We start from the raw sequence: 42,162 nt of genomic DNA, 5'->3' as shown, positions 1-42,162 counted from the left end.
CTCGAACGACACGTGGTGGACCGAGGTGTGCGGTCCGCGGGCGATCGCGAGACTGTGGTGCCAGTCGTTGCACCGCATGAAGTGCATCATCTCGCCCATGTGACTGCTCCAGAGCGTGTCGCTGAGCCTGAAACCGAGCACCTTCTCATAGAAGTCCCGCGTGCGATTCGGATCGCTGGAGTTCATCACGGCGTGGGAGATCCTGACCGGGACGGCCTCCCCCGCCTCGACCGCGCGATACCGTCGCGTCGCGACATCGGCCGAGATCTCGATGGTGCGGCCGTCGATGTCGAAGAAGCGGAACCCGTAGCCGCCGCCGGCGGTCTGCAGCTTGTCCGGCTCGCCGACCAGCCGTACGCCCTCGCTGCCCAGCCTCGCGGCCAGCGCGTCCACGGCGGCCTTGTCGGTGGCACCGAACGAGATGAGGTCCAGCCGCTTCTCAGCCGCCTTGCGCAACCGGATGACGTACTGCTCCGGCGAGCCTTCGGCCGCGAGGTAGGACAGGTTTCCGTCGGTGCCGGCCTCGTTCAGCCCCCAGGTTTCCCGGAAGAACGCGCGCTGCGTGTCGTAGTCGGGCACGGCCAGGTCCACGTGCCGAAGGTGGGTGATCCCGTACTCGTTGACGTTGGACATCTGCTTCTCCTTGTGCGGTGCGGCCACGCTAAGCCGAGACCCGGCGGATGCGGAAGGAGCGGCCTTCGATGGCTGGTATCCGAGGTGCAGGTATATCCCCGGGCGATGCCAGCCATCTGGCTTCGCGGCTTCCGGTCGCGCCCCTGACGTGGTGTCCTGTCACCTGCCACGAGGGTGACGAGCGTCACAGACCGAGAAGGAGCCCCCATGCCTTCCTCCCAGACCCAGCGAGTTCTCGTCGTCGGTGGCGGCATCACCGGCAGCGTCCTTTCGCTCGCGCTCTCCAGGAAAGGCGTCGATGTCGTCCTGCTGGAGATCCGTGAGGAGTGGACCGGCATCGGGCACGGCATCACGCTGCAGGGCAACGCGCTGAAGGTGTTCCGCAGCGTCGGCGTCTTCGACGAGATCGCGGCCGAGGGGTACGGCTTCGACAAGCTGAGGATGTTCGGAGCCGACGGTCATCAGATCATGGAGATTCCCACACCACCGATGGGCGGCAGCGAGGTCCCTCCGACCATGGGCGCCATGCGCTCGCATGTCGCGGCTGTGCTGTCGCGGCGCGTGATCGAGGCGGGCGTGGACGTACGGCTCGGCGCGACGGTCACCGGGATGGAGGACCGTGGTGATCATGTGGCGGCGACCCTGTCCGACGGCTCGGTCGAGTCGTTCGACCTGATCGTCGGCGCCGACGGCATCCGCTCGAAGGTGCGCAAGATGATGGGGATCGACGCCGAGCCGTTCTCCGTGGGCATGGGCATCTGGCGCGCTGTCACCGCCCGGCCGTCCGCGATGGACTGCAGTGGTGTCTACTTCGGCGGCCCGAAGTACAAGGCCGGCTATACGCCCATCGCCGAGAACCTCTGCTACGCGTTCCTCATCGAGGGCGAGCTCGACCGTGCCTACATCGGCGAGCATCGCAACGGCGCCGTGATGAAGGAGCACGGCCAGGGGTACGGCGGCGTCTGGGGCGAGGTACGCGACGGCCTGGCCGACGACGCGATCGTCAACTACCAGTACATCGAGGCCATCCGCATCGACGAGCCGTGGCATCGCGGCCGCTCGATAGTGATCGGTGACGCGGCGCACGCGTGCCCTCCGCTGATCGCACAGGGAGCGGCGATGTGCGCCGAGGACGCCGTCGTGCTCGCGGAGATGCTCACCGGCGGTGACGGCGTCGAGGAGGCGCTGCACAAGTTCATGGAACGGCGGCTGCCGCGTGTGCGGATGGTGCTGGACAACAGCCTGCTCCTGGCCGAGTGGGAGATCCGTCCGGACACTCCGGGCGCCGACCCCGGCCGGGTCCTCGACCAGACACTGCACGCCATGGTGGCACCGGCCTGATCGCCGCAGCGGGCTCCGACCGGATTCGTGGTCGGGCATGCCACCGATCGGCCCCGATGATGCCCCACGACCCAGTCCCCCATGGAGAAGGAGATCGGCCGTGATCTGGAGCGACGGCAACCCTGGCGCTGAGAGGCCGGGACAGGGCGCCCATGCCCGCGAGCGGGTGACCGCTCGATGACACTGCTGCTCGACGACGCCGCCGTACAGACCGCCTTCGACTGGCGCATGGCCGTGGACGCACTGCGCGAGGCCTACGCCGGAGCAGTGGACGACCTCCGGTACCCGCCACGGGTCATGGCCCGGGGAAACGGCACCTGGCTCCGGGTCCTGAGCGGAGTGGGCTCCGCCGACGGGCTCATGGGGGCCAAGCTCATCGCCGCGTCCATGGAGACGCGACGGGCTTCGTACCTCATTCCGCTGTTCGACCAGCGTTCCGCGGAGCTGGTCGCCCTCCTGGACGGGCATTCCGTCACGGGCTTCCGTACGGCGGCCACGTCGGCCCTGGCCGCGGACCTGCTGGCGGTCCCCGGAGCCCTGACCGTCGCGGTGATCGGCTCCGGCTTCGAGGCCAAGAACCACGTGCGCGCGCTGCGTGCGGTCCGTGAGGTCAAGGCCGTGCGCGTGTACAGCCCGCGTGCGCAGAGCCGTGCACGGTTCACGGCGGAGCTGGCCGACCTGCCGGTGGCGGCCGTGGAGACGGCAGAGGCGGCACTGGCCGGCGCCTCGCTGGTGATCTGCGCCGCCAGGTCCCGCGATGAGTCCCCCACCTTGCTCGGGTCCTGGCTGCGTCCCGGAATGACCGTCGTGTCCATCGGCTCCACCCTGCCCGAGCAGCGCGAGGTGGACACCGAGGTGATCGCGCGGGCCGACGTGATCGTCGCCGATGTGCTCAAGGAGGTCCTTGAGGACACCGGGGACCTGCTGGCCGCGCGGGCTGCCGGCGTCGACGCGACGGACAAGGCGGGCTCGCTGGCCGATCTCGTCAGCGCCCGCCACCCCGGCAGGGTCGGCGACGGGCAGATCGTCCTCTACAAGTCGGTGGGGTCCGCGGTCCAGGATCTGGCGGTCGCGGACATGTGCGCCCGCAACGCCCGGCGCCTGGGGATCGGCGTCGTGCTGCCGATCAGCATCCCGCCCGTACAGAAGTAGGGGCCTGCAATGAGCGCACGACTGACCCGCTCGCCGAGCCCCCGCGGCCCCGGCGCTCGTTGAGCCCGGTCGGCCCGAGTCACGCATCGAGAAGGAAGATCATGCCTGTCTACAGCAGGAAAGGGGCGCGGGACCGGGCTCGCGAAAAGCTCGTCGGCGCCATCAACTGCACGATCCCGTCGTTCACTCAGGACCTGCGTGGCATCAACGACAAGGCCATCCGCCACGACGTCGCGCTGGCCGAACGGCACGGATTCCTCGGCACCCTCGGGGTCTGCGAGGTCAGCATCACCCTGCCCGAGTACCTGGACTTCCTCCGCGTGGTGCGGGACGAGGTCGTCATCTCCATGCCCATCGAAGGCGAGCTCATCCCGCTGTCACAGATCATGCCGATCCGTCTGTCGGCCACGAACGAACCGGCGCGGCCCGCGCCGAAGGGAGACTGAGGTGAGGCGTTCGTCGTTCGCCGATTGCGCACGGACATGAAGCCGGCTCCGTTCACCTACCTGCGAGCGCGCACCCGGGCCGAGGTCGACGAGGCGCTGACCGAGTTCCCGGACGCCGCGCTGCTGGCCGGCGGGCAATCACTGCTGCCGCAGCTCAACGAACGCCGGATCCGGCCCGCGGCCCTCGTCGATGTCAACGCACTCCAGGACGAGCCCGAGCACCCTTCCTGGGACGGCGACGGCCTGCGCATCGGTCCGATCGTCCGCCAGGCCGCCCTCGAACGATCACCGGAGGTGGCCCGGCACGCGCCGCTGCTGGCGACGGCCCTGCGCAAGGTCGCCTATCCAGCCGTCCGCAGCCGGGGCACGCTGGTCGGCGCGCTGGCCCACGCTCATCCCCGGTCGGAGCTGCCGGCGACGTTCGTGCTGCTGGGCGGGACCGTGCAGGTCCGTAGTTCCGGCGGCACGCGGAAGGTCGAGGCCGGAGAGCTGTTCACCGGTCCATGCCGGACGAGCCTGCGCCCGGGCGAGTGGATCGAAGGGGTGAACATCCCAGGCGCCTCGCCCACCGCGGGCTTCGGGCTGGCGGAGTTCAGCCGCCGAGGCGCGGACTTCGCTCTGTGCGGTGCGGTCGCACGCGCGGACCAGGGGCGGATCTCGCTGGTGTGGTTCGGGCGAGGTGCCACGCCGCGTCCGCATTCCCTGCCCGGGACTTCCCATCAGCCGCTCGCGGCTCGCATCGCCCAGCATGTGCGGGAGATGCCGCATTTCGACGGGGGCGACGCGGCCTACCACCACCACCTGGCAAGCAGTCTGGCGATGCGTGCCGTACGCCAGGCTCTGAAGGAGGCGTCACCATCCGATGATCCGCGTTAGCCCCGGGAACGAACTGACGGTCCGGCTGACCGTCAACGAAGCCGGCCACACCCTGCGGGTGGACCCGCGCGAGCCGCTCAGTGACGTCCTGCGTCACCGGCTCGGACTGACCGGAACCCACGTCGGATGCGAGCAAGGCGTCTGCGGCTGCTGCACCATCCTGTTCGACGGCGAGCCGGCCCGCGCGTGCCTGGTGCTGGCCGTACAGGCGGACGGCCACGAGATCCGCACGGTGGAGTCGCTCACGCAGCCGGACGGCGGGTTGCATCCGCTGCAGGAGGCCTTCGGCCGCCATCACGCGCTGCAGTGCGGCTTCTGCACGCCGGGGCAGCTCATGAACGCCCTGGCGTTGCTCCCCCGTGCGGCCTCGATGAGCGACGACGACCTCCGCGGCGCGATCTCCGGGCAGCTGTGCCGGTGCACCGGTTACACCCCGATCGTCGACGCGATCCGCACGGCCGCGGGCGACCTGACATGAGGCGCGAGGACCAGCGGCTGCTCACCGGCGCCGGCCGGTTCGTGGACGACCTGGGGGGCGATGCCGTGCACGCCGCGTTCCTGAGGAGCGCGCACGCCCATGCCCGCATCCGGGCGATCGACGCGGAGGCGGCCAGGAGGATGGACGGCGTGCTGGCCGTCTACACCTTGGCGGATCTGCCGGCCACGGCACGCGAGCCGCTGCCGATCCTCTATCCGAACGCCGCCATCACCCAGCCGCAGACCCCGCCACCGCTCGCCGGCGAAGCCTGTTACGTGGGGCAGCCCCTGGTCATGGTCGTCGCCGAGACGCGCGCCATCGCCGAGGACGCGATCGACACCATCGAGGTCGGCTACGATCTCCTGCCGGTCGCCATCGACCTCGCCGAGACCGCCGCCGGTCGGCAGGGCCCCGCCCATGACGGCGCGGCCGACTCCATCGCCGCGCACTACAGCGACGAGTGCGGCGACGTGGAGGAGGCGATGCGCACCGCAGACCATGTCCTGGAGCTCGTGGTGGTGGCGGAGCGCGCGTCCGGCCAGCCCCTGGAGGGGCGCGGTGTCGTGGCGCGATGGGACGCCGACACCGGCCGGCTGGCGGTCACCGACTCCACCCAGCTTCCGCTGCAGGTACGCGTGCTGCTCGCGCGCGCCCTCGGCCTCGATCTCGACCACATCGACGTGCACAGCCCCGACCTCGGCGGCGGCTTCGGCACCAAGAGCTTCCGCCTCTACCCCGAGGAGGTCCTCGTCCCCTTCGCGGCGATGCGGCTGGCCAGGCCGGTCAAATGGATCGAGGACCGCGCCGAACACCTGCTCGCGGCGGCACACCAGCGCTCGCAGATCCATCAGGTACGGCTGGGCGTCGGGCGGGACGGCCGGATCCGTGCACTGGACGTCGAGTTCCTGCATGACATGGGCGCGTACTGCCAGTTCGGGCTGCTGATCCCGCTGGTGACGGCGAGCGGGCTGGCCGGCCCGTACGCCATCGGCAACGTGCGGGTCCGCTTCCGTGCCGTCTACACCAACACCGTCCAGGTCTCCCCCTACCGGGGCTCCTCGGCCCCGTTCTCAACCTTCGTGATGGAGCGGGCGATCGACCACGTGGCGCGGGCCCTCGGGCTCGACCGCGCCTTGGTCCGCCGCCGCAACTTCGTCCCCCGCGACGCCTTTCCCCACGACACCGGCCTGCGGGCGGCGTTCGGCGACGGCACCGTCACCTACGACTCCGGCGACTACTCCGGTGGCCTCGAAGCCGTCCTGACCGCCATCGGCTGGCGGGACTTCCCCGAGGCCAAGGCGAGGGCGGCCGGGCAGGGACGCCTGCTGGGCATCGGCCTGGCCGCCTATGTCGAGGCGACCGGGATCGGCCCGTACGAATCGGCGCGGGTGCGCATCGACCCGAACGGTTCGGTCCAGGTCGCGGTGGGCTCCCCTTCCAGCGGCCAAGGTCATGAAACGGTGCTCGCCGCGGTCGCGGGCCGCGTGCTCGGCGTCGATCCGGAACGCGTCGTCGTGACCGGCGGCGACAGCCGCCAGATTCCGTACGGGTACGGCACCTATGGCAGCCGTACGGCCGTGGTCTGCGGCAACGCCGTCCTGCTCGCCGCTCGGGCGGTCGCCGGGCAGGCCCTCGCTCTGGCCGCGGCCACCCTGCGCGTGCCCGCCGATGAGCTCGTCCTCGACGAGGGTCTCGTCCGCCACACCGGCGATCCGCATCGCGCGATCCCGCTGGCGGTGCTCGCGCAGATCGCCGTCGCGGCTCCCCCTCCTCCGGGCGCCGACCCCGGTCTGTCGGCTCTGCGAACCTATGTGCCGCGCACGACCCCGTACGCGTCGGGGGCGCACGCGTGCGTCGTCGAGGTCGATCCCGCCACCTTCGACATGCGAATCCTGCGCTACGTCGCGCAGCACGACTGCGGGCCCGTGCTCAACCCCATGATCGTCGAAGGCCAGGTCGTGGGCGGCGTCGCGCACGGGATCGCCGAGACGTTCTACGAGCGACGGGTCTACGACCCGTCCGGGCGGCCCGTGACGCGGAACTTCCACGACTATCTGATGCCGTACGCGACCGAGATCCCCCGGGTCGAGCTGCTGCACGCCGAGACTCCGGCGCCCGGCAACGAGCTCGGCGTCAAGGGCGCCGGCGAAGCGGGGATCATCCCGGTCTCGGCGGCGATCATCAGCGCCCTTGAGGACGCGGTCGGCGTGGTCATCAACCGTACCCCGATGACGCCGCAGGAGCTCTTCCACGCCTCGGCCCGCTGCTGATGGCTGGCATCGGGAATCCACGGTTCCGCCGGGCTGACAGCCCGACCTAGCATCACCGGCATATTCGCGGCCGTGCAGGAGGATTCATGGCCCATCTCCCCGCCCACGCCCATCCCCGTAGCGCCGTCCCTGAGCTGACCCGGGCCGCCCTGGACGGCTTCGCCGAAGCCGTGGGCGCCGATCACGTCCTGGTCGGAGCCGCCTGCGACGAGTATGCCGACCCGTACTCGTTCCTCGGCCCCGAGACTGTCAGACCGTCCGCGGTGGTCCTGCCCGGCTCGGTCGTGGACGTCCAGGCGGTCGTGCGCGTGGCCGCCCGCCACGGCGTCCCGCTGTGGCCGGTCTCCCGGGGCAAGAACCTCGGCTACGGCGGCGCCGCTCCGCGCGTGCCGGGCAGCGCCGTCGTCGACCTGCGGCGGATGGACCGGATCGTCGAGGTGAACGACGAGCTCGGCTACGTCGTGGTCGAGCCGGGGGTCACCTTCCTCGCCCTGGCCGGCCACCTGCGCGACATCGGCTCGGCGTTGATGCCGTCGGTGCCCGAGATCGGCTGGGGCAGCGTCCTCGGCAACACTTTGGAGCGCGGTATCGGGTACACCGCCCATGGCGATCACTCCGCCTTCCAGTGCGGCATGGAGGTCGTGCTCGCCGACGGGACCGTCGTCCGCACCGGTATGGGCGCGAAGACAGGCAGCGAGGCTTTCGCGCTGTTCAAGGGCGGATACGGCCCCTCCATCGACGGGCTGTTCTTCCAGTCGAACCTCGGCATCGTCACCCGGCTCGGCATCTGGCTCATGCCACGGCCCGAGAGCATCGCCGTGTGCATGGTCACCGCCCCGGAGGAGGACGCGCTCGCGGGCCTCGTCGAGGCCATCCGGCCGCTGCTGCTGGACGGCACCGTGCAGAGCACCGTGGTCGTCGCCAACGCGGTGACGATCGCGAGCATGGTGAGCGTGCGATCGGACTGGTACGACGGCGATGGGCCGATGCCCGACCAGGTGATCGACGCGATCACCGACAGGCTGCACATCGGGCGCTGGAACGCCAAGTTCGCCCTGTACGGCCCGGCGCCCCTGGTGGAAGCGCGGCTCGAGGTCATCCGCGCGGCCATACCGGAAGCGGAGCTGACGGTGACGACCTACGCGGGAGATGTGAACCCCGCCGACGTGCACCCTGCGGACCAGGTCCAGCTCGGTATCCCCAGTACGGATCTCATCCGGATGGCGGCGTGGAGCGGTGGCGCGCCCGCGCACACCGACTTCTCCCTGGTGTGCCCGCCCACCGGCCACGACGCCGTACGCCAGATGCGCATCATCCGAGACCGGGTCGAGGCGCGCGGCTTCGACTACTCCGGGGTGTTCATCATGAACCCCCGGCACGCGATCTCCCTGGCTCCCATCCCCTTCGACGGGAACGATCCGGACCGCTGCCGGCAGGTGGCCGGCCTGGTTCCCGAGCTCATCGCCGCGGCATCCGCCGCGGGTTACGCCTCCTACCGCAGCCACACCGCGTTCATGGATCTCGTCGCCGACCAGTACGACGCCAACGACTCCGCCCTGCGGCGAACGGTGGAACGCATCAAGGAGGCCCTGGACCCTCAGGGCATCCTCGCGGCCGGCAAGCAGGGGATCTGGCCGCGGACGTCGTGAGGAACCCCCCATCGCCATCAAGGAGCGATCTCATGCGTCCTCTTCGGATAGTTCCGATACTCATCTGCACCGCGCTCCTGGCCTTGACGGCCTGTGGGAGCGATTCGGGCGGCGGCCAAGGGGGCGGCGCACGTTCGACCGCCGCGGGAGCCGCATCGCTGGAAACCGCGTACAAGGGAGTGGTCGGGCAACCGCCCACCAAGACCATCACAGCCAAGGGGGGCGGCCTGGCCTGGGTCGTCTCGTGCGGTGAATCGCTGGAGACCTGCGCGACGCCCACGGCCGGCGCGCTCGCCGCCGCCAAGGCGGCGGGCTTCGAGACGAAGCTGTGCGACGGGAAGCTCAACCCCCAGGGCTGGTCGGAATGCATCCGGCAGGGCATCAGCGCGAAGGCCGCCGGCATCCTCATCGTCGGCCAGGACTGCGCGAGCTTCCAGGCCGCGCTGCGGGAGGCCCAGGCGGCCAAGATCCCGACCATCGGCGCAGGCGGCAACGACTGCGACGTGACCGGCGGGCAGAAACTCTTCAGCGCCTCCATCCAGAAGATGCCCGGCATGACGAGCGAGCAGTGGTGGAACCAGATGGGCGCCTTGCAAGCCGACTGGATCATCGGCAGAACCGGTGGCCAGGCACAGGTCCTCAGCACGATGTTCACCGACGCGATCTGGGGTGACTGGATCCAGGACGGCTTCACCCAGCGGCTCGGAACCTGCGCCGGTTGCAAGGTGCTCGACACGGTCCAGATCAGCAACCAGGACGTCGCGAGCGGTCAGCTGGGCCAGAAGTTCTCCACCGCGTTGCTCAAACAGCCCACCGCGAACGCGGTCAACTTCCCCATCGACGGCTGGTTCTTCACCGGTCTCGGCCAGGCCGTGCGGAGCTCGGGCCGGACCGGCGACCTGCGCGTGATCGGCGCCTTCGGTGACCAGGGGAACCTGCGGGCCATCGCGGAGAACAGCGGCCAGGACGCCACGGTCGCCTTCAGCGCTGAGTGGGACGGCTGGGCGGGGGTGGACGCTCTCATCCGGGTGCTCGCCGGGCAGGACGCTCAACCGGCCGGCATCGGCCTGCAGGCCATCGACGCGGACCGGAACATGCCGCAGAGCGGCACGTCCTTCGCGTACAACCCGAAGGTGGACTTCGAGGCGGCGTACAAGTCGGCGTGGGGGATCTCGTGACGGCCCCGATCGCGGCGTACACGCTCGACGCCCGGGGGGTCCGCAAGCGGTTCGGCGGCACCCAGGCGCTCGACGACGCCGGTCTGCGGCTTCGTCCGGGCACCATACACGCGCTGCTCGGCGGCAACGGGTCCGGCAAGTCGACGATGATCAAGTGTCTGGCCGGCGTCCACCGTGCCGACGACGGCGAAGTCGACATCCTCGGCCACAGCATGAGGGCCTGCGACATCACCCCCGCCGAGGTCCATCGGGCCGGCCTCCGCGTCGTCCACCAGGACCTCGGCCTCTTCGACCGGGCGAGCATCGCGGAGAACTTCGCCTTCGAGAGCGGATTCCCCACCACTCCGGCCCGGACCATCGCGTGGCGCGAACTGAACCGGCAGGTCTCGCGGATCCTGGAGCTGCACCGTATCCCCGCCCGGCCCTCGGACCTGGTCGGCAGCCTGCGACCGGCGCAGAAGACATTGGTCGCCATCGCGCGGGCACTGCGGGATCAGCACCGGGGCGAGATGGTGCTGCTCCTGGACGAGCCGACCGCGAGCCTCCCGGAAAGGGAGTCCGCGCTGCTGTTCGCCGCCCTTCGGGAACGGGCGGAGCACGGGCAGGCGATCGCGCTGGTCACCCACCGGCTCTCGGAGGCGCTGACCGTCGCCGACGACATCACCGTGTTCCGCGACGGCCGGGTCGCCGGGACACTGCCGGCTGCCGCGGCCGACCACGACCGGCTGGTCAGCCTGCTGGCAGGCCCGGCCGGCACGCCGGAAGCCGTCCACGACCCGCCGGCCGGAAGTGTCCATGGCGGCTCGCTCCTGGACGTGCGGTCGGTATCGGCCGGTCCGCTGCGAGACCTCGACCTCACCGTGCGCGCCGGCGAGATCGTCGGTATCGCCGGGCTCCTGGGTTCCGGTCGCTCGACCCTGCTCAACGTGATCTTCGGAGGGGTCGAGCCGGTCTCGGGCACGGTGCTGCTCGACGGGGTAGCGCTGCGGCCCGGCGACATCGCCGGCGCGATGGCCAGGGGCGTCGCGCTGGTGCCGGAGAACCGCCTGCGCGACGCCGCCTTCACCACGATGTCGGTGAGCGAGAACGCGTCGGTGACGGTCCTGGGGCGGCTGTGGAGGCTCTGGATGCGCAACCGCCGCGAACGTCAGGAAGCCGAAGCCCTGGTTCGCAGGTACGCCGTCAAGACGCACGACGTGGGGCAACCCTTCCTCCAGTTGTCGGGAGGCAACCAGCAGAAGGTCGTCCTGGCCCGCTGGCTGCGCCGCGATCCGCGGCTGCTCCTCCTCGATGAGCCGACCCAGGGCGTCGACGTCGTCGCCCGGACCGAGATCTACAACGCCATCCGCGACGCCGCCTCCCGTGGTTGCGCCGTCGTCGTGGTGTCCTCCGACCACGACGAGCTGGCCACCCTGTGCGACCAGGTCGTCGTCCTCAGCGGCGGCAAGGCCGTCGCACGCATCCCCCGGGCGATGCTCACCCCAGACACGATCACCCGCCAGGTCCAGCCGGTCCGCAAGCCGTTGGAGTCCACTTCATGATCAACACCGACGTCGCGGTGCCCACCGACGAGACGGCCGGAGCCGTACCGCGGCGCAGGGCCGTCTCACTCCTGCACTTCGCCGAAAGGTACGCCCTGGTCGGTCTGCTCATCGCGGTCGCGGTGTTCTTCACGCTGCTTCCGGCGAGCTCCGAGGTCTTTCCGACACCGGCCAACCTCCGGATCCTGGCGGCCGGCCAGTCGGTCACGCTGCTGATCGCCCTGGCCGCGCTCATTCCGCTCGTCGCCGGGCAGTTCGACTTCTCCGCGGGCGCGGTCGCGGCGGCCTCCTCGGTCACCATGGCGGGGATGATGGCCCATCACGACGCGCCCCTGTGGGCGTGCGTGGTCGCGGCGCTCGCGCTCGGCCTGGCCGTGGGGCTGGTGAACGGCATCGCGGTGAGCGTGTTCGGCATGAACTCGTTCGTCATCACCCTGGCGGTCGCCACCCTGCTCGGCGGAGGCATCCAGTGGTACACACAAGGCCGCACGATCAGTAACAACATCTCCCCCGCCCTCATCGACTTCGGCTCGCTGACGTGGGCCGGTATCCCGCGGGTCCTGCTGGTCGTGACGTCCGCCACGCTGGTGATCTACTACCTTCTCGACCAGACCCCGTACGGCCGTTCGCTGCGCGCCATCGGTGACAACCCCGGTGCGGCCCGCCTGGTCGGCATGCCCGTCGCCCGCTACGGCGTGATCGCGTTCGCCGCCGGAGGGGTGCTGGCCGCACTCGCGGGCCTCGTCCTCACCGCCAGGATCGGTGGGGCGACGGCCGACAACGGGACCTCGATGATCTTTCCGGCGCTGGCCGCGGTCTTCCTGGGTGCGACGGCCATCCAGCCCGGGCGCTTCAACTTGTTCGGCACCGTCGTAGGAGTCGCGCTGGTCGCGGTGAGTGTCAGCGGCCTGACGCTCGCGGGGGCCGCAGACTGGGTGAACCCGGTCTTCAACGGAGCCGCGCTCGCGATCGCCGTCGCCATCTCCACGTATCTCGCGCGGCGTTCACGCAGAATGTGACGCGCCGGCCGAAGCCTGGCCGCATTCAGTCTCCGATTCGACCTCGACCGCGACCTCGTGCAGCAACCGGCGCAGCCAGACACCTGCCGGGTCCTCCTCACGCCGCGGATGCCAGTGCACGACCTCGGTGATCGAAATCGGTTGCAAGGGCGTCTCGGCGATGACGAGATCGAGCATGCCCAAGCACCGCCGCGCCAGCCGCTTGGGGACGAACCCGCACATGGTGGTGCCGGACACGGCGTGCAGGAGGCTCAGCGAACTGGTCACCTGGACCAGGACGGTGCGGTGGATCCCGTTACGGAGCAACTCGGCCTCCACCGGCAGCATCGGCTCGTCACCGGGGATGAACTCGGCGGCCGCGTGCGGCATCTCCTGAAGGTCCGCCAAGGTCAGGGTGCCGCTGCGCAGGTGCGGATTGCCACGGTCGACGACGCAGACGAACTCATCGGTGAACAAGGGCTGGGTGCGGCCAGGGAGCGCGAAGTGCAGCGGGAAGATGATGAGATCGCGGCGCATCAACTGCTGCTCGTACTGCTCCCTGGTCATCGGGATCGAGTTGAACGCGACCGAGCAACCCGGTCCGCGCTCGCTCAGCAACCGGGTCAGGGGCTCGGACAGCACGGTCATGGCGTACTCGGACATGCTCAAGGTGAACCGCTTGCTGCTCATGGCGGGATCGAAGCTCCGGGGGGTGCCCAGCAGCAGGTCGGCCGTCTCGATGGCCTCGGCCACCACCGGCCGCAGCCGCTCGCCCAGCGGCGTCAGCGTGAAGCCACGGCCGGTCCACGTGAGCAGGTCGTCCCCGAAGTGCTTCCTGAGCCGGGTCAGAGCGCCGCTCATCGCGGACTGGCTCATGGTGAGGCGGTCGCCGGCGTGCGTGAGATTGCGTTCCTGCAGGAGCGCGTGGAGCGGCAGGAGCAGGTTGGCGTCGATGCCCCGGAGTCCTTTGTGCATGGCAGAGCCCATGATAGCGAGGGCCATGACCTGCCCCTCCGTAGACGACGGGGGCCTCACCAGACTCAAGGGAAACCCCAGTGAATCGCTCTGTTCATCGGCGGGTAATCGAAGGCAGAATCAGACCATGTCGCTCGGAGGAACCGACCTCAACCTTTTACTGCAGCTCAAGGTGCTGCTTGAGGAAGGCAACGTGACACACGCCGGGGAGCGTCTGTCCTTGAGCCAGCCGACGATGAGCGCGGCGCTGGCCCGCCTGCGACGCAAGTTCAACGACGAGCTGCTCACGCGGAACGGACGGGAGTACGAGCTGACTCCGTTCGCCCAGGAGCTGCTGCCCGAGGTGCAGCACGCCGTCCGGCTGATGTCCAGAGCTCTGCAGGTGGAGGAGCCCTTCGACCCCGGCAGCAGCGACCGCTGCTTCACCCTGGCGATGAGCGACTACGCGATCGCGGTGATCCACGAGCCGCTGGTGGCCCGGGTGACCGAGCTCGCGCCCGGCGTCCGCCTGCGGATCCACCCCATGAAACCGCAGCTGAGGTCCGCCGAGCGCGCCTTGCTCGAATTCGACGCGCTGATCGCGCCGCTCGGTTTCGGCTTCCACGGCGAGTCACGCCTGCTGTGGCGGGACCGGATGGTCTGCCTGGTGGACAAGCGCAACCCGCGGCTGCGCGAGGGGCGGCTACGCCTGACCGACCTGGAGGAGATGCCGCACGCCAACGCTTGGTTCGGGCCCGATGAGGCGACCCCCGTCGACCGGGTCTTCGGCGAGCTGGGGATCACCCGCCGGGTGGAGGTCATGGTCGCGGGCTGGCTTCCGCTTCCGTTCGTCATCGAGGGCACCGACCTCGTGGCGGTCGTCCCCGAACGGCTGGCCCGCCTCCACCGGCGCGGCGACGGACCGCTGGCGCTGGTCGAGCCGCCGTTCGGCGAGGTGGCGCTCAACGAGGGCTACTGGTTCATCCCCGACCGGCTGGCCAGCCCCGCCCATGAGTGGTTCTTCGCCCAGCTCGACGAGGTGGGCAAGGAGCTGAGCGCGCGCGGCCGGCGACTCGATCAGTCAGCGGCCTGCCACGGCCGCGTCGAAGTCCCCACCATGTCCGCGCAAGAGGCCTCCTGACGGCAGACAGAACCGGCTCGCCGGGCTCCCTCCCTGGGGTTCGGGGCTCATGGCGCCAGGGCGGACAGGCCGCCGTCGATCAGGATGTCGGCGCCGTTGATGAAGGACGCGTCATCGGAGGCCAGGAAGACGGCGAGCCGGGCGACGTCCTCCGGCTCACCCGCTCGGCCGGCCGGGATGGTGTTCAGCACACTCTTGGCCGGGCCTTCGGGCTCGTCGAAGAACCCGCCCGTGGCCGGGGTCTTGATCGGTCCTGGGCTGATGACGTTACAGCGGATCCCGTGCCGGCTGCCCGCCACCACCAGGTGCCGGGTGAAGGCCGCCACCCCGCCCTTGGCCGCGCCGTGCGCGCTCTGGCCGACGAACATCGCGCCCCGGTGCGCCGCGATCGACGCCACGTTGAGCACCACGCCGCCCCCACGCGCGACCAGGTGGGGCCAGGCCGCCCGCGTGCTCTCGTACACGAGGTGCAGCTCATTGCGGATGGTGAAATACCACTCCTCGGCCGGCTGCTCCGGGAACGAGCCGAGTCTCAACGCTGACGCGTTGTTGTACAGGATGTCCACGCCGCCGAACGCGTCGGCCGCTGCCCGCACCCAGGTCTGCGCGCCCTCGGCGGTCCCCAGATCCACCGGCGCGACCGAGATCATCCGGCCGCCTGCCGCTTCCACCAGTTCGGTCGTCTCCCGCGCCGTCTTCTCGTCGAGGTCGCAGCCCGCCACGGAGGCTCCCTCGGCCGCGAACGCCAGCGCCGCCGCACGGCCCATGCCCTGGCCGGTCCCGCTTATCAGTGCGACCTTTCCTGCCAATCTGCCCATGACCCGCAGGCTAGAGTCCTGCGGAAATCGTTGGAAACGTGCGTCGGCGATGGCTGGCATAGCGAAACGCGAACCCGCCCCGTCGTACGCGCCCGACCGGTGCGGCTCACCGGCGGGCGCGTGTCGTCTTCTGATCAGTAGTTACGGGTCCGGCCGAACCACACGTTGCGGGCCTGAAAGGTCGTGTTGCCAGAGGGGCCGGGTTGCTGGTCCCAGGCAGGGTCACTGTCGTCGATACCCGATGCCCAGGAGCCCATCTGCAGGTTGATGATCAGGTACTGCGGGATGCCGGCCCAGCCTTCGCCCACGTGCGTGGCCTGGTACACCCCGTCGAAGTAGTAGTCGAGGACGACGTCGTCGCCGTCCTTCACCATCCAGACCCGGTACTTGTGCCAGGTGCCGGGGTCGTGGCCGCTGACCTCTGTCCGGTCGGCGGGGACGTCCTCGCCGGCCGCCTTGGTCCAGGTGTTGAAGAGGTTCGTGGAGTCGCCGACGTACTCCAGGATGTCGCTCTCCGGCGGCCAGTCCGGGTAGATGCCGGTGGTCCAGAAGGCGGGCCAGATACCCAGGCCGGTCTGGGTGCGGAACTCGCCCTCGATGTCGTACTCGGGGAACTGGTCGTCGATGACGATCGGCTCTTTGGCGTGCACGGTGCCGGAGTGCCACCAGATCGGGGCGTTCGGCGCGCTGGGGCTCTGCTCGGTGGACTGGCTCAACCGGGTCGCGGTCAGGGTCAGGACCCCACCGGACAGCGTGACCTTGCTCGACAGCATCTTGGCGGCGCCGTTGTGGTAGGCGCCCCAGGGATAGCCGTAGTTCCATTCCTGAGTGAAGGCCGTGGTGCTGTTGAAGGAGGACTTCTCGACGAGGTTCTCCCAGGTAGCCGCGCTATGCCGGGCGCGGGTGGCGGCCTCGGACGCGGCCCGCGCCTCGGCGGGGTTCAGCGCGAGCCCCACCATACCGGCGGCGGTCGCTGAACCCAGGGTGATGAACTTGCGGCGATCGATCATTCCCTCTGACATGTGATCCTTTCTTCAACACAGTTGAGCGAAACTCAGAGTTCGGTCAGCCGGCGTGGGCCGCTCAGCCCTCATCGCGGAAAAGATCAATCCGTGATCATGGCGCGGGCCTTCTTGAGCGGCGGCGTCAGGACCCCGTCCTGGTTGACGAGGAAGACCACGGTGTAGCCCTTGGCCGTGAAGACGTCGAGCATCGCCTCGTACCCCATGGTGCCGCCGCTGTGGCCGAAGGCGCGCACGCCGTTGCGGGCCCAGTCCATGAAACCGTAGGCGTACTTGTTCTGCGGGCCCGTCTCTACCTTGCCCTCCGTGACCGTCTTGGTGAGCGTGGCGTTGAGGAGCTTGTGCTTCCGCAGCGCCTGGGTGAACTTCAGCATGTCGCCCGCCGTGGAGATGGCGCCACCCGCCGGCCCGGCCCCGGTGGCCTGGTCGCCGACATCGCGCAGTTCGCCGTCCGGCAGGGAGCCGTCGGGCGATTGCTGCATGCCGATGTACTGGCCGTTCGCGTCGAACAGCCCGTACGGGTGCGCCATGCGCGCGATCTTGGAGGGCGTGTAGCGGCCGGAGCCGAAGGAGGTGTCGTGCATGCCCGCGGGCTTGAGGATGTGCTTGCTCACGTACGCGTCGTAGCGCTGCTTGCTGGCACTCTCGACGATCGCCCCCAGGACGGCGAAGCCGGCGTTGCTGTAAGCGAACTTCGTGCCCGGCTCGAACTGGAGCTTCTGCTTGGCGATCTCCTTGAGCTGGGCGTCGAGGTCGAGGTCGCCGCGGCCCTCGTGACTGGGGATCTCCCCCAGACCGGAGGTGTGAGTGAGCAGGTGATGGACGGTGACCTTGTCGGCGATCTCGCTCGGAAGCCCGTCCACGTACTTGCCGATCGTGTCCTGGAAGGACACCTTGCCCTGCTGGACGAGCTGAGCGATCGCGACGCCGGTCAGCATCTTGCCCATGGAACCGATGTTGAACCTGGTCTCCGGCGTGTTGGCCTTCTTCTTGGCCGCGTCGGCCATTCCATAACCTTTTCTCAGTACCGGCTTGCCATTCTTGGCGACCAATACCGTGCCGGCGAACTTTCCGGCACCGGCCAGCTCCTCGAGGTATTCATGAAAAGCGCGCCAGTCCGCTTGAGAGGGACCCTCCACCGTCATTCCTGCCGCCTGCGCGGTTGGCTGGCCTGCCGTGACAAGCGCCATCAGGAGCGCTCCACCAATAAAAATCCTACGGCTCGCGGTCATGGCAATACCCTTTCCCGATTCCATTCGAGACGGGACTGTAGGGCACCATGCCGACCCTGCCCAACTGATTAACGCGAGAGCTAATTGAATCTCACGCCGTTAGAGTGGCGCGATGAACATGCGCGTATGCCTGCCCGCGTCGGCCGCGGGCGCGGTGGTCTTCGGCTGCTCACCAGCTCTTGAGGCGCTGCGCAGCCTGCACGTGCTGGGTTCGGTCAGACGGCATCCGCTGCACATCTCCTGGGCGTTGCGCACCCGTGAGCGGCTTGACGCCGAATTGAGGAACGAGATTGACCAGTTCGCCTACTGGTGTCAGTACCGTCCCCTGGCGCTGCCCCACATCTGGCGTCCCGATGAGGTGTCGTCGTGGCCTGAGGAACTGGTCGCGCTGCGCGAGGCGCCGCTCGAGCATTACGCCGAGCACCTGCTCGCCGAAACTCTGGCCGTGAACGGGCGATTGGCGCCTGTGCGACTGGAGGAGGTGCACGCCGATCCCGTGCTGCGCGAGCGGGCGGAGAACACGGTGCGGCAACGCCATCCAGCCTCGGTGCGCGTGCTGCGGGAGCTCATCGAGGATCCCGAGCGGTCCCGTCAACGGTTCGCCGACTTCCTGAGCGCGTACTGGGAGAGCTGTATGGCCGGGGAGTGGCCGAACCTTCAGAGGTATCTCCTGGCCGACATCGCCGCGCGCAGCCGAACCGGATTCCAGGATGGTCTGATGAGCATGCTGGAGGGCCTCGCGCCCCAACTGCGCGTCGCCCAGGAGGGGCCGCAGGTGTCGATCACCTTGGCGCCCGCTCGCGATGGCTTCGCTCCCTTGGAGATGAACCTGACCGAACAGGACCGTCTTGTGCTGGTGCCGTCCCATTTCGCCTGGCCGCTGCTCACGATCGGCGGCAGGCGGGAGCTCCACCCCGGGCGCGATCGGCAGAGCGTGCAGATCACCTACGCGCTGGACGCGATGCAGCGCACGGCGCAACCGCCGGCCCCTTCGGAGGAGTTGCTCAAGCTGCTGCGCGCCGCCGCCCACCCCACTCGGTTGCAGATCCTGCAACTCCTGGCCGGGCGATCGCGCTCCACCCGTGAGCTCGCCGGGCTGATCGGGCTCACCGAGCCGGCCATCTCCAAGCACCTGAAACTGCTGGCCGAAGCGGGCTGGGCGGAGCCGGAGCGGCACAGCTACTACGTCTACTACCGGCTGGTGCGCGCCACACAGGGCAGGTTCACCGACGCTCTGGACAGGCTGTTCGGTTGAGCCGCCGCCGACGAGCGTCGCGGTGGAAACAGTCAGGAAACAACCGGTGCTCTAGAAGTTGCCCACATGACATATCGCACTTCATTGGCGGCCTTGGTCCTGACGCTGGCCGGGTTGGTGGCCCATCCCGTCACCGCCGGCGCCACCACGAACGCCGGCTCGAGCTTCGACGTGTCGCCGGTGCAGTGGAAGAGCTGCCCGGCCTACTCCGATGAGGTGATTGGCGCCGTAGGTGTGACGCAGGACAAGGTCACGGCTTTCAAGACGCTCATGAAGCGCCTTGAGTGCGGGACGGTCAGCGTCCCGCTGAACCATCGTGACCCCGCCGGGCGGCAGATCGACATCGCGGTGACCCGGCTGGCCGCCACGGACCAGGCCCACCGGCTCGGCGCCATCGCCGTCCTGCCGGGCGGGCCGGGCAACAGCGGCTACCTGGACCCCATCCTGCGGGGCGCGCTGCGCAACGAGGAGATGGCGGGCCTTGCCGAGCGCTACGACTTCATCGGCTTGGACCCCCGCGGGGTCGGCTACAGCACCAAGGTCGCCTGCCCGGCCGGGCAGATGGGCCCGCAACAGCCCGGCCCGCTGACCGAGGAGACGGCCCGCAAGAACTACGAGGCGGGGGTCGCGGCCAATCAGAAGTGCGGCAACTCCGACCCCGCCTTCCTCGGACAACTCACCACTGACAACGTCGCCAAGGATCTGGACCTGATACGGGCCGCGCTGGGCGAGGACGAGCTCAACCTGCTCGGCTTCTCCTGGGGCACCCGCCTGGGCATGGTGTATCGCAGCCTGTTCCCCGCACGCAGCGGACGGGCCTTCCTGGACAGCCCGGCGTCACCGTCGGCCCGGATGGACGAGTACTTCGTGGGCACCGCGCTGGCGGCCGAGCGCAACTTCGGGCGCATGGCCACCTGGCTGGCCCGCCGGAACAAGACCTACGGCCTCGGCGCCACCGCCCGGCAGGTACGCGACCAGGTGACCAAGCTGGTGCGCGCCCTCGACAAGAACCCCAGGACCTTCACCGACCTGCAGCGCCCCCTCGACGGCTCGGCCGTGGCCGACCTGGCCAGGCGTACCTCGTCCGAGTGGGCGCGCGCCGGCAAGGCGCTGGCCGAGCTGCGCACGGCGACCGGCAGCACCGCCCCGCCCACCGTCAAGGAGCTGTTCGGCGCCCCGATGACGCCCGTGCCCGGCGCACCCGAGACGCTGAACCAGACCATGAACCTGGCCGTCGCGTGCAACGAGGACGCCAGCCGGCTCGCGTTCGACACCGCCTGGCGCGCCTACCAGAAGCTGCGCAAGCGCCTGCCGGTGACCGGCCGGACCGCCGGGCCGGCGACCATGTGCGCCGGCTGGCCGCTACCGGTGCAGGAGCCCACACTGAAGCGGGGCGAGGGGTCGCTGGTGCTGGCCGGGCACCTGTACGAATCCATGTCCGTCTACGACTGGGCGCTGCAGAGCCGCCGGACCGTCGGCGGCACCGTCTACACGGTCGCCGACGACATGCACGTCTCGACCACCCGCGTGCCCGAGTGCGCCGCCGACGTGGCGCGGTACTTCGAAACAGGCACGATCGACAAGGGCTGCCCGGGCATGGCGACCCCGAACTGACGACCGTTCCAGGGTCCGGCGACCGGCCACCGGACCCGGCGATCTCGGTCGTCAACCGCAGCCCAGCGACACGCAAGCTGTGTCCTTGGAGGCGCAGAGCGCGCATGGAAACAACGAGGAAGCCCCGTCTCGTCCAGACCTGACCTCGAACGGCGCGGTCGGCGGAACCTGTCGGGCTGTGATGACTAGCTGAAGGAAGGACTTTCGTGAATCGTGCGACAGCAGCAGGCCTCGCTGGACTGGTATGCGCCGCGTTGACGCTGAGCACCATGCCCGCCGCAGCCGCGCCCGCTGCGATCCGGCCCAGTACGGGTGACGTGCAGAAGGCGCTGGAGACGCTGGCGAAGACGCCCGAGGTCGTAGGGGCCATCGGCGAGGTCTACATCGACGGCAAGCGCGTCGACAAGGGCTCGGCCGGCACCCGCCTGCTGGACGGCAAGGGCGGTGTGATCCCGTCCGGCACGCGCTTCCGCGTCGGCTCCCAGACCAAGCAGATGACCGGAGTGGTGGTGCTGCAACTGGTCAAGGAGGGCAAGCTGGCCCTGGATGACAAGCTCAGCGACCTGCTGCCCGAGGTGGCCGAGAAGGACCAGGTGGAACGGGCCGGCGAGATCACCTTGCAGCAGCTCGTCCAGCACACCTCCGGCATCCCGAACTTCTTCGACGACAAGCTGGTCGACACCTTCGACTTCACCACCTACTATTCCCCGATCGAACTGGTGAAGAAGTCACGCACCCTGCCTCGCGCCCAGGAGCCGGGGGAGAAGTTCTCCTACTCCAACACCAACTATCTGCTGCTCGGCCTCATCATCGAGAAGTACACCGAGCACAGCCTCGCCGCCGAGTTCGAGCAGCGTGTCTTCGACCCCGTCGGCATGGGCGACTCCTACCTGCCCGTCAAATTCCCCGGCGCCGTCAAGGGCCCGCACAACCACGGCTACTTCCCCGACAAGAACGGCAAGCCGCGCGACGTCGACCGGCTCAACATGAGCTACGGCTACGCGGCCGGCGGCGTCATCTCCACCGCCCACGACATCAGCGCCTTCCAGCGAGCCTTCGTCCAGAACCGGCTGCTGCCCAAGGAACTGAGGGAAGTGCTCATGGGGGCGCCGACAACCCCGCCGCAGCCGTCCGGGCAGCCAGCCGAGGGCGAGGACGCCCAGCAACAGCCTGCGCTGCCATGCGGGGGCCAGCCGGCGATCATCGCGTTCAAGGGTAGCGCCCCCGGCTTCAACGCCGTTACCTTCACCTCGCCCGACGGCCGCACGCAGTTCGCTCTTTCGGCCACCTTGTCCGTCTCCAACATCGACGAATCCGTGGACCCGCTTCTCGTGCAGGCCGCTGAAGCCGTCTTCTGCCCGAAGGGCTGAAGACGGCAAGGAACAGCCCTCGAAGCGTCGAGAGCTGAGCCTGCCAAGCACGAACTCGCACTCGCGAGCCTGGCAGAAGTGGCTAGGCTTGACATTCCGTTCCGGGTCGTCGGGCGGGGTACCTGCGGTGATCTGTCCGATGAGCGGCGGGAGCTGATCCGGAGCAATAGTCAAGATCTGTGGATCATGAGTCGGTGGCTCTTGTGTCGAATGCTGTCGCAATGTGCCCGATGCGTCGCTCCGCACAGAAATACCCATGCCAAGAATGGTCGGTGCGGCGGCGGACCTCCTGGTAGTACGCAGGTAACGACCCGGCAGGGCACTACCGGGAACGTGACGGGTGTCCCAGCGACGCCTCGAGAATCCGGATCAGATCATCACGACCTGGCTCGCGTGGATTACTGTAAGGGCTTCGCAGGACCTCATCGACTATCCCGTCGATGTCGCCGTGTGACATGCCGAGGTCCGAGAGCGTGCGTCCCCAACTGAGCTCATCCACCAAAAGCCTGAACTTCACAGCCACCTCGTCCGGACTGCTGAGGCCCATCGCGCGGGCCAGGACCTCGCCCGCGCGTGGCGCGAACGGCAGGTTGAACGCCACCACGTGCGGCAACAAGGCCGCGTGGGTCTCCGCATGGGGCAGGTTGAGGCTTCCGCCGAGAACGTGACACAGTTTGTGGTGCAAGCCCATTGTCGTGGCGCCCAGGCATGCGCCGCAGAGCCAGGCGCCGCGGAGCGCACCGGCGCGGGCTTCCAGGTGGGCAGGCTGCTCCTTGAGGATCGGCAGCGCCCACAGAAACTCGCGGAGCCCCTGCTCCGCCATGGCTGCGACGACAGGCGAGCTGTCGGGTGCGTAGAGCGCTTCGATGGCGTGAGCCATGGCGTTCAGCCCGCTGTTGACCGTGACGGTGACGGGCAGGCCGTAGGTGAGCTCCGGGTCGTAGACGACCGAGCGCGGCAGGACCCGCCGGTCCCGCCCTGTCACCTTTCTCTCTGCCTCGGTGAGCCCCCAGATCGGGGTCATCTCGGAGCCCGCGTACGTCGTCGGCAACGCGATGATCGGAAGGTCGTGCCGCAGCGCCAGGGCTTTGCCCAGCCCAATGGTCGAGCCGCCTCCCGCGACCACGCATCCGTCGGCGCCCGCCTCCGCGAAGGCCGACTCGGCCTCCCGCACGGCCTGTGTCGGGACGTGCATCCGGGCCCCGGCGAAGACACCGCCCGCGCGATCACCCAGGAGCCCCGCGACCCGCTCACCCAGCTCTCGCTGCTCCGGTGTACAGAGCACCAGGACCTTTCGCAACTGGAGGCGATCGGCCTCAGCTGCGAGTTCCGTGATCGCTCCTGCCCCGAAGATCACGTGCATGGGCAGTGCCTCGTACCGGAGAACGTTCATCGGGCGTCGTCCCTCACCAGCCGCAGCAGGAAGCCGGCGCGCCGGAACGGAGCCGCGACCCCCCAGCGGGCGGCTTCGTCGGCATCCTGGCTTTCCGCGAAGTCCACCACGAGGTTCTTCTTCACCGCGAACACGGCATCACTCTCGATGTAGGGACTGTCCGCGACGAACATGTGCGTCGTCAGCGGTCGATGCCCCGGCGCGTCGGCGATCACGTGGATGTGTGCCGGACGGTAGGGATGACGGCCCGTCGCATTGAGCAGCCGCCCCACCGGGCCGTCCGTCGGGATCGGATAGTGACTCGGCACCACCGTCCGGAACCAGAACCGGCCGTCAGCGTCCGCGGTGAAGTAGCCGCGGCCGTTCCCCGGTGGCTGCGCCTCCGGCTGTTGGACGTCGTAGAAGCCCTCGGCATTGCACTGCCACACATCGAGCGTCGCATGTGGCAGCGGTTCGCCGTCCAGACCGGTGACATGGCCGGTCACCACACAAGGCTGGCCGGCACCGTCCAGGTTGATCGAGTCACCGAGCTCACGCACGGGGGAGGCCGTCATGTGGAACGGCCCGAGTACCGTGCTCTCGGTTCCACCCTGCGCGCCGTTGACGGTCTCGACGAGCATCGACACTCCGAGCACGTCGGACAGGAGGACGAACTCCTGTCGCGTGGCGTCACAGGCGTGCCCTACGTCCGTCAGGAAGCCGATGGCCGCATCCCACTCGGCGACGGTCGGCCTCACCTCGCGGACCAACTCGTGAAGGTGCCTGGTCACCGCCTCCAGGATCTCGCGGAGCCGCGGATCCTCTGTCCGTGTGAAGCTCGCGAGCACTGCGGGCAGCGCTGTGGTCTCGTTGAAGTCCATGTGCCTTTCCTGTCTTCAGTCGCTGTTCGGGAAGTCGAAGCTGGCGCCGCTACCGGTGGGGCCGGCGAGGGCGCCCGGCCAGCGCGACGTGACGACCTTCGCGCGGGTGTAGAAGGACACACCCTCCGCGCCGTGAACATGTCTGTCGCCGAAGAGCGAGTGCTTCCAGCCGCCGAAGGAGTAGAAGGCCAAGGGAACCGGGACCGGAACGTTGATGCCGATCATCCCGACGTGCACCCCTCGCTGGAACCGGCGGGCCGCGGCGCCGCTGGACGTGAAGAGCGCAGTGCCGTTCCCGTACGGATTCGCGTTGATCAGATCGATGGCATCGGAAAGGTTGTCAGTTCTGACGACCGAAAGTACCGGGCCGAAGATCTCCTCGCGGTAGACCTCCATGTCCGTCCGGACGCCGTCGATGAGGGTGGGGCCCACGAAGAAGCCGTCCTCGTGTCCCTCGACGACGATGCCACGGCCGTCGACAACCAGGTCGGCACCTTGTTCTGCTCCGCTGCCGATGAGTCTGTTGATCCGGTCGCGTGCCTGCGCGGTCACCACGGGTCCCATCTCGCTACCTGTGTCCGTCCCGGGGCCGACGCGGATTTTTCGTGCGCGCTCCGCAACGGCCTCCACCAGCGCGTCCGCCGCACTGCCGATCGCAACAGCGGCGGAGACGGCCATGCATCGCTCACCGGCGGAGCCGTAGGCGGCCGCGACAAGATGGTCGGCGGCGAAGCCCCGATCGGCATCGGGGAGCACCACGGCGTGGTTCTTCGCTCCCCCAAGGGCTTGGACCCGTTTGCCCTGCGCCGACGCGCGCTCGTGGATGTAGCGAGCGACAGGCGTCGAGCCGACGAACGAGACGGCGGCGACGTCCGGTGAGTCCAGGAGCGCATCGACCGCCGGCCTATCGCCGTGGACGACGTTGAAGACCCCGTCAGGCAGACCTGCCTCCTTCCAGAGCTTGGCCAGATGCACGGCGGCAGACGGAACCCGCTCACTCGGCTTGAGGATGAACGTGTTCCCGGTCGCGATCGCGATGGGGAACATCCACAGGGGAACCATCGCCGGGAAGTTGAACGGCGTGATGCCTGCGCAGACGCCCAGCGGCTCCCGGAACGAGAACGTGTCGACCCCTGTGGACACCTGGTCGGAGTAGCTTCCCTTGAGCAGTGAGGGCATCCCGCAGGCGAACTCCACGACCTCGAGACCGCGCTGCACCTCCCCGAGCGCGTCCGAGAGCACCTTGCCGTGCTCGTCGGAGATCATTCGTGCGAGCACGGCCGCATCGCGACGCACGAGTTCCCGGAAGGCGAAGATGACCTGCGTCCGACGCGTCAGGGAGGTCTCCGCCCACCCGGGGAAAGCTGCCAGGGCGGCGGCAACCGCTGCCGAGACCTCCGCGTCGTCAGCCAGGAGCACCTCACGTGCCTGGACGCCGGTGGCGGGGTTGAACACGCGGGCGGTGCGGGTGGACTCGCCGGTGGTGGACTGTCCGGCGATCCAGTGCTGGACGACGGTCATGAGCCATGACTCCTTCAGTTTCTTAGAGCGGGCGGCGACCGCGATGAGCGGCTCCTGGATCCGGCCTGGATGGTGCGCCGGCGTTGTCGTGCCGGCCCGGGTCAGCCGAGGCTGCGCCTGAGCGCTTCGGTCAGCTCGCTGACGGCGCGGTCGGCCGCGGGTGAGACTCCGGGCATTCCGAAGAAGGGGTGAATGAGATCGGGGTACACCCGCAGGGTCGCGGGGACACCGTGCTGGAGGAGCTTCCCGGCGAAGACGATCCCGTCGTCACGGAGGGGGTCGAAGCCGGCGACGGCGACGATCGTCGGCGGCATCAGGTGGAGGTCGTCGGCGAGCGCGGGCGACACTCGCTCGTCAGCGGCCAGGGCTCGGTCGCCGCTGACGTACAGCTTGCTGATGACCTCCAGGTCCGCCGTCTCGAGGAAGTATCCGGACGCGTTCTCGACCGTCGAGGGATAGGACGCGGTGAGGTCGGTGACCGGCGACGCAACCAGGACGGCGGCGGGGGGAGCACCGCGGCGGGCGGCAAGGAGTGCAGTGACCACCGCCAGGTTCCCGCCGGAGCTCTCCCCCACGAGGCCGATGCGTCCCGCGGCACCGCCGAGGTCGGAGATGTTGTGCCGCACCCACTCCAGCGCCGCGCCCGCGTCCTCCACCGCCGAAGGGAACGGATGCTCAGGCGCCAACCGGTAGTCGACGGACACGACGACCGCTTCCAGCTCGTTGCACAGCCGGCGGGCGACGTCCTGCGTGAGATGCGCACTGCCCACGATGAACCCGCCCGGATGAAAGTACAGGACGGTGGGGACGGGCCCTGGCGCATGGGGACGGAAGATCTTCAGCCGGAGTCCGTCCTCACCGATCAGTTCGTCGTGCTCGGAGGCGACGGAGGCGAAGCTCTCGGGGTCCCAGCCCCCCTGGATCGCGGCCTCCAGCCGGGCCCGCATGTCAGCGGGCTCGCCGTCGAACGTGCCGGGCGCTCCGACCGATCTGAGGAAGCCGAGGAAGTCGGAGAAGGCGGGGTCGAGGGTCATGCGATTCCTTTCTTGCCAGGGGCACAAGTGGGGCGTGTCATCGCGCCGGTGGGCTGCGGGCGCACCGGCAGGTGAGTGCCGGTGGCCGGGCGCACGGTTGCGGCGGCACCGGCGAATCGGTTCGGGGCCGGCCGGTGGTCAGCCTCGGAGAACACGTCGTTGCGACTCCTGCGCCAGGTCGCGAACGCGGTCGTGGTCGACACCCACCAGGCGGCCGGCGCGTTTCCGGATGTTCCCACCGACGATCACGGTGTCGACGTTCCCTGGGTGGGCCGCGTTGACGACCGCGGCGATCGGTTCGACCACGGGGTGGAGATTGAGGTCTCTCGTCCGGAGCAGGACGACGTCTCCTGCCTTGCCGACCGCGATGCTGCCGACCGACTCGCCCAGACCAAGGGTTTCGGCGGCCGACTGTGTCGCCATGCGGAAGACGTCCTCCACGGAGAAGGTGCTCGGCCGTTCCTCGAATCGTGAGTCCCCGCCGTTGACCCGGGCACGGGTGGCCGCGAGTGCGACCTTCATCTGAACGAACATGTCAGCGGCTCCGAACGCCTCGGTGTCCGAGCTGAGGCCGGTGGTGACGCCAAGTCCGCGTAGCCGGTCGATCGGTGTATGGCCGATGCCGGGGAATCCCTGCTCGTGCTGCGGTGCCACCGCCGCGCTGACGCCGTGCTCCGCCATCATGCGGAGCTCGTCGTCGCTGTTCTCACTGCAGTGGACGAAGGTGAGATCGGGGCCGAGAAGACCGGCCTCGTTCATCTGGGCGATGGCGGCGACGGCACCGAACTCCTTGCCGCAACCCATGTGAATGGAGGTCCGGATTCCGAGGTCTCGTGCCATCGCCAGATCGTGGCGGGTCACGTCCATCGTGGACAGTTCGGGGCCACGACCCGCCAGGGCCAGTGTCACCAGTGCGCTGTCGTCTGAGAGGACCTGCTCGCGGATGCGTCGAAGGTCGTCGGTGTGGTTCCGGCTGCTGCCCATGATCCAGCTCGGTAGATCCACGAGTGGCCAGCCGTGACCGAAGACGGCTCGGAGACCGGCGTCCTGGAGGGCACGGATCGCGGCGTCGCTGTGCTCGGGCGAGTTCTGGACGTGCGACCAGTCCATGAGGGTCGTCGTGCCGGCCTCAAGTGCCGCCAACGCTCCGAGCAGCGTGCCGATGTAGACATCGTCGGGCGTGTACGTCGAACCCAGGCGACCGAACATCTCACCGAAGTAGGTCATCAGATCCGTCGCCGTGCACCGGTGCCGGACCGCTGACTGCCAGGTGTGCTTGTGGGCGTCCACCAGGCCCGGAATGACCAGCAGGTCCGTCGCGTCGATCTGCGTGGCCTCCGGCGCTTCGATGGTTTCGGAGATTTCGGCGATGATCCCGTCGCGGATCAGGACATCGGCCGCCCCGATCGTGCCGGGGCCGGCGTCGCCCGTGACGACCCGGCCGCCCTTCACCAGCAACGCCGGTGGCGCGGCACCCGCACTCATCCGGTCACCTGCTGTGCCTCGGTCCTGACACCCCGGCAGGTCGACACGTCGTACGCCTTTTGGATCTCGTCGTCGGAGGGCGGCACCGACCACGCTCGGGCGACATAAGCGTCCGGGCGTATCAGAACCGCTGCGGCCTCGCTGAGCGAGCCGGTGAGCCGGGAGCCTGGGGCGAGGATCCGCGTGATGCGTCCGTTCACCGCACGATCACGCGGAGCAACCTCGGCCTGTTCGACGAGGACGAAGTCGCTGCGGGCCGCCACGTCGTTGTAGGTGGTCTCGCCCAGGTCGAACTGCCGTACCCGCGTGCCGTCCGCCACATGGGGATCGGCGCCCCGGTGGTAGGTCGTTCTGAAGCCGCTCAGCCGGTCCCTGAGGATGGCGTTCACCTCGGGAATCGGCACGAGTTCCGCCTCGAAGAAGCGCTTCAGCTCAAGCCCGGCCGACGTGAAGTCGAAGTGGAGCTTGCACTGGGTCGCCACGTCGTTCATGACGTCCTGGAGTACGGGGTGCCGCTCGTCGTGGTAGGTCTGCAGGAGTTCGCGGGGGGCGTCGCCCACTGCGACGAAGCCAAGCTTCCAGCCCAGGTTGAATGCGTCCTGGATGCAGTAGTTCATTCCGATGCCGCTGGCCGGATAGTGGACCCGGGTAGCCTCTCCCACCAGCGCCACCCGGTCCTCGACGAACCGGGGAACCATGCGGTGCGCGTCACCGTAGCGCGAGATCCACTTGGCACCGGTGATCCCGAAGTCCTCACCCAGGATGGCTCGCAGGCTCTCGTTGACCTCGTCCATGGTCACCGGCTCGTCCCTGGGAACGTTCCGGCGGGCTTCCGCGACGATGATGAAGCGGGTCGTCCGCTCGCCGAACGGGTAGGCGAGCACCCATCCGTTCTCGTTGCGGTGCATGTGAACCGACGCCTTCCAGGGGAACGAGAGGTCGGCGTCCACGGAGACGGCCGTCATCTCGCTGTCGCGGCCCTCGAACGGTATCCCGGCGCGCAGCCGCACGAGGCTCCGTGCGCCGTCGGCTCCGACGAGGTAGCGGCCACGCAACTCCAGAGTGCCGCCGTCGCCGTCGAGTGCGCGCACCGTCACGCCTTCCGGGTCCTGCAGGTGCTCGCTGTAGGTGACACCGCGACGGACCTCGGCGCCGCACTCAACCGCCCAGGCGCGAAGCAGGTGCTCGGTGGTCGTCTGCGGGAGGATGAGAGCGTACGGATGAGCCGTGTCGAGCTGGTCGTAGCGGAGGCCGGTCAGCCCGGCATAGAAGTAGCGTGGAATCTCGAAGTCGGGACGCCAGTCCCGGGCCGCCTGCCGGAAACGCCCCATCAGACCGCGCGCGTCCAGAAGTTCGAGCACGCGCGGCTGGATGACACCGGCGCGTGAAGGGCTGTCACCTGTTCGTTTCTCCAGGACGATCACACGTGCCCCGCCACGCGCGGCCTCCGCGGCCACGGTGGCGCCCGATGGTCCTCCACCGATGACTATGACGTCGGCGTCAATGCTTCCCATCGCTGATCCTCGGTTCTTGTTCGCACAGCGGCGTTTCGTTCGCAGTGCGGTCGAACTTAAGTGGGCTCTCCTACCGTGTCAAGCTTTCGACGGCTCCTTGCCAGCGAAACAACGGGGCGGGATTCGTCGTACAGTTGTGCGCTATACGGTTGTCATCGGCATGTTCGGACGAGTAAGAGGTTTCTATGTCGCGCGACAAGACCAGCCCCGACTTCGTGGAAGCGCTGGCCCGAGGTCTCGACGTCATCAAGGCGTTCGGCCCTCACCGGCGCGCGATGTCGCTGACGGAGATCGCGAGCGAGACGGCACTGGCTCGCGCGACGGCCCGTCGGATCCTGCTGACCCTTGAGCAGCTCGGGTACGTACGATCGACTCCGGCCGGTTTCCTGCTCACCCCGCGCGTCCTCGAACTCGGCGTGGCCTACACGCTTTCGGCCGGCCTCTGGGAGATAGCCCAGCCACATCTGCGGGAGCTGGTCGTCGCCACCAACCAGGCGGCATCGGTCGCGTACCTCGACGGATCGGACATCATCTACGTGGCACGCACCGCTGCTCCGAAGGTGGTCGCCACGACGATCAATGCCGGAACGCGGTTCCCCGCCCGGAGCACCGCGCTCGGGAAGATGTTGCTCTCGTCCCTGTCGCCGGACGACCTCGCCCGCGCTCTGGCGACGCCGTCCGCTTCCTCGGTTCCGGCTTTCCGGGAGCAACCGATCGAACGCCTCGATGACGACCTGCGCGAGATCCGATCGCAGGGATGGGCCGCTACCCATGAGGAGATGTCTCCAGGAGTACGCTCGATCGCGGCACCGATCCGCGACGGCCAGGGCGAAGTGATCGCCGCCGTGAACTTGGCCGCCATCGCCGCAGAGGTCACGCACCAGCAGATGACAGAGGAGTACCTGCCGCTCGTCCTGCTCGCGGCAAGCGAGATCGGCCGCGAGTACGCCCTCGTGCGAAGCTCCCCGCAGGAACTGGTCCCGACACGCTCAGCCCTGAACACCACGGGTGGCTCATGATTCGGCGGTGACCGTCCGCGGCGATCATCTGCGAGCGGTGAGCCGGGCTGCCCGGTCGGCGCCGGCACCGTGCGGGCGGTCGCGGTGGCGAACCCGATCGTGCCTGCACGACCGGCTCGGACGATCGCCTCGGCCGGGTCGGTGCGGCCCGCCATCATGATCTCCTGCGGACGCGGTTCGCAAGCGCCCGCGTAAGCTCGCCACCACGATCTCATGGTCGCTCATGCCTTTCCTGGCTCCATCGGTCATGCGGCCACGCCGTACGAACTACTGCCAGAGTGCGCGGTACTCGGCCTGGTAATCGTCTCCGCCGAACCAGCTGCTGTTGTCCCAACCGGCCTGGCTGACGTCGAGCGAACCCACGTTGCCGGCGTTGAAGACCCGCACCGGGGAGAGGTACTTCGTGGCATCGACCTTCTGGCCGATCATGAGGCGAAGCAGCACGTCCGCCTCGTTCCAGCTGGTGCGTACGACGTCCCAGCCGACCGTCGCGAACAGGCTCTTCTTGGCCGCCAGGTTCTGGAGGTCGCTCAGCGTCGTGGCGGCGGTCGATGCGGGGATGTGGCCCATGCCGGCGTCGATCGCGCCCTGGGTTGTGGCGTCGGCGACGTTCGAGAACTCGGGCATGAGGTAGTTGACACCGGGATGGGCGAGGATCGCGGCGCTGACCTTCGACGGCAGTTGCTGCATGTCCGCGGACTTCGTCTCGACGGTCGTGACCTGGCAGCCCGGGCAGTAGGTCTTGAACTCCTCCATGCCGCCCTCGTACCGCGACTTCGTCGAATCGCTGTCCGTGATCTCGACGCCGACGACGTTCGCCTTGCCCTTGGAGCCGGCGATGATGGCGTCGGCCGCCAACTGCACGGGAAGCTTGGGCTCCGGTCCGACCGTCACCACGGTGGACGGGGAGCCCTCAGGGAGCGGGAGCGTGCCCAGCACGACAGGGATTCCGGCGTTCAGCGCCTTCTGGTACGACTGCTGCGCGATCGCCGGAGAGATCGAGTCGACGACGATCCCCGAGTAGCCCCCGTTGGTGGCCTGGTCGAGGCAGGCCGACATCGTGGCGGGGTTGGCCTCTGCGTCGCAGATGTCCGCCTGGACCCCGGCGGCCGTGAACGCGGCTTTGAGCGCCTTCCAACTGGTGACGAAGAAGGGGACCGAGGCCACGGCGGGGATGTACATGACCTTCTTGCCCTTCAGCGCCGCGGGGTCGCTGAGCTTCTCGGTCGGGACATACCCGTCGATGACCTGGCTGTACTTCGCGATCTGCTGCTCGGCGTGCGTGACACCTGCCGTGTCGCCGGCGGCTTCGGCGGCACCGGTGTCGGAGGACCCGCAACCGGCGACGATGAGCGCGACGGCGATCCCCGTCGAGGCGAGGGCCGCGCGTCCACCACCGCTTTTTGTGGACATCACTGTGATCCTTTCGTTGGTGACCGGCGCACTGCGAGAGTGCGGACGTGGCGCCCGTCAGCCCTGCTGGGACCGACGGAGCACCAGCGTCGAAACGGTGACGGCGAGCATCAGCGCGGCGCCGTAGAAGACATCGCTGACCCAGCCCGTGAACCCGAGAATCTGGAGCCCGAGGATGCCCGTCTGCAGGAAGTAGACGGCGATGACCATTCCCAGCGGGTTGAACCGGCCGGGTTGCACGATCGCCGTCCCGAGGAACACCGCCGAGAACGTGGGGAGGAGGAACGCGCCCGAACTGGAGGGGTCGTAGCTCCCGAGGCCCAGCACGAGGAGTACGCCGCCGACACCGCACAGCAGACCCGACGCCGCGTAGGCGCCGATGCGGAGGGTGCTGACCGGGATGCCCGCGAGGCGGGCGACCTCGGGGTTCGAACCGATGAACCGCAGGTGCTGGCCGAGCGGGGTGAACGTGAGAACGTAGAAGCCCACGATCGATGCGGCGAGCGCGTAGTAGAACCCGAGCGGCAGCCCGAGCACCGTCGTGTTCGTGACTGCCGCCGCGCCGGCGCTGATCCCGCTGATGGTGTTCGCATGTGAGATGAGCAGCGCGATCCCGAGGAGCAACGTCGCCATGCCGAGGGTGACGACGATGGGGTTGATCTGCAATTTGACGACGATGAGCCCGTTGACGACGCCGACGACGACCGAGGCCACCACCGCCACCGCCACCGCGGCGGCGACCGGCCACCCGTGGAGGACGTTCAGGACGGGGACGACCGTCGCCGCCAGGCCGAGGTTCGAGGCAATGGAGAGGTCGAACTCGCCGACGACGAAGACGACGATCAGCGCGAGCCCCAGGAAGATCAGTGCCTGTCCCTGCTGCGATCCGAAGATCGCCCTGTACGTTCCCGGCTGCAGGAAGGCCGCAGGTCGCAAAAGCATGTAGAAGGCGGTGAGGAGAACCCACATGCCGACGACGGCGAACCTGCCGCTGATCGAGCCCACGCTGACCAGTCGCGGTGAGGTGAAGGCCGGCGGCTCCGGCGCTTCGACGGCGATGGCGGAGCTCTCGCTCTCACGCTGTGGCATGGGCGATCTCCGAGCTGATACCGGTGTAAACCGCATCGATGATGGTGTGCGGCTCGACGTCCGCGTCGGTCAGTTCGTGCACGACCCGGCCGTCTTGCATGACGAGCACGCGGTCGCAGACGGTGGCGAGGTCGGTGGTCTCCAGCGAGGACACGAGGACAGCGACCCCTTGCGAGGCTTGCCGGCGGAGCTCGAGCAGGATCTGTTGCCTGGCACCGACATCGACGGCCTGCGTCGGCTCGTGCACCACCAGGACACGAGGCTTGTTTCCCAGCCACTTGGCCAGGAGGAGCTTCTGCTGGTTGCCGCCGCTGAAGGCGCCCAGGCGCAGATCGGGGCTGGGCGGTGAGAGACCCAGCGACCGGATGGCGTCGGCGAACTCGCTCAGCTGCCAGCCCCGCCGGAGCGCGAACCGACCGCCCTTCGCGTGCAGCCGCGGGAGTGTGAGGTTCTCCAGAGCGGTCATGTCCGCGGCCAAGCCCTGGCCGAGGCGGCTGCCGGGCACCAGGCACAGGCCGGACCTCGTCACCGTGGCGGGGGTCAGCGAGCGCAATGCCAGCTCGACCCCATCGATCCGGAGGGCCCCCTCCGACGCGCTCAAGGAACCGGCCAGGACGTAGGGAAGCACGTCGTAGGCGGAGTCGCTCGTTCCGATGACGCCGACGACCTCACCGGCGAACACCTGGAACGAGGCACCCTTGAGACCGGAGCCCGCCAGCTCCAAGGCCGCGAGTGCTTCCTTGCCGCGCCGCGCGCTCTCTGTCTTGAGACTCTGCCCTCCCAGGTACGCCGAGGCGGACTTGCCCAGAATGAGCCGGGTGAGATCGGCCTCGCTCAGCCCTTCGGTCGATTCGCCGACGACGGTGGCCCGCCCGTCCTCGAGCACGGTGACCTTGGAGCAGAGGGCGAGAATTTCATCGAGCCGGTGACTGACCATGAGCACGGAGGTTCCTGATGCCGCGATCGCACGCACCTGGGCGTACAGCTCGCGCAGGATGTCGCGCGGGAGAGACTGCGTCGACTCGTCGAGAACGATGAGACCGGTGCCCAGCGCGATGCCCTGAAGCGCACGGGCGATCGCCACGCTGGCCCGCTCGGCATGCCTGAGGGTGCGGACCGTCGCGTACGGGTTGATCGAGGTCGCGCCCAACGTGGCGAGGGCTCGTGCCGCGTGGGTCGCCTCGGCACGCCAGCGGATCCGGCGCGTGAACCGACCCGCCTCGTAGTGACCGATCCGAACGTTCTGGACCACGCTGGCGTCCAGGTCGAGGCCCAGGTCCTGGTGCACGAAGGCGATGCCGTGCTTCTGCAGCTCGCGGGCCGACGCCGGCATGGGGACAGCGGCACCGTCGATGCGTACGTCGGCTCCGGCGTCCGGCGCGTACACGCCTGACAGCAGTTTGATGAGCGTGGACTTGCCGGAGCCGTTCTGGCCGACGAGTCCGTGGATCTCGCCCGGAAGGACATCGAGAGCGACCTCGTGCAGTACGCGGACGCGCCCGAAGGTCTTCGACGCGTTCCTGATCGACAGCCTCGGAGCCGTCGTCGCGTCCGTCGCCGTCACCATGCGGAGTGCCCTGCCTCGACCGGCACCACGGCACCGGTCATGAACGAGGCTTCATCGCTCACCAGGAAGACCGCGACGTTGGCGATCTCCTCCGGCCGGGCGAGGCGCGGGATCATCTGACGGCCGGTGAGCAGGCTGATCGCTTCGTCGCGGTCCTCGAAGCTGGCGATGTGCCCGGCCGCCATGGCGGTGTCGACACCGCCCGGGCAGATCGCGTTGACACGAATGCCGGGGGCGAGCTCGGCCGCGGCCGATCGCGTCAGCCCGATCACCGCGGACTTCGACGCCCCGTACACGCCCACGCCGGGAAGCGCGACGAGGCCTCCGATAGAGGAGACGTTGACGATCGACCCTGCCCCGGACTTCCGCATCTCGGGCACGATGCGTTGGATCGTCAGCAGTTGAGAGAGGCAGTTGACGTGCATGATTCTGTCGAAGTCGGCGACGGTGGTTTCCATCAGCGACTGTGGGATCAGGATGCCGACGTTGTTGACGAGCCCGTCGACACGACCGAACCGTTCGACTGCGGTGGTCGCGAGCTCGTCGATCGTGGCCGGATCGGCGATGTCCCCCGACACTGCCGCCGCCAGGCCGGGGCCGACCAGCCGCGCGGTCTCATCCAGGGACTTCTCGTCTAGATCGGTAATACCGACATGGGCGCCGGCTTCGGCGAACCGCACCGCTGTGGCGCGACCGATGCCGCTGCCCGCCCCGGAGATCAGGACGACCTTCCCGGTCATACTTGTCATCGTCGAGCGATTCCTTTCTCGGGCATCAGGTGTCAGGCGACGAGACCGCGGAAGCCGCTGGCGTGGAAGACCAGAGGCGCGACTTCGTCGTTCCTGCGATGCCGCCGGACACGCAGGACCACAAGCTCGTGGTCGCCGTACGTCGCGATGTCGTGGATGTTGCACTCCAGCCAGCCGGCCGCGTCGGCGATGAGGACCGCACCCTGCGGGGTGGCGGACCAGCCGGCGCCGCTGAGACGGTCGAACCGGCCGCGGCGGGCCAGATTGCGGCACAGCTCCTTCTGGTTCGCGGCGAGGACCGACAGACCGATCCGCGGGCTCGCCGCCAGAAGAGGCCAGGTCGATGAGCCCTGCTGCACGCATACCGCGACCAGCGGTGGCTCGATCGAGATCGTGTTGAAGGAGCTCACGGCGAAGCCGACAGGGTCGCCGTCGTGCATCGCGCACATCGCCATGACTCCGGTCGGGAACTGTCCGTAGACGCCACGCAGCGCCGTGGGGTCAGCGGCCGACGTTGCCGCGTCGTCGAGCTCGATCGCCATGTCGTTCCTTCCTTCTCCCCTCTCGCTCAGGCCGCGTCGCCGTGGGCGACGAGGCACGAGCCGAGCAGGCGGTAGTTCCCGGGCGAGACCGCGATGTGCTGTCCTGCGGCGAGGACGTCCCGCAGGAGGCGCTCGAACGAATTCGGCAGATACAGGCCCGACGTGCCCGCGTGGCGGTAGGCCGTGTGCGCACAGTCCAGGGCGACCTCGGTGACGTGAGTCGCGGCGGCCAGCCCTTCCATCCCGGGCCGGGTCACGTCCGCCGCGTCGTCGCTCAGTACCTCGTAGGCGTGCTCCTGCACGGACACCGCGAGCGCCTCGGCGGCATCGAGAGCCATGGTCAGGCGCCCGAGGTCGGTGATGACGTGGTCGGGCCGGCCCCGCCGGTCCGCAAGCGCCGCGAGCTCGCGCAGCGACCGCCGGCCGATGCCGAGCGCGATCCCGGTGTGCTCGTAGGCCGCTTTCGCGACGCCGCCCAGCCGGTACTGCGGGCCGCCCCTGAGACGTGTCTCGGTCGGCACGATCCGGTGGTCGGGCACGAAGTACTCGGTGAGCGACACGTCATAGCTGCCGGTCCCGCGCAGGCCGAGGACATGCCAGGTGTCGTGGATCTCGACATGGGCCTTCGGGAGGACCCCGTGGACGGTTCGGCCTGAACCGTCGTCGAGCGCGCCGCACAGGCGAACCCACGATGCCTGACGGACGCCGCTGCAGGTCTTCCACCGGCCGTCGAAGATATAGCCGCCCTCGACCTTGCGAGCGCGACCCGTCGCGGGCGTCACTCCGGCGGCGATGGGAACGCCGTCCGCGAAGACCTCCTGGACGCCCTCGTCGCTGAGGAACGCGCTCATGAAACCGGTGCTGTTGTTGTTGACCATGACGTTCCAGGCGGTCGACACGTCGATCTCGGCGATCGCCGCGAGGACCAGCATCTGTGTCGCGGGTGAGGCCTCGGTACCGCCGAGCTCCCGGACCGGCCTCATCTTGAGCAGCCCCACATCGGTCAGCGCTTCGACGGCCTCGGGGACGAGATACCTGGCCTCCTCGGACTCGCTCGCAGTACGCATGAGGACATCTCGAACCTTTCCGACACACCCCATCAGCTCAGCACGTACGGCGTGTTCGTCATCCCTCTCGACGTGAGTCATGGCCCTCTCTCAGTGGCGTGATCGTTGAATCCCTGCGGACCCGCGTCGTCACAGGTGTGATGGACGCCATGCTGCCCGCATTACGGAATTTCTAGACTGCATCGTGGGCAGTGTCAATAGTCGCATGCGTCATCGACCGACGGTCTCGCCGTCGGCCTTCAGAACATCAGCGCAGGTCGAGACGTCTGCATCGGCGCTTCTGCACCGCCGGCGACCGCCCATCGGGCAGGCTGATCACGCCGCACTCGGATGGGTCGGAGACCCCGCCCCGATCCCGTCGGTCAGAGTGCGTCAGACACGGAAGAGAGGCTCGATCCGGCATCTCGCCGGACGGCCAGCAAGGCCTCGGTGACCTTCGTTTCGATGAGGTCGAACCGCTGCGATGGCACGACGACGGAGACGGCCAGGGGAACCCTGGCAGCGGACCAAAGCGCGATCGCCGCGCAACTGACACCGACCGCCGACTCTTCGCGGCTGTAGGCCACGCCAGTCGACCGGACCTCGGAGAGATTTCTCGCCAGTTCCTCACGGTCCGTGAGGGTGTTCGGCGTAAGTCGTTCCAGCTTCGAGGGCAGCATGTCGAGCGCCGCCTCCGCGCTGTGGGCGGCCAATAAGGCCTTCCCCTTCGCACTGCAGTGCAAGGGGAAGGTCTGACCCGTCTCGGCGATCGCGCGCAGGGTGTGCGACGTCGTCGGGATCACGTGGATCACGCGCACCCGGCTGCCGTCCTTGACCGCACAGTCGACGGTCTCTCCGAGTTGCTCGGCAAGGAGCCGCATGTACGGCTCGACAGGTCGCCACAGCTCGGTAGTCGCGGCCGTGGCCATCCGCGCGAAGACCGGTCCGATCACCACCTGACCCGGCAGGGTGCCCGCCGCCAGGAATCCTTCGGCGATCAGGGCGGCGACGATGCGATGCACCGTCGAGCGCGGCAGAGCGACCCGGTCAGCCAGTTCCGTCAGGCTCAACCCGAGCGGCTCGACTTCCAGGACCCTCAGCAACTGGGCCGCACGTGCGATCACCTGCACACCATTGGGCGCCCCGAGACCCGTCATGGCTCGCACCCTACCGGCTGCCACCCCGTGCTGGCACATGCCGTCGCGAGCCGCGGCATCGACATCGCGTGGACTCAGCGATCAACGTCCCGCGCCCCTTGCGCCTCCCGGCCTGCGGAAAGTAGGGTTCCGCCATCATCCGTAATGTGAAATTGCGCAACCGCATCGCGGGCAAAGATCGTTAAATCTCCATGATCGATGAAGGCAGCGGCCAGGATGGGCCTGCGGCCGGCCGGGGACCATCAACGGCCATCAACCGCAACGGAGCTTTCAATGACTGACGACGTCAACACGCTTCCATCGCTCGACCCGCGATCGACAGCACTGCTCAACGTGCACTGGCAGCATGACATCGTCCAGCGTTCCGGCGCCTTCGGCGCCTCCTTCGCGGACGAGATCGAGGACGGAGACGTCATCGGTCACGGAACTGAGCTCCTCGCTTTCGCACGCTCACGCGGGGTGATGGTCGCCCATGCTCGCGCCGCGTACCGGCCCGGTTACCCGGATCTGATCAGCAACTGCGCCCTCTTCGAACGAGTCGCGGAGACACAGTCCCTGCAAGAAGGAAGCCCCGGCGCGGAGATCATCTCGGAGTTCGCCCCTTCGGCAGGGGAGCCGATCCTCAGCCACGCCAGGACCTCCGCCTTCTTGGGCACTGAGCTCGACCTGCTGCTACGCACCCGCGGAGTTCGAAACCTGATCGTGACGGGTGTGGCGACCAACGTCACCGTCGAGGGAAGCGCTCGCGATGCCGTGAACCTGGGCTACCGGACGATCATCGCCTCGGACGCCTGCGCCGCCGCCGATCAGCAGGCCCACCAGGCGACCCTGGCGACCTTCCGCCTTCTGGGCTGGGCGGCTACGTCGAGCGAGATCGAGGCTGCGCTTGAGCTCTCCCCCCGATCACGCGACTCTGCCGCCCCCGTTGCGGGCCGCCCTTGAGCGCGCGTTGATGTGTGCACCGGCACCAGCGGCCCAGCCTCCGAGGACAGCGAGCCGCAGCCGGCGCAGGACCTCGCGCGGCAGCGACGTCAGGAGCGCGGCGAGGAAGGCCCGGTCCTTTCATCGGCAGGCGCGGAGTCGAGCGCGTCGCCATGATGCTCCCGTCGAACACTGAAATGTCCGAGGCCTGACAAGGCACGGCCCGCGAGGTCGGGCAGTGGTGCGGCAGGGAGAGGTGGCGGCGAGAGGTGGCAACAAGTGGCAACCGCTGGTCGATCGCGAGTGGACTGAGGCTTGATGGCGCCCGTGAAGCATGTCATCTGCAACCCGGTCGATCTCGCCTACCGCTACCAGGAGACTCGGCTGGCCGACCTGGAGCACGGCATTCAGCGGGAAGCCGCCGATCCGTCCGTCGTGCTGTTCCGAGGCCGGTATTACCTGTTCGCCTCGATGTCGCGGGGCTTCTGGCATTCGGCCGATCTGGTCGCGTGGAGCTACCGGCCGACGGAGAAGCTGCCGCCGTTCGACTACGCGCCCGATGTGCGGGAGGTGAACGGCGCCCTGTACATCTCCGCGTCACGGAGGGAGCAGAACTGCCCCTTCTTCAGGAGCGAGAACCCGCTCGCCGACGACTTCACCGAGGTCACGCCCGGATCGTTCCTTCAACGACGTCTTCTTCCCTGCCAGCGACCCCCTGTCGGGAACGCTGCTGTCGTTCGCGACCTTGGGCATCGGGTTCGCGGTGCGGCCGCTCGGCGGCTACCTCGGTGACAAGATCGGGCGCAAGCCCGTGCTGGTCGGCTCCCTGCTGCTGATGGGCGTCGCGACGGTGCTCATCGGGGCCGCTGCCGACATTGCGCCTGCCGAAAATTCGATCCATGCAGGTCAAGCGGCATGTGAGTATTCGTGGAGGACACCGCCGAGCCGGGCTCGTCGGCGTATCTTTAGGTCGGTGATTCGCGCTGGATCTGTGATCGGATCGGGGACGGTACGCAGCGGCGCCGCTTGGTCCAGGGCTTGGTGGGCTCGATGGTGGTTGTGGAAGTGTTCGTACTCGCGTAGGGCGTGCCGCAGGTGGTGTTCGTTCCATACGAGGCAGCGGTCGAGGACCTCGTGACGGCACGACTGCACCCACCGCTCCATGATGGGGTTCATGCGCGGCATTCGGATGCCGGTGAGCACGGTCTTGATGCCGGCTTCAGCGAGGATCTCATCCATGAGGGCGGGGAACTTCCCATCCCTGTCTCGGATCAGATAGCGTGCCCGGCAGCCCGCATCGTCCAGGTCCATCACCAGGTTCCTGATCGCCTGGGTGACCCAGTCGGCACTCGGGTGCGCGGTAGTGCCGAGCACCCGAATGCGCCTGGTGGTGTGCTCGATGACGGCCAGGATGTACTGGCGCTGTCCGTTCAGGGTGATGGTCTCGAGGAAGTCGCAAGCCAGCAGGGCATTGGCTTGCGAGCGCAGGAAGTACGCCCAGGTGGTGGACGCTCGCTCGGGCGCCGGATCGAGCCCCTCTTGCTTGAGGATCTCCCAGACCGTGGATGGTGCGACCTTGACGCCCAGCGTGGTGAGCTCTCCGTGAATGCGCCGATAGCCCCAGCCCGGGTTCTCCCGGACCAGGCGCAGAATGAGGGCGCGGATGGAGCGGACCGTGGGTGGGCGCCCGGGCCGCTTCGGCCGGCAGGTGCGGGCATGGCGCCGTTTCATCAGATCGCGGTGCCAGCGCAGGACGGTGTCCGGGCGGACGAGGAGTCGCAGCCGGTAGAGAGCCTCGCGGGGCAGCGGGGTCAGGAGAGCGGACAGAAAAGCCCGGTCTTCGGGTGCGAATCTCGCTTTGGTGTCGGCACCGAGTTGGCGTTCCAGGACGGTGATCTGGTGACGCAGGATGAGGATCTCCACGTCTTTGTCCCGATCGCTCATGGGCAGCAACCGCAGCGCGGCAAAGGCGTTCGTGATGGTCAGATAGGCCAAGCGAAGGAGCACAGCGGATCATCCTGCCGTACGCGCTTTCGTCTCCCGGGGGGCCGGCGCTCGCGTACGCCAAGCAAAGCCCTCGCAGAGTCATGACCTGGACGGATGTAATTGTCGGCAGGCGCAGTGCCGTCCATAAGTCGTAAAGGCTCGTGCCAGGTCGGGACCTGGCGTGCCAGCCACAACGCCGCCGCCGACATGGCCGGTCCCAGCGCACGCAGTTGCCGGTTGTACTGCGACTGGGACGGCAGTCTGGGGAACAGATGCCCGATCCGGCCGGCCGCCATCCGCATCCAGCGGCGTTCGTCGTCACACCGCAGCAGCACTTGCGCCACTGCCACGACCACCGCCTCGGCCGGGGTCAGCACCGGCGGCCGGCCCCGCCCGCGAGGCCGGCCCTGCGAAGGCATCACGTGATCGTCCAGATGCACGTAGAGTGCGGTCAGAAGGGCGTCCAAGTCAGTCTTCACACACCGACCATGGACGCCCTTCGTCACGCCCGCAGCCGATCACCGAATTTCACATCAGCGATCTAGTACTCCAGTGACACTTCGCGATCATGGTTCGGATCTGCGCTGGTAGTGGCAGTGCCGGGCGGTGGCCTGGTGGCGTCGGCGCCAGTCTGACCAGCGCAGAAGATCCGTGATGGAGCGGTGCCGGGTCAGCACGAGTGCGGCGAGCAGCCGGCGGATCTCGGGCAGGGTCAGCGGGATGCGGTCGTCGGCGGTGCTGGGTGGCTGGGCGGCGGCGATGGCTGTCAACACGGCCAGGGCGAGCAGAGCCAGGGTGATGTGACGGTGCCAGGCCGTCCAGCCGCGCACCTGGTAGTGGTCCAGGCCGACCTGCCCCTTGGCGGCCTGGAAGGACTCCTCTACCGCCCACCGGGCTC

Annotated in this window: 36 protein-coding genes and 2 pseudogenes; 17 read left to right on the top strand and 21 right to left on the bottom strand. The window is 68.5% G+C overall.

The window, feature by feature from the left end:
- Window positions 1-633: VOC family protein (locus ABD331_RS58220; RefSeq protein WP_344495792.1), on the bottom strand; the 633-nt coding region annotated here is incomplete at its 3' end.
- Between the two features lie 207 nt (window positions 634-840).
- Here ABD331_RS58220 and ABD331_RS58215 point away from each other — a divergent pair.
- The 10 genes from ABD331_RS58215 to ABD331_RS58170 all read left to right on the top strand — a co-directional run bounded on the left by ABD331_RS58215 (window position 841) and on the right by ABD331_RS58170 (window position 12,583).
- Window positions 841-1,974, top strand: coding sequence for an FAD-dependent monooxygenase (locus ABD331_RS58215; protein ID WP_344495790.1), 1,134 nt, complete (start codon window positions 841-843; stop codon window positions 1,972-1,974).
- 177 nt (window positions 1,975-2,151) lie between these two features.
- On the top strand, window positions 2,152-3,126 hold the full coding sequence (locus tag ABD331_RS58210) for an ornithine cyclodeaminase family protein (protein ID WP_344495788.1): 975 nt from the start codon (window positions 2,152-2,154) through the stop codon (window positions 3,124-3,126).
- A gap of 101 nt (window positions 3,127-3,227) precedes the next feature.
- A complete protein-coding gene (locus ABD331_RS58205) occupies window positions 3,228-3,572 on the top strand; it encodes a hypothetical protein (protein WP_344495786.1) in 345 nt (114 codons plus the stop codon).
- Between the two features lie 36 nt (window positions 3,573-3,608).
- On the top strand, window positions 3,609-4,448 hold the full coding sequence (locus ABD331_RS58200; protein WP_344495784.1) for an FAD binding domain-containing protein: 840 nt from the start codon (window positions 3,609-3,611) through the stop codon (window positions 4,446-4,448).
- Window positions 4,435-4,926 (top strand): (2Fe-2S)-binding protein, encoded by a 492-nt coding sequence (locus tag ABD331_RS58195; RefSeq protein WP_344495782.1) that lies wholly within the window; start codon window positions 4,435-4,437, stop codon window positions 4,924-4,926. The genes ABD331_RS58200 and ABD331_RS58195 overlap by 14 nt, the downstream gene beginning before the upstream one ends.
- Complete coding sequence (locus tag ABD331_RS58190; protein WP_344495780.1) at window positions 4,923-7,196, top strand: molybdopterin cofactor-binding domain-containing protein; 2,274 nt, start codon at window positions 4,923-4,925, stop codon at window positions 7,194-7,196. The genes ABD331_RS58195 and ABD331_RS58190 overlap by 4 nt, the downstream gene beginning before the upstream one ends.
- Before the next feature lie 86 nt (window positions 7,197-7,282).
- Entirely contained in the window at window positions 7,283-8,845 is a 1,563-nt protein-coding gene (locus ABD331_RS58185) for an FAD-binding oxidoreductase (protein ID WP_344495778.1), read from the top strand.
- Window positions 8,846-9,024: 179 nt separating this feature from the next.
- Window positions 9,025-10,023: a sugar ABC transporter substrate-binding protein gene (locus ABD331_RS58180; protein WP_344495776.1), complete on the top strand. Its 999-nt coding sequence runs from the start codon at window positions 9,025-9,027 to the stop codon at window positions 10,021-10,023.
- Complete coding sequence (locus tag ABD331_RS58175) at window positions 10,020-11,564, top strand: sugar ABC transporter ATP-binding protein (RefSeq protein ID WP_344495774.1); 1,545 nt, start codon at window positions 10,020-10,022, stop codon at window positions 11,562-11,564. Before ABD331_RS58180 ends, ABD331_RS58175 begins: the two co-directional genes overlap by 4 nt.
- Window positions 11,561-12,583 (top strand): ABC transporter permease, encoded by a 1,023-nt coding sequence (locus ABD331_RS58170; protein ID WP_344495772.1) that lies wholly within the window; start codon window positions 11,561-11,563, stop codon window positions 12,581-12,583. Before ABD331_RS58175 ends, ABD331_RS58170 begins: the two co-directional genes overlap by 4 nt.
- On the opposite strand, the gene ABD331_RS58165 is transcribed toward ABD331_RS58170, so the two are convergent.
- On the bottom strand, window positions 12,569-13,537 hold the full coding sequence (locus ABD331_RS58165; protein ID WP_344495770.1) for a LysR family transcriptional regulator: 969 nt from the start codon (window positions 13,535-13,537) through the stop codon (window positions 12,569-12,571). The two genes, ABD331_RS58170 and ABD331_RS58165, sit on opposite strands and share 15 nt — an antisense overlap.
- 127 nt (window positions 13,538-13,664) lie before the next feature.
- Between ABD331_RS58165 and ABD331_RS58160 the strand changes: the two genes are divergently transcribed.
- On the top strand, window positions 13,665-14,657 hold the full coding sequence (locus tag ABD331_RS58160; RefSeq protein WP_344495768.1) for a LysR family transcriptional regulator: 993 nt from the start codon (window positions 13,665-13,667) through the stop codon (window positions 14,655-14,657).
- A 47-nt stretch (window positions 14,658-14,704) separates the two neighbouring features.
- Here ABD331_RS58160 and ABD331_RS58155 read toward each other — a convergent pair whose 3' ends face one another.
- The 3 genes from ABD331_RS58155 to ABD331_RS58145 all read right to left on the bottom strand — a co-directional run bounded on the left by ABD331_RS58155 (window position 14,705) and on the right by ABD331_RS58145 (window position 17,642).
- A complete protein-coding gene (locus ABD331_RS58155) occupies window positions 14,705-15,475 on the bottom strand; it encodes an SDR family NAD(P)-dependent oxidoreductase (protein WP_344495766.1) in 771 nt (256 codons plus the stop codon).
- Window positions 15,476-15,609: 134 nt separating this feature from the next.
- Window positions 15,610-16,497, bottom strand: a complete 888-nt coding sequence (locus ABD331_RS58150; protein WP_344495764.1) for a glycoside hydrolase family 16 protein — start codon at window positions 16,495-16,497, stop codon at window positions 15,610-15,612.
- Between the two features lie 83 nt (window positions 16,498-16,580).
- Entirely contained in the window at window positions 16,581-17,642 is a 1,062-nt protein-coding gene (locus ABD331_RS58145; RefSeq protein WP_344495794.1) for a serine hydrolase domain-containing protein, read from the bottom strand.
- A gap of 205 nt (window positions 17,643-17,847) precedes the next feature.
- Here ABD331_RS58145 and ABD331_RS58140 point away from each other — a divergent pair, with 205 nt between their 5' ends.
- The 3 genes from ABD331_RS58140 to ABD331_RS58130 all read left to right on the top strand — a co-directional run bounded on the left by ABD331_RS58140 (window position 17,848) and on the right by ABD331_RS58130 (window position 21,968).
- A complete protein-coding gene (locus ABD331_RS58140; RefSeq protein ID WP_344495762.1) occupies window positions 17,848-18,984 on the top strand; it encodes an ArsR/SmtB family transcription factor in 1,137 nt (378 codons plus the stop codon).
- A gap of 84 nt (window positions 18,985-19,068) precedes the next feature.
- The gene (locus tag ABD331_RS58135) at window positions 19,069-20,598 is read left to right on the top strand and encodes an alpha/beta fold hydrolase (protein WP_344495760.1); all 1,530 of its coding nucleotides are present in this window, start codon (window positions 19,069-19,071) and stop codon (window positions 20,596-20,598) included.
- A gap of 269 nt (window positions 20,599-20,867) precedes the next feature.
- A complete protein-coding gene (locus tag ABD331_RS58130; RefSeq protein WP_344495758.1) occupies window positions 20,868-21,968 on the top strand; it encodes a serine hydrolase domain-containing protein in 1,101 nt (366 codons plus the stop codon).
- A 322-nt stretch (window positions 21,969-22,290) separates the two neighbouring features.
- Here ABD331_RS58130 and ABD331_RS58125 read toward each other — a convergent pair whose 3' ends face one another.
- The 6 genes from ABD331_RS58125 to ABD331_RS58100 all read right to left on the bottom strand — a co-directional run bounded on the left by ABD331_RS58125 (window position 22,291) and on the right by ABD331_RS58100 (window position 29,775).
- Window positions 22,291-23,361 carry a maleylacetate reductase gene (locus tag ABD331_RS58125; protein ID WP_344495756.1) on the bottom strand — a complete coding sequence of 357 codons (1,071 nt, stop codon included), beginning with the start codon at window positions 23,359-23,361 and terminating at the stop codon, window positions 22,291-22,293.
- Window positions 23,358-24,221, bottom strand: coding sequence for a dioxygenase family protein (locus ABD331_RS58120; RefSeq protein ID WP_344495754.1), 864 nt, complete (start codon window positions 24,219-24,221; stop codon window positions 23,358-23,360). Before ABD331_RS58120 ends, ABD331_RS58125 begins: the two co-directional genes overlap by 4 nt.
- Before the next feature lie 15 nt (window positions 24,222-24,236).
- Complete coding sequence (locus ABD331_RS58115; RefSeq protein WP_344495752.1) at window positions 24,237-25,742, bottom strand: CoA-acylating methylmalonate-semialdehyde dehydrogenase; 1,506 nt, start codon at window positions 25,740-25,742, stop codon at window positions 24,237-24,239.
- A gap of 101 nt (window positions 25,743-25,843) precedes the next feature.
- Window positions 25,844-26,776: an alpha/beta hydrolase gene (locus ABD331_RS58110; protein WP_344495750.1), complete on the bottom strand. Its 933-nt coding sequence runs from the start codon at window positions 26,774-26,776 to the stop codon at window positions 25,844-25,846.
- A gap of 138 nt (window positions 26,777-26,914) precedes the next feature.
- Complete coding sequence (locus ABD331_RS58105) at window positions 26,915-28,261, bottom strand: amidohydrolase family protein (RefSeq protein ID WP_344495748.1); 1,347 nt, start codon at window positions 28,259-28,261, stop codon at window positions 26,915-26,917.
- Window positions 28,258-29,775 (bottom strand): FAD-dependent oxidoreductase, encoded by a 1,518-nt coding sequence (locus tag ABD331_RS58100; RefSeq protein WP_344495746.1) that lies wholly within the window; start codon window positions 29,773-29,775, stop codon window positions 28,258-28,260. The genes ABD331_RS58105 and ABD331_RS58100 overlap by 4 nt, the downstream gene beginning before the upstream one ends.
- Window positions 29,776-29,960: 185 nt before the next feature.
- Between ABD331_RS58100 and ABD331_RS58095 the strand changes: the two genes are divergently transcribed.
- The gene (locus ABD331_RS58095) at window positions 29,961-30,794 is read left to right on the top strand and encodes an IclR family transcriptional regulator domain-containing protein (protein WP_344495744.1); all 834 of its coding nucleotides are present in this window, start codon (window positions 29,961-29,963) and stop codon (window positions 30,792-30,794) included.
- A 267-nt stretch (window positions 30,795-31,061) separates the two neighbouring features.
- On the opposite strand, the gene ABD331_RS58090 is transcribed toward ABD331_RS58095, so the two are convergent.
- From ABD331_RS58090 to ABD331_RS58060, 7 genes are all read right to left on the bottom strand, one after another.
- The gene (locus ABD331_RS58090; RefSeq protein ID WP_344495742.1) at window positions 31,062-32,207 is read right to left on the bottom strand and encodes a sugar ABC transporter substrate-binding protein; all 1,146 of its coding nucleotides are present in this window, start codon (window positions 32,205-32,207) and stop codon (window positions 31,062-31,064) included.
- A gap of 57 nt (window positions 32,208-32,264) precedes the next feature.
- Window positions 32,265-33,296 carry an ABC transporter permease gene (locus tag ABD331_RS58085; RefSeq protein ID WP_344495740.1) on the bottom strand — a complete coding sequence of 344 codons (1,032 nt, stop codon included), beginning with the start codon at window positions 33,294-33,296 and terminating at the stop codon, window positions 32,265-32,267.
- On the bottom strand, window positions 33,283-34,863 hold the full coding sequence (locus tag ABD331_RS58080; RefSeq protein WP_344495738.1) for a sugar ABC transporter ATP-binding protein: 1,581 nt from the start codon (window positions 34,861-34,863) through the stop codon (window positions 33,283-33,285). Before ABD331_RS58080 ends, ABD331_RS58085 begins: the two co-directional genes overlap by 14 nt.
- On the bottom strand, window positions 34,857-35,603 hold the full coding sequence (locus tag ABD331_RS58075; protein WP_344495736.1) for an SDR family NAD(P)-dependent oxidoreductase: 747 nt from the start codon (window positions 35,601-35,603) through the stop codon (window positions 34,857-34,859). The genes ABD331_RS58080 and ABD331_RS58075 overlap by 7 nt, the downstream gene beginning before the upstream one ends.
- 41 nt (window positions 35,604-35,644) lie before the next feature.
- Entirely contained in the window at window positions 35,645-36,154 is a 510-nt protein-coding gene (locus tag ABD331_RS58070) for a flavin reductase family protein (RefSeq protein ID WP_344495734.1), read from the bottom strand.
- Window positions 36,155-36,180: 26 nt separating this feature from the next.
- Window positions 36,181-37,221: an acyl-CoA dehydrogenase family protein gene (locus tag ABD331_RS58065; protein ID WP_344495732.1), complete on the bottom strand. Its 1,041-nt coding sequence runs from the start codon at window positions 37,219-37,221 to the stop codon at window positions 36,181-36,183.
- Between the two features lie 362 nt (window positions 37,222-37,583).
- Window positions 37,584-38,357: an IclR family transcriptional regulator gene (locus ABD331_RS58060; RefSeq protein WP_344495730.1), complete on the bottom strand. Its 774-nt coding sequence runs from the start codon at window positions 38,355-38,357 to the stop codon at window positions 37,584-37,586.
- A gap of 273 nt (window positions 38,358-38,630) precedes the next feature.
- On the opposite strand from ABD331_RS58060, the gene ABD331_RS58055 reads away from it, so the two are divergent.
- A complete protein-coding gene (locus tag ABD331_RS58055; protein ID WP_344495728.1) occupies window positions 38,631-39,299 on the top strand; it encodes a cysteine hydrolase family protein in 669 nt (222 codons plus the stop codon).
- Window positions 39,300-39,605: 306 nt separating this feature from the next.
- A complete protein-coding gene (locus ABD331_RS58050; RefSeq protein ID WP_344495726.1) occupies window positions 39,606-40,070 on the top strand; it encodes a glycoside hydrolase family protein in 465 nt (154 codons plus the stop codon).
- A 114-nt stretch (window positions 40,071-40,184) separates the two neighbouring features.
- Here ABD331_RS58050 and ABD331_RS58045 read toward each other — a convergent pair whose 3' ends face one another.
- The 3 genes and pseudogenes from ABD331_RS58045 to ABD331_RS61250 form a co-directional block, all read right to left on the bottom strand.
- Window positions 40,185-41,273: a helix-turn-helix domain-containing protein gene (locus ABD331_RS58045; RefSeq protein ID WP_344495724.1), complete on the bottom strand. Its 1,089-nt coding sequence runs from the start codon at window positions 41,271-41,273 to the stop codon at window positions 40,185-40,187.
- A 125-nt stretch (window positions 41,274-41,398) separates the two neighbouring features.
- Window positions 41,399-41,743, bottom strand: a pseudogene (locus ABD331_RS58040) (IS982 family transposase); the annotation flags it as partial.
- Window positions 41,744-41,830: 87 nt separating this feature from the next.
- A pseudogene (locus ABD331_RS61250) lies at window positions 41,831-42,162 on the bottom strand (IS701 family transposase); the annotation flags it as partial.

The organism is Nonomuraea monospora (genome assembly GCF_039531895.1).
Lineage (GTDB): Bacteria > Actinomycetota > Actinomycetes > Streptosporangiales > Streptosporangiaceae > Nonomuraea > Nonomuraea monospora.
This window is presented reverse-complemented; position numbering and strand designations above follow the sequence as displayed.

Bases quoted from the DNA above. Each gene is read 5' to 3' on its own strand.
- ABD331_RS58215 (WP_344495790.1), top strand. From the start codon at position 841: ATGCCTTCCTCCCAGACCCAGCGAGTTCTCGTCGTCGGTGGCGGCATC.
- ABD331_RS58210 (WP_344495788.1), top strand. From the start codon at position 2,152: ATGACACTGCTGCTCGACGACGCCGCCGTACAGACCGCCTTCGACTGG.
- ABD331_RS58205 (WP_344495786.1), top strand. From the start codon at position 3,228: ATGCCTGTCTACAGCAGGAAAGGGGCGCGGGACCGGGCTCGCGAAAAG.
- ABD331_RS58200 (WP_344495784.1), top strand. From the start codon at position 3,609: ATGAAGCCGGCTCCGTTCACCTACCTGCGAGCGCGCACCCGGGCCGAG.
- ABD331_RS58195 (WP_344495782.1), top strand. From the start codon at position 4,435: ATGATCCGCGTTAGCCCCGGGAACGAACTGACGGTCCGGCTGACCGTC.
- ABD331_RS58190 (WP_344495780.1), top strand. From the start codon at position 4,923: ATGAGGCGCGAGGACCAGCGGCTGCTCACCGGCGCCGGCCGGTTCGTG.
- ABD331_RS58185 (WP_344495778.1), top strand. From the start codon at position 7,283: ATGGCCCATCTCCCCGCCCACGCCCATCCCCGTAGCGCCGTCCCTGAG.
- ABD331_RS58170 (WP_344495772.1), top strand. From the start codon at position 11,561: ATGATCAACACCGACGTCGCGGTGCCCACCGACGAGACGGCCGGAGCC.
- ABD331_RS58165 (WP_344495770.1), bottom strand. From the start codon at position 13,537: ATGCACAAAGGACTCCGGGGCATCGACGCCAACCTGCTCCTGCCGCTC.
- ABD331_RS58160 (WP_344495768.1), top strand. From the start codon at position 13,665: ATGTCGCTCGGAGGAACCGACCTCAACCTTTTACTGCAGCTCAAGGTG.
- ABD331_RS58155 (WP_344495766.1), bottom strand. From the start codon at position 15,475: ATGGGCAGATTGGCAGGAAAGGTCGCACTGATAAGCGGGACCGGCCAG.
- ABD331_RS58150 (WP_344495764.1), bottom strand. From the start codon at position 16,497: ATGTCAGAGGGAATGATCGATCGCCGCAAGTTCATCACCCTGGGTTCA.
- ABD331_RS58145 (WP_344495794.1), bottom strand. From the start codon at position 17,642: ATGACGGTGGAGGGTCCCTCTCAAGCGGACTGGCGCGCTTTTCATGAA.
- ABD331_RS58140 (WP_344495762.1), top strand. From the start codon at position 17,848: ATGCGCGTATGCCTGCCCGCGTCGGCCGCGGGCGCGGTGGTCTTCGGC.
- ABD331_RS58130 (WP_344495758.1), top strand. From the start codon at position 20,868: ATGCCCGCCGCAGCCGCGCCCGCTGCGATCCGGCCCAGTACGGGTGAC.
- ABD331_RS58125 (WP_344495756.1), bottom strand. From the start codon at position 23,361: ATGAACGTTCTCCGGTACGAGGCACTGCCCATGCACGTGATCTTCGGG.
- ABD331_RS58120 (WP_344495754.1), bottom strand. From the start codon at position 24,221: ATGGACTTCAACGAGACCACAGCGCTGCCCGCAGTGCTCGCGAGCTTC.
- ABD331_RS58115 (WP_344495752.1), bottom strand. From the start codon at position 25,742: ATGACCGTCGTCCAGCACTGGATCGCCGGACAGTCCACCACCGGCGAG.
- ABD331_RS58110 (WP_344495750.1), bottom strand. From the start codon at position 26,776: ATGACCCTCGACCCCGCCTTCTCCGACTTCCTCGGCTTCCTCAGATCG.
- ABD331_RS58105 (WP_344495748.1), bottom strand. From the start codon at position 28,261: ATGAGTGCGGGTGCCGCGCCACCGGCGTTGCTGGTGAAGGGCGGCCGG.
- ABD331_RS58100 (WP_344495746.1), bottom strand. From the start codon at position 29,775: ATGGGAAGCATTGACGCCGACGTCATAGTCATCGGTGGAGGACCATCG.
- ABD331_RS58095 (WP_344495744.1), top strand. From the start codon at position 29,961: ATGTCGCGCGACAAGACCAGCCCCGACTTCGTGGAAGCGCTGGCCCGA.
- ABD331_RS58090 (WP_344495742.1), bottom strand. From the start codon at position 32,207: ATGTCCACAAAAAGCGGTGGTGGACGCGCGGCCCTCGCCTCGACGGGG.
- ABD331_RS58085 (WP_344495740.1), bottom strand. From the start codon at position 33,296: ATGCCACAGCGTGAGAGCGAGAGCTCCGCCATCGCCGTCGAAGCGCCG.
- ABD331_RS58080 (WP_344495738.1), bottom strand. From the start codon at position 34,863: ATGGTGACGGCGACGGACGCGACGACGGCTCCGAGGCTGTCGATCAGG.
- ABD331_RS58075 (WP_344495736.1), bottom strand. From the start codon at position 35,603: ATGACCGGGAAGGTCGTCCTGATCTCCGGGGCGGGCAGCGGCATCGGT.
- ABD331_RS58070 (WP_344495734.1), bottom strand. From the start codon at position 36,154: ATGGCGATCGAGCTCGACGACGCGGCAACGTCGGCCGCTGACCCCACG.
- ABD331_RS58065 (WP_344495732.1), bottom strand. From the start codon at position 37,221: ATGCGTACTGCGAGCGAGTCCGAGGAGGCCAGGTATCTCGTCCCCGAG.
- ABD331_RS58060 (WP_344495730.1), bottom strand. From the start codon at position 38,357: ATGACGGGTCTCGGGGCGCCCAATGGTGTGCAGGTGATCGCACGTGCG.
- ABD331_RS58055 (WP_344495728.1), top strand. From the start codon at position 38,631: ATGACTGACGACGTCAACACGCTTCCATCGCTCGACCCGCGATCGACA.